This window comes from Caloramator sp. mosi_1 (assembly GCF_028622835.1).
Lineage (GTDB): Bacteria > Bacillota > Clostridia > Clostridiales > Caloramatoraceae > Thermobrachium.
Genome location: NZ_CP117677.1, coordinates 1031240 through 1088065 on the forward strand (window position 1 = coordinate 1031240; position 56826 = coordinate 1088065).

Here is a 56826-nt window from a genome sequence, read left to right on the forward strand (position 1 = left end):
ATTGTTATATCAGGAATAGATTTAGATTTAATGACTGATGAAGAACTTTATAGAAAAATAAATAATATACAAGTATTTGCAAGGACATCACCTGAACAGAAACATCGTATAGTTAAAGCTCTAAAAAGATGTGGCCATATTGTTGCAATGACGGGTGACGGAGTAAATGACGCACCTGCTATAAAAGAAGCAAATATTGGTATAGCTATGGGAAGAGGTGGAAGTGACGTAGCAAAAGATGTTGCTTCTATCACTCTTGCAGACGACAACTTCACAACTATTGTAAATGCTATTGAAGAAGGTAAAAAATAAATTTAAAGATAAGAAATATTACAAAATACCTTCTTGCAGGAAGTATAGGAGAAATAATTGCTATATCACTATCATCATTAACCTTTGGTAGAATGCCATTTTTAGCACTACAACTGTTGTGGTTAAATGTAATTGGTGAATCTATCTTGGGGGCAAGTCTTGCAATGGAAAACATAGATGATTACCCCTCAAGCAAGCTTAAAAATTCACAAAACAACGAACTTTTAGATAGAAAAATTAGAACTGATATAGTAAAAAGAAGTGTTGGAATAGGTCTAACAAGCTTTGCTGTATTTGAAAGTTCAATTTTATTAGGAAGAGGAATTCCTTATGCACAAAGTATGGCATTTTCAAATTTAGTATTGACTCAGCTTCTACACGTTTATGATTGTAGACAAAGTAGGCTACCTTCAGCTCATATTAGTTTAGCATCTTCTTTGTCTCTTGCTTCACTTTTAGCAATACTTTATATACCTTCTATTAGTTCTATGTTTGGTACTGTACCACTGAATTCAAAGGATTGGATGATTTTATCCTTAACTACATCTTTAAGTAGAATATAAATAGATATTATTGTCTTATTAACTCACGGCAAGTTGCTCGTGAGTTAATATTTTTTCGATTAAAACTCTTCTTTTTTATTAACAAATCTATATTATAATATTCTTTGTTATGCTTTAAAAATATAAAGGAAAGGGATCAAAAGATGAGTATCTTAACTGTTAAAAACTTAAGCCACGGTTTTGGAGACAGGGCAATATTTGAAGATGTTTCATTTAGACTTTTAAATGGTGAGCATATTGGACTTATTGGAGCAAACGGTGAAGGAAAATCAACTTTTATGAATATTATTACAGGAAGATTAGAACCCGATGAAGGAACTATTGAATGGGCTAAAAGAGCACGTGTTGGGTACCTTGACCAACATACAGTTCTTCAAAAAGGACAAACTATCCGCGACGTTTTAAAATCAGCCTTTAATTATTTATTTGAACTTGAAAAAGAATACAATGAAATTTGCGAAAAACTTGCAGAGGTTAGCCCTGAAGAAATGGAGGGCTTGCTTGAAGATATGGGTACAATTCAAGATATTTTAACCCATAATGACTTTTATATAATAGACGCAAAGGTTGAAGAAATTGCAAGAGGTCTTGGACTTACAGATATAGGACTTGAAAGAGACGTTAACGATTTAAGTGGTGGCCAAAGAACAAAGGTTTTACTTGCAAAGCTTCTTCTTGAAAAGCCCGATATACTTCTTTTAGACGAACCTACAAACTATCTTGACGAACAGCACATCGAATGGCTAAAGAAGTACCTGCAAGAGTATGAAAATGCATTTATTCTCATAAGCCACGACATACCTTTCCTAAACAGCGTTGTTAATCTGATATATCATATGGAAAACAGACAACTTAACAGGTATGTCGGAAACTATGATGATTTTGTTAGGGTTTATGAGGCAAAGAAGCAACAATTAGAAGCTGCATATAAAAAACAACAACAGGAAATAGCAGAACTTAAGGATTTTATTGCCAGAAACAAGGCAAGAGTTGCCACAAGAAATATGGCTATGTCAAGGCAAAAAAGCTTGAAAAAATGGAGATTATAGAACTTGCAAAGGAGAAGCCAAAACCAGAATTTAATTTTAAGGAAGCAAGAACTTCTGGAAAGGTTTTATTTGAAACAAGAGATTTAGTAATAGGATATGATGCACCTCTATCAAAACCACTTAATCTAAGAATGGAAAGAGGACAAAAATTGCATTAGTTGGAGCAAATGGTCTTGGTAAGACAACGCTTTTAAAGAGCATATTAGGAGAAATTAAACCTTTATCAGGTGAAGTTGAACTTGGAGATTATCTTCACATTGGATATTTTGAACAGGAGATAAGGGAAAATAACTACAACACTTGTATAGATGAAGTTTGGAATGAGTTTCCTTCATTTACACAATACGAAATAAGAGCTGCTCTTGCAAAGTGCGGACTTACAACAAAGCAAATTGAAAGTAAGGTTTGCGTGCTAAGTGGAGGAGAACAGGCTAAGGTAAGACTATGTAAACTTATTAACAAAGAAACAAATTTCCTTGTATTAGACGAGCCAACAAACCACTTAGATGTTGATGCTAAAGAAGAACTTAAACGTGCACTTAAGGAATATAAGGGAAGCATACTTCTAATATGCCACGAACCAGAATTTTACAGGGATATTGTAACAGATGTTTGGAACTGCGAAACTTGGACAACTAAGGTAGTATAGTGCCACCCAGGTGAAATGTTACTTTTGTCATATTTTGTATTTTTGATTTGTATAGTTAAAACATAATTTTAAACTTAAGTTAAGGTTGTGATTTTTCACAGCCTTTTTGTTTTAGACTCTTTTATTTTTTATATTTTTTAGTATACTAAAATTAAAATAATTCAAGGGTGATATTATGATACAAAATATAACAAACTCCTTTAATGCAAGTAATTGTCTTATGGCAAGCATAATAAAATCCAATTCACCAGAATTAAAGCAGGTTGGAAGTATATTTTATCTTCAACCTAAAGGAATACAGTTTGTTGGAGTTACAGCGTATATAACAGAGTATATAAGTATAGGAAATAATGTTAATGTATTAGCATAAGAAATAATATAACCTCAAGTAATTATGTATTTTGATTACTTGAGGTATTTTTGCAGTTATTCTAATTTTTTAGAATAAAAATATAACAATTTAATGTGAAATTATATATAACTTTAACATTCACTTTTATCTATGTTAAATGAATTGCATAATTACTTTTGAATTTTATCAAAAATATATAAGCCAAATAACCCAATTTCATAAAGAAGAACCATTGGTAAAGCAACAAAACAAAGTGTAAATGCATCAGGTGTAGGAGTTATTACAGCTGTTATAACAAAAATAATAAATATAACAGTTCTTCTATGCCTTGACATCAATTGATAATTAATTAATCCTATCTTGGATAATAAAACCATTAATAAAGGCAATTCAAATATAGCACCAATTCCTAAAGTTAATAAAACAACAAACGAAAAATATTTATCTGCTGACAACATAGGTATTATGCTTTCATTACCAAAACTCAACAAATACTTCATAGTAATAGGTAAAATATAAACAAAAGAAAAATAAATTCCCATTAGAAACAATAGAGTTCCTATAACTACAATCAAAGTGAAAATAATTTTTTCCTTTTTATATAATGCCGGCGAAAAAAATAATATAGTTTGAAAAAAATAACGGGCATAGATATTGAAATGCCAGCATATATAGCTACCTTTAACTTAACTAAAAATCCTTCTAGAGGAGTTATAAATATTAAGTCTACATGTGGCATTCCTCTTTTAAAAAAATGATGATTTCATCTGTTTTCAAAAATGCAATTATTGAAAGCAAAATAACTGATATAATACATATTATTAATCTTTTTCTCAGTTCATCTAAGTGCTCTAAAATTGACATCTCCTTAAGCTCATCAGTCAATCAACTCACCCTCTTACTTTCCTTCTTCAGTTATTTCATTAGTAATGTCTCGTGCAGCTTTTTTAAATTCTTTTATTGCACTTCCTAAAGCTCTTCCGGCTTCAGGTAATTTTTTAGGCCCAAATACTAATAAGGCAATTACTAAAATAACTAACAATTCTGATAAACCTAAACTTGGCATATTATTAACTCCCTTCTTTTTTAACCTAATATTATTTCATTTATCAAGTCTCTAGTACTATTTACAATTCTTTTAAACTCCTTGCTTATTTTGTTAGATAGTTCTAAAGAATAGCTTATTTCATAGGGCTCAATACCTATTATTGTTACCTCAGGATAAAAACCTATTAAGTTAGCTTGCTTTATAACATCTAATATTTGTACGTCATGTAGAGAAAGATTTTCTGTTTTGTAATCCTTCAATTCATTAGGTGTAATTTTATAAACTGTACCTGGTTTATGTCCACCCCTCAAGCAGTCTATAATAATCACTTTTTATAATCTAAAAAGTAAGTCAGTAGATCAATTACCTGTGTTCCACCATCTACAAATTCAACATTCATTTCATTACTATATTTTTTAATAAAACAATTAATAATATGAATCCCTATTCCGTCATCCTTTAGTAATATATTCCCTATCCCAATAGCAACTGCTTGTTTCATAATATTACCCCGCTTGGATTTGGTGTTTGTACTATAAAATTTTTGCTTATTTTTTTGTTGGATTAATAACATGTACAGCACAAGCAGTACAAGGATCAAAGGAATGGACTATTCTTATAAGCTCTATTGGGTTATTAGCATCTTTTACTTCTACACCTATTAATGCCTTTTCTATTGGGCCTAATACTCCTTTTGCATCTGTAGGTGATGCATTCCAACATGTTGGTGTTATAATCTGATAGTTGTCTATACTTCCATTTGAATACTTTATATAGTGTAGCAGTGCACCTCTTGGAGCTTCTGTCAAACCTATTCCCTCACCTGAAACAAGTGTATGTAAAGAAGATGCGTAATCTACTGTGCCCGGAATTACTTGATCAATCCATACACTTAATGCTTGAGCAATTTTCTTGCTTTCAAGCATTCTTGCAATATGTCTATCCATTACAGATATACCTTTTCTATATTCTCCATTTATCCACATTCTAGCTAAAGGACCTGCTTCATACGGCTCATTTGCATATCTTGGAGCTTTTATCCAAGAATATGCGTTTTTCTTTGCATATTTACTTTTATGTCAGAATTTTTAAATCCAACATTACCTGTTCCTTCTAAATATGAATGTGTTGAGTCCTCAGTTATTTTATTTATATCGACTGAATAAAATTTGCCATTTATATATCTTCCTGCTCTAAATAACTTCTTTCCATCCTTTATATCTTCAATAGGAAAAACTCCATATGTGATAAAATTGCCATAGCCTTTTCCAATATTAAAATAATCTTTATAAACAGATGCAATAATTTGAATATCATTATAATATTCATTATCAATAAAGTTTTTATTTCATTTAGTAATGACTTGTATTCATTTATTTCTTCTCTAGTTGGTTCTTTTGTAACTCCCCAGGCATAATAGACATTACGATGAGGTACTTTTCCAGAAAATATAGTAACCATTTGATGAGCTTTTCTTCTAATGTCTAGAGCTTTTATATAATTATTAAAAATCTGTTTGTTGTATTTTCTAGACAGACGAAGATCAGTTTCATATGTGGTTGCCCACAAAGATTTATCCGGACCTTTAACATAATCTAACAAAGAAAGATGATAAAAATGCAAAATATGATCTGCTAAATAATTTCCACCTTGTATTAAATTTCTTAATAATCTTGCTTGGTTTCCTATACGATACCCTACTGAATTCTCAATAGCTAAAGATGATGCGACTGCATGTGATACAGGACATAAACCACAAATTCTTTGAGTTATATGTACTGCATCTCTAGGATCTCGCCCCTTCAACAAACTTTCAAAACCTCTAAACATATTACCAGTACATTTAGCTTGTACAACTTTATTATTTTCTATTTCAACTTCTATTTTCATATGTCCTTCCAAGCGTGTTATAGGATCTAGTTTAATTGTACTTGACATTATATCACCTTCTTTATCTATAAATTTTATTAAAAGGAAAGTTTATATTACTACAACCAATACACATATTTCCTACTCCAAAACATCCCTTTCTATTTTCCCAGTCTGTACCCCAATATTTTGTATAACAAGTTACACGTGTTTGATCTTCTTTGCCTTTACATCCCATATTATCAAAGCAACAACCTACAACTCCTAACTTATTTGTCTTGGTTCTTCCCTTTAAAGGACAATTAGAAATATTATTTTCTTTATCATGTAGTTTTTTGAAGAATAATACAATGTAGGCCTTCTTAATGAATCTAACTGTAACTGGTTATCCATAATTAAATTCATTATTGTTCCTCCTATTATGTATGGATGCACTGGACAACCTGGTAAATTTATAACTTTTGATTTATTGTTTTGTGACAACACATTTTCTACAGACATTACTCCTGTAATATTTGAACCTGCTCCAGATACACCCTTAAAAGACGCACAGGTACCAACTGCTATTATATATTTTGCGTTATTAGCTAGCATTTTAACAGCCTCTAGAGCTGTTAAAGGTTTATTATCTTTTCTCCAATAATACAAAAGGCTCCATCCTCATAGGTTGGAATTCCACCCTCAATCACCAATATATATTGATTTGGATTATTATTTGAAATAGTTTGCATAACTTCAATAGCTCTATTACCATATTCAACCATTAATGTGGAATGGTACTTCAAAGTTAATTTTTCAAGCAACAACTCTTCTAAGTTAGGTGTACTATTAGGAACACTATTAATCATATTTAAAAATGATACAGTACATCCAGAGCAACCTGCAGCTTGAATCCACAAAACTGGCGTTGCTTCAATAGCTTCCATAGCATAAATTAATCTATCAATATCAGTTTTCTTTACAGCTAATGCTGTTGAAGATACCAAAACCCATTTTAAAAAATCACGTCGAGAAATTTTCATTTTATCACTCCTTTAAAGAGGCTGAATTATAAAATAATAATTCAGCCTTCGCATTTTTATTTCAAAATTTACCTTTTTATTATTTTTTGTAATATATCCTTTAACAAATTATTTAATGATGCACTTGTTATTATGTTTATTTTATTTGCTAATAAAACCCAAACTCCACATAAACCCAATATTCCTGTAGTTGAAACAACTAATCCTTTTGGTGTTAAAACTTTTTGAATAATACTTTTAATTTTGATTTGTGTATTTTTTTGTTTTTAGTATCTTGCTTAAAAACTTCTTTTTCTTTTATCTCTTCTGTGTATGGAGTACTATTTTCATCAACAACAGTTTCTTCTATATTAGATTGTTGTTCATTTGAATCGTTATATGTTGATATATTATTCTGTTTAGTTAGTCTCACGATATTTTGTTTTACATTCTGATTATTGCTATTTTGAGTTTCTCTATCAGTTACATTATTAATTGTTTCATCTTTAATGATTTGTTTTTGAACCTCTTCTATATTTTCATCTTCTTTTTATTATCACTTGTTTCACTACTATTACTTTCAACTTCTGACTCATCTTCACTTTTTTCCTCTACTTCTTGAGATGTTTCCTTTGTTTCTTCTTGTTTTTGAACCTCTTCTATATTTTCATCTTCTCTTTTATTATCACTTGTTTCACTACTATTACTTTCAACTTCTGACTCATCTTCACTTTTTCCTCTACTTCTTGGGTATTACCATTTATATTATCATTTTCTTCAAATATAAACTCATTAATATCTTTTATTAACTCAAATCTATTGTCATAGTTATACTCACTTGGCAAACTATATGTGTCATCTATCTCAGTATCTTCTTCTACTTTTTCATTATCTATTACTTCTTGTCCAACTTCAGAATGATTGTTGTCTTTATTAGGTTCTTCTGTATTATTTTCTCTCTCTGTAACCTCTTCATTTATTGCTACTGGTTTTTGAATAATAGCCAAACCTTTATTATGTGCAACTAAAAAACTTTCTTCACTTAAAGAATAACAAAAGTCAAAAAATCGCCTAACGTAGAATCTATATTATTGTATAACGGTTCAAAATTTAAATTTTTAAGTTGATATATTTGTTTTGCAGATTTTGAAATAGCATATAAATCTCCATTTAACACCAGCAATTTTCTTATGTCTCCACTTATTCCATTAACTTGTACCCACGGATCATCCCCTAAAGCACTAGTTGTCCAAACACCATTATTCGTCCCTATATAAATTGTTGTATTTAATATTACAAAATCCCTAACCTCTCTTGCATCACCACTTGGCAAACCATTTAAATCTTTAACTGGTTTCCAAACGCCTTCATCTTTGTGATATTTATATAAACCATTTTTATCTTTAGTGGAAGCATATAATTCTCCATCTATATTCCAAATATTCCTAGATAAGAAATCAGTTTGATTTTTTATAGGCAAACCATTATTTATATTAGTCCAATTTTGTCCTTTATCATATGTAACATATATTCCTTGTTTATTTACATTTATGTAAATCGCTTCATCACTAATCACAATTGATTCAACGTTGTTATTTCCAATATTGTTTGGCAATAATATTTCTGTACCTAAAATATTACTCCATGTATTACCTTCGTCAGTACTTTTATAAATTGCTCTATTACTATCTTTACTAGATAGCATATAAATTGCACCATTATATTCAAATATACTTCTAACTTCTGGAATATCTTTTAGAGTGATATTCCATACATTATTACTTTTTATTGCAACACTTGATTTACCATCCTTTTTACTAATTAAAATATAATTGTTATCTTTTGCATATATAAACTGGGCACCATCAAGACTATAAATATTATTCCATATATATTCTTGTGCTGATATTTTATAAGATGGCATAATCAAAGACAAAAATATTATGGAAAAAATAATGTTTTTTAAAAAAACCTTATCTTATCAAACATAAAAAACCTCCTTTTTATTTTTTCATATTTACTTAACACAATCGTTTTTAGATAGAGAGCTTACTTTTATTACTTTAAATATATAACTATTGATATTGATTTTCATTTTCACATCATAAATAATTTTAACTCATAGGTTAATAAATGTCAACAAAATTTAGCTAACACTATAAAACTGTTAAAATTTATTATAATTTTCAACTTTAGCTTTGTTAGAGATTTTCAATTTCCAATGAATCCTTATGATATGCCAATTGTATACATAACTTTCCTAAATATAATCCCCTTGAAATTAAGATATTGACAGTTATATTTAATTGTATAAATATATCATAACACCTGTTTTGTGTTAAATTTGAAATTTGTATTTTCTAATAATTTATTTGTGTATATTTTAAAAAATATTTTGCATTATTTTAAATAAGAGTAACTATTGTTTTAAAGTTCATAATTATAAAATTCATATTAAAAAATAATACAACCTTTAGCTTATATTCTATTTAACAACATCATACTAATATACTGGACAATAATTATTTTTTGGTATGATTTAAATATACTAATTATTTTAAAAAGGAAGGTCGCTATGAAAAACAAAATTCGTTGGCTATATGTTGTTTTAGGAATATTAATATTTATATGTCTTGGTACTGTATATTCTTGGAGTATTTTTAAAAAACCTCTGGAGAATGCTTTAAGCTTAAATTCTACCCAAAGTAATTTGCCCTTTATGACTTTCTTGGCCTTTTATGCCTTTTTGATGCCTGTAGGCGGAAAACTTATTTACAAATACTCACCTAAAGTTGTTCTAATAACAGGTAGCCTACTTGTTGCACTTGGCTGGATTGTTTCAGCATATAGTAAAAATATAGTTATGTTGACAATTGCATATGGCGTTATAGCGGGAAGTGGTGTAGGAATTGCTTATGGTGTTCCAATAGGAGTTGTATCCAGTTGGTTTTATGATAAGAAGGGGCTTGCACTCGGTGTGCTTTTATCTGGTTTTGGTATGTCCCCCTTTGTTACTGCTCCAATTGCAAAAATTAATCAACATCTATGGAGTTTTTACAACCTTTAAGATACTGGGACTTACATTCCTATTTATATTAATAACCTTATCGCTACCCTTTAGATTTCCTAATGAAGATATAGAAAATACTACAGAAGATATTAATTCAATATCTCCTCACGAAATGATTCGAGACAGTAAATTTTATATTTTGTGGACGTGTTTTGCAATTGCAACCTTTGTTGGCCTTATGATAATTGGCATTACAGGGCCTATTGGAGAAGACATAGTTGGTGTGTCATCATCTACTATGGCCTTCTATGTTTCATTATTTTCTGTATTTAATGGTATAGGCAGACCTTTATTTGGGTATTTATCAGATAGACTTGGAACCTATAAGGTTATACTACTATCATACTCACTTATATTCCTTGCTGCTATCTTGATATTGTTTTTTAAAGAAGGTAACTCATTAATATTTATTATATCCTTTATATTGTTCTGGATGAATTTTGGAGGATGGTTGTCTATTGCACCAACCCTAACTTCTAAGCTTTTTGGCTCTAAGTATTATAGCCAAAATTACGGAATTGTATTTACTGCCTATGGAATTGGTGCTGTACTTGGCAATTTAACCTCCGGATTTGCTAAAGATATTTTTGGAAGCTATAAGTATGTATCATATCCAATATTAGTTTTAATATTGATTGGAATTATTATATCGAGATTTATGAATAAGCCGTCTAATATATAGTTTTATTATATTGAAAATTAAAAGCAAGTGATATGAAGCTTATATCACTTGCCTAATATTTTTGGAGGTATAATTAAATAATTTATCTGACTAAATTTTAGAAATGTAACATTTGGGTAGAACTCTATGATTATATGTTTTTCCATTATATGGTTGCATTCACATTTCACCTGGGTGGCACTATTTCATAAGTTCCACAACAAGTTTTGCTACGTCTATCATATCCTTTATATGAATATGTTCCTCTAATGTGTGGGGCTTTCTTTCTCCAATTCCTAAGTTTACTGCCTTTATACCATATTGATTTAATACATTTGTATCACTTCCACCGCCAGTTGATGAGGTATAGAACTTTAATCCTAAAGTTTCGCAGGCTTTTTAACTTTATTTACAACTTCATCATCTTCTTTTACATTAAAAGGACCGTACATTCTCTCAACGTCTATTTGTGCCTTAGCTCCAAACTTTTCACAGGCCTCTTCTATGCATTTAACCATATGCTTTGTTTGTGCATCTAACTTTTCTATATTTAAACTTCTTGCCTCTGCCTTAATTTCAACTTCAGGACATACTATATTTGTAACTTGACCACCATTTATAACACCAACATTTGCTGTTGTTTCTTCATCTATTCTTAGTAGATTCATATTAGATATAGCGTGGGCAGCCACAACAATAGCACTTATTCCTTCCTCTGGTGCAACTCCAGCGTGGGCAGGTTTTCCTATAATCTTTGCTACTATCTTGTCCTGTGCAGGTCCCTTTATTACAACTTGTCCTGGGTCTCCACCACTATCTAAAACATAAGCAGTCTTTGCCTTTACCTTTGAATAGTCTAAATTCTTAGCTCCAAACAGTCCGCCTTCTTCTGCAATCGTAAAGGCAAGTTCTATTGGACCGTGTTCAATTTTTTCTTCTTTTATGTGTTTTATTGCCTCTAATATACAAGCAATACCCGCTTTATTATCTGCACCAAGCACTGTAGTTCCATCACTATATATTGTGTCGCCCTTTATAACAGGGTTTATATTTACACCTGGAGTTACTGTATCCATATGACAGCAGAAAAGAATAGGTTCTTTATCTAATGTACCTTCTAATTTAGCAATAATATTTCCTGTGTTTGAACCCACAACCTCTCCAGCATTATCTACATAAACAGATAGTCCAAGTTCCTCAAGTATAGCTTTAAGTTTTACTGCAAATTCACCTTCTTTTTTGTTTCACTTGAAATCTTAACCATTTCAATAAAACTTGAAACTAACCTTTCTTTATTAATCATAATATCCCTCCAATTATAAAGGCACCACAGGGGTGCCTTTTATTATCTTAAGAAAATGTGTACACCAGGTCCTAATGGTAGATTGAATACATACCATACCAAGAATAGCAATGTCCAACCTAATAAGAATACTATTGAGTATGGTAACATTGTTGATATAAGTGTACCAAGACCGATGTCTTCGTCATACTTTTCAGCAAACGCAACTATAACCGCAAAGTATGACATAAGTGGTGTAATTATATTTGTTGATGAGTCACCTATTCTGTATGCACATTGTGTAAACTCTGGTGTGAAACCAAGTTGCATTAACATTGGTATAAATATTGGTGCCATAATAGCCCATTTTGCTGAAGCTGAACCTATAAATAAGTTTATAAATGCACTTATTAATATAAATCCAATTATTAAACCAAAACCAGTCATTCCAGTTGACTTTAGGAAGTTTGCACCCTTAACTGCAAGTATTGTTCCAAGCTTTGAATAGGAGAAATATGAAACAAACTGTGCAGCAACAAAGGCAAGAACTAAATATCCTCCCATTGTGCTCATAGCCTTTGACATAGCTGATGCTATATCCTTATCATTCTTTATTGTCTTTGCTCCAAAACCATAAGCAACACCTGGAATTAGGAAGAATAGTGCTATAATTGGAACTATACCATCCATAAATGGAGTATGTCCTAATATCTTCTTTGTTTCTGGATCCCTAAGTACTCCATTTTCAGGAACAACTAATAACAATATAGCTACTATGAAGATTATAAATGAAATTAATGCATATCTTAAACCTTTCTTTTCTTCATCTGTTAAATGAGTAATTTCTACTTCCTTCTTACCTTTATATTCACCTAATCTTGGTTCTATTATTCTATCAGTTATGAATGTACCAAGTGCAGTTATTAGGAATGTTGAAACAAACATAAAGTAGTAGTTTGCAGTTGGAGTAACTACGTATGACGGATTTATAAATTTTGCTGCTTCGGTACTTATTCCCCAAGTAGTGGGTCTAATGTACCTATAAGTAGGTTTGCACTAAATCCACCAGATACACCTGCAAAAGCTGCTGCAAGTCCTGCAAGTGGATGTCTGTTAAAGCTTAGGAAAATGATAGCACCAAGTGGTACAAGTACAACGTATCCTGCATCTGACGCTATATTTGACATAACTCCTAAGAAAACAACAACTGCTGTTATAAGTTTCTTTGGTGTACTTAAAACTATCTTTCTAAGTAATGCTTGTATAAGTCCTGTTCCTTCTGCAACACCAACACCAAGCATTGCAACTAAAACTGTTCCAAGTGGTGCAAAACCTGTGAAGTTTGAAACAGCCTTTGAGAACATAAATCTGATTCCATCTGGATCAAGTAAACTTACTGCTGCTACCTTAGCCATCTTTGCTTGTTTTGTACTTGGATCAATCATTTGATACTCTACTGCCACTCCAGCCTTTGCTGCAAGATGAGAAATAATGATTACTAATAAACTAAAAATAACGAAAATTGTAACTGGATGTGGTAGTTTATTACCTACTTTTTCTACCCAGTCAAGGAATTTTTGAAAAAATCCATTCTTCTTTTGGTTTGGCATATAGTACCCCCTTGCTTTTGAATAATTTTGTTCATACAAACTTCAATTGAATAATAATATTCAACTTGTATTCGGCAAGTAATGCCGAAAGACATTGGAATTAAAGGATTTTTGTTCAAAAATTAAAAGAAATCATCCCTTTTAAGTGTTAAAATATAATTGCAAAACTAAAACACAAAAGGGTGATTTCTATGGATAGTTTACAACAAAATCAAAAAATTTAAAGAAGAAAATTAGATTTTTGAACATGAAAGCAAAATTTAATGATACCAAAGTTACTTCTGTAGCAACTTTTTCTTATGTGGAATCCTTTAAACAAATAATAGGATTACCAACTATTTTAGAAAAAGGCGTAACCTATAAGAAGGCCGCTAATTCTACTTTTAATACTGCAGAAATTATAGAATACATGATTGATGCAAATATTCTTGGTTTCTCAAGATTTATGCACATTGAAACATTAAGAAATGATGAAGGATATAAAAAGTTTAAAGGTGTAGATAAATTACCCAGTGAAAAAGTATGTAGAGATCTCTTAAAAGCTTTACCAACAGAAACTTTAGAAGAATTAAGAACTATAAATAAAAAATACTTGACTTAAAGTCTTCAACTGAAGATGTACGCGAGGTTTGTATTAATATTGATGATACTGTTATAACTATCTTTGGTAATCAAGAAAAATCAGGAATAGGATATAATCCAAGGTACAATGGAAGACCATCATTTAAAGAAAAAGTTGGGTTTATTTCAGGAACTGATGAATTACTTAACATTACTCTTGAAAATGGTAGACACCATAGTAATTATAAATTTTTAGATTTCTTTAAGAGTTGTGTAAACCAGCTTCCTTCAAGATATATTCTTAAAAGAGTTAGACTTGATAGAGGTTTTTTGATGAAGAAAACTTTTTATATTTTGAAGATAATGGAATAGAATATGTTGTTAAATGTAAAATGTATTCTACTGTTAAAATGATAATAGATTTTATAAATAATAATCCAAAGGATTATATATGGCACGATATAAGTTCTACTTTATCTGTTACAGAAATTACAGTTCCATTGCCTAAATGGCAAAGAGCAAGAAGATTTGTGATTATAAGAGAAAAAATTATTCCAAAAAATATGAATCAGTTAATGTTCGAAGAATGTAAATATAAATATCAAGCAATAGTAACAAATATAAATTATTTAACACCTGAAGAAATATTTCAAGATTATAATCAACGATGTGATGTTGAAAATAATATAGATGAAATAAAAGAAGGCTATGCCTTTAGCGAAAATAGTTTAGTAAATCATAAATGCAATGAATTGTACCTTTTAATAAAAATGATAGCATATAACATTCATAACTGGTTTAAACAAGCAATCATGCCTAAGGAAGTACAACATCATGAAATTAGTACATTAAGAAGAATATTTTATAGAGTTTGTGGTAATGTTTGCGGCAGCAAATATTATAGATATTTAAGTTTTTCAAATAATTGCTTATTAGAAAAAATCATTACTCATATTCAAAAACAAATACATATTTTTAGTAGAAAAATGATAACAGTTTATACTTAATAGTAAAATAAAAACAATAAATTCCCTTAAAAATCCAAATGTTATTTGGGTTTATTAAGTATACTCAAAAAAGACCTAACGGTATAAAATATCATAATAAATGTAAATTTATTCATAAAGAAAACAAAAATGGCAAGTAGAAACTTTTTTAAAATTTACTTGCCGAATTCAAGTTCAATATACTGAAAATTTGTATTAACATAATTCATTATACCAAGTTTCTAATTTTTGACAACAATTTTATTTAATAAAGTGTAGAAACCATATATTTTTAAGTATATATTTTACATTGATTCAAAGATTCACTTAAATCCATATATTTATTGTAATTAATGTGAAATATATATAAAAACAAGTGATAGAAAAATCTCTATCACTTGCCTTATAATACACCTATATTATTCCTTCTTTACATTGTAACACTATTAATAAAGTACCGTATTAATTTTTATTTCCATTATATGGTTGTATTCACATTTCACCTGGGTGGCACTCTATGATTATTGCTTTATTCTGCAGCTTTATTTGTCCATTTTGCACTTCAACCTTTTGTCTATCTATTAGATTTATGTATTCACCATCTTCTAAATCCACATTTACATATCCTTCGTGAAGTCCAACGTTGAATATTCCTAATAATTTTTCACCTTCCATTTTATATGAAGCTACTATTACATCTCTCTTATCTTCACAATCAATTTTATAGAAGCCTCTTGCCATTATATCCTTCTTCTTTATATTTGAAAGAGTCTTCATATATTCAACGAATTCTTCCTTCATTCCACTCCAGTTAACTTTGTCTATATCAAATAGGCTTGGAGTGTTGTCATCCTGTGCCTCTTGTCCTGCATAGATTAATGTTGCACCCTTTTGGAAGTATAAGAATGCTGTCCAAATCTTAAGTTTTGTTTCATCTGGTATCAGTTTCTTTGCTCTTGGCTGGTCGTGATTTTCTAAAAATCTTAGCTTTACATAGTTATCTGGATATATTGCCTCCTGTAGTTTTACCCTGTTTATATATTCCTTTAACGTATTTTCTCCTTTAAAATATCCTACATATGCATCATTTACATCATAGTCATAGCATATATCAAAGGCTTGATATACTTCACTGTCTGAAAGTCCAACAAAACCGTGTTCCCTCATTGCTAATATAAAGCTTAAGTGAACACTTTCTGCAAGCCATATTACATCCTTTTTAACCTTTGCTACTTCTTCCCTTGCCTTAAGCCAAAATTCAAGAGGAATAAGAGGTGCAACGTCGCATCTAAATCCATCTACACCTAAACTTGCCCAATATTTTAATGTTTCGATTTGATAATTCCAAAGCTCTTTGTTGTTGTAGTCTAAATCCACTATGTCTGTCCAATCCCCCACCTTATTTCCCATTTTTCCATCATTCTTACGATAGAAAAATTCAGGATGGTTTTCTACAAGGTATGAATCTGGAGATGTATGATTGTAAACAACATCTATCATACACTTCATACCTAAACTATGTATTTTATCTATTAGTCTTTTAAAATCTTCAAGAGTTCCATATTCAGGATTTACAGCCCTGTAATCCTTTATTGCATAGGGACATCCTAAACTTCCCTTTTTATTTTTAACCCCAATTGGATGAATAGGCATAAACCATATTATATCTGTTCCTAAAGACTTTATTCTTTCTAAATCCTCTTCAACATCTTTAAATAAACCATTTTTACCGTGGTTTCTTACATAAACAGAATAAATAATTTTGTTCCTCAACGTGATGTCAGTATTTTTAGCCATAATAGTTCCCCTCAAAATCATATCTTAATTAATTCATAGTCCATATTACCTATTCCTATATTTTGTGCGTGTTCTAAGCATACTCTCCAATCAGTTTTTCCGTGAATTGCTGTAAATTTATCTTCAATATGGCAGTCGCAGTCGTGGTGGTCGTGAATTGCACATCCTTTAATTGCTGGTGCACTATTTACCATATCAACACAGGCCTTATCAAGTGCAACTGGATCAAAGGATGCAGCTATACCTATATTTGGAACAATAGGCATATCATTATTGGACCAGCAATCGCAGTTAGGTGAAACATCCATAATAAAGTTTATGTGGAAATGTGGCTTATCCTTTATAACCGCATATGTATATTCTGCTATCTTTTCGCTTGCAATAGATGCTGCTTCATCCCAGTTAACCTGTGCTGCATTGAATTGGCAAACTGCTATACACTGTCCACAGCCAACACACTTTTCATAATCAATAACTGCAACCTTATTTTCATTTAAGTAAATCGCGTCGTGTGCACAGCTCTTTACACACATTCTACATCCTACACAATTTTTCTCCTTTATGCTTGGTTTTGAAGAAGAATGCATAAACAGCTTTCCACCCCTTGAACCTGAACCCATACCAATATTCTTTAATGCTCCTCCAAAACCAGTCATTTCGTGCCCCTTAAAGTGATTCAAAGATATTACTATGTCTGCATCTGCTATTGCAGAACCTATCTTTGCAGCCTTAGTATGCTTTAGGTTTACTTCAACTTCTCTATACTCTGTTCCCTTTAAACCATCTGCAATTAATACTTGGCAACCTACAGTTAATGGATTAAATCCATTTTCATAGGCCGCGTCTAAGTGGTCTAATGCATTGTGTCTTCTTCCTGTGTATAATGTGTTAGCATCTGTTAAAAATGGCTTTCCTCCAAGTTGTTTTATTAACTTTACTATTTTTGCTGCATAGTTTGGTCTTATGTATGCAAGGTTTCCTGGCTCTCCAAAATGTATTTTTATAGCAACGTATTTATCCTTAAAATCTATATTTTCTATGCCTGCCGCCTTAACAAGCTTTTCAAGCTTATCAAGCATATTGAAACCAGGTTTTGTTCTTAAATCTGTAAAATAAACCTTTGACTTCTTCATAGTTTCCTCCTAAAGTAATATTTCTTAAACTATTATAACATATTTGGATATACAAATATATTTATATATGTCTAAATATTATATAAAATTTATTGGGCAAATTTTACGTTCATTACATATTTTTATCTATAATTATACTTTTTATGTTATATTGCCAAACTTTTTTCTATAATTTCTATTTATTTCATTGCATAATTATAAATTTTTTTATTGACTTTTAACCGATTTATTAATATAGTTTTATTTGTGTCTTTTTAAAAATCTAAATTTAGATAAAGAGGTGAAGTTAGTGGAAAAGGAACTAAAAGAGAATTAGGACTACTTCCTGCAACTGCAATAGTTGTTGGAAATATGATAGGTTCAGGTATTTTTATGGCACCACAAGGTCTTGCAGAAGCATCTAATCCTAAGGCAACAATTATAGCTTGGATTATAACTGCATTAGGTTCAATGCTTCTTGCATTAAGTTTTGCAAACCTTGGAGTAAAGATGCCAAAAACAGGTGGACCTATAGTTTATACAAGAGAGGCCTTTGGAGAATTTCCTGCCTTCCTTATTGCTTGGACCTACTGGATAGGTTCTTGGGTTGGAAATGCAGCAATAATTACTGCATTTATGAATTATCTTTCTTATTTCTTCCCTATATTTAGCCAAAGTAAGCCTTTAGCATTTTTAACTTCATCATTAATACTTTGGACTTTAACATATATAAACTATAGGGGAGTTAAAGAAGCAGGAATAGTAAGTATGATAACAACTGTGCTAAAGATACTGCCTTTAATTATATTTGCATTTATTGCACTAACTCACTTTAATATATCATACTTTAATACTGTTTCTACAAATGAAGTTTCTGGATTGTCTACACTTCCTGCTGCAATTGCCATAACTTTATGGTCCTTTGTTGGACTTGAAAGTGCAACAATACCAGCAGGAGAGATAAAAATCCAGAAAGAAATATTAAGCTAAGCACTATATATGGTACTCTTATAACAGTTGCAATATACCTTGCTATTTCGATTCTTGCAATAGGGGCTATGCCTCAAGATATGCTTGCTGCATCAAATGCACCACTTGCTGATATAATAAATTTTGCAACAGGCCAAAAATGGGGCGGAACGCTTATTGCTTTAGGTGCTGTTGTTTCAACTTTAGGTGCAACTTCTGGTTGGATTTTAATTACTGCAAGAAGTTCCTTCGCAGCTGTTGAGGATAAGATGTTCCCAAAGATATTTGCAAAGGTTAATCCAAAGTATAATACACCTTCTGCATCACTTGTTATTAGCGGTATTGCGGCAAACATACTGCTTATAATGAATTATGTGTCAAGCTTAACTTCAGCCTTTAACTTTATGCTGCTTCTTGCAACGCTTTCATTCTTGCCAGCTTATTCTTTTACAGCAGCGGCAGAAATATTGCTTCTTAAGAATAATGACAAGAACTTTAATCTTGTAAACTTTTTAAAGAGCTCATTTATTTCAATACTTGCCTTTGCATATTCTATATATGCAATTTATGGAACTGGTGCAGAGGTTGTTATGTATGGGTTTATATTAATGTTGATAGGAATTCCTTTTTATGTATATCAAAAATACAAAACAGATAAAAAAGCCACTTAGGAGCAAATCCTAAGTGGTTATATTTTATGATTTGATGATGTCTTTCCTCTGTAAATCTTTATTCTATTGAATTTAAAGACTTTAAAATAGTAATAATAGATAGTAATAGCAATTAAAATGCATATATAAACAAAGTAAATAAAAGTAAATAGTTTTGCTTGTTCAATATAGTATGCATTCTTTATATGACCGTAAATAAAGCTGTGAGCTACACCAAAAATTATTGAAAGATTAATGTATTTTATCATCGATAAAAAACCATTACCAGGACTTTGGACTGAATTTACATCAACAGTAAATGGTAATTTTATCTCCATATCCTTTATAAATATCATACACATTAGAGTTAAACTTAATAATACTACTATATACTCTGTAATTCCTATGTCCTTAAAAATAAAAGAAAGTGCTAATAATAGAGCCAAAAATATAGGTAAGATGAAGTTTATAAAAATAGCTTTAACTGCTCCTTTTATAATCGGATCGGTATCATCTATTGGCAGAACTTCATATATGTATGCTGCTTTATAGCTGCTGGTATATAAAATGTATTGAGGTAATGTTGTTAAAAATAAAATACCTCCATAAACTGCAAAACCAAGAAACAGTTTCTATTTTTTGCCAGTAAATATATCTCTTACTAATGGTGCTAAGAAAATAATTGCAGTTGTAAAGCCTGAAACCATCTTCTGTTTTAATAATCTATCTCTTTTAAACATAGCCCTTGCAAATATATATGAGCTCTTTTCAACTGGGTCCTTTATCAGTATATCTATTAGCCTTCCCTTTTAATTGCAGATTGGCTTTTATTTCCCATATCAAATTTATATAAATTTTTCTCAAGTTCAACTAATATGTATTTAAAAGTTATAATAAATAGTACAAAAGTAATTACACTACCTACTATAAAGGTAAATAAGTACTGTATATGAAAGTTACCTAAAAGCAAATTAAAGATCGATGCGTACCACGTAGATGGTAAAATAAATATTATCTTTGAGTTTAGTAATTTGTCAGCTGAACTACTTATTAAATCTACACCAAATTGATAAAAAGAACACTACCTATTATGAAGACTATTTGAAAGTAGTTAACTACATCCTTTAATTTTTCACCATCAAAATATTTTAGTATAACTGAGTATAAAATTATAGCAAGAGAAAGTGCGAACATTATTATCAATGGAAAAACTATCATCATACCTATAATATATTTATAACCAAATATTACGGTTCCAATTGTAGTTGGCATTATCGTTATCATAATCATAACAGAAATTAGATAAATAATTACATATGTACCTCTAATAGATGATAACGTTTTTATGTCTATTGGCATTGAACCCAGTATATTTTTATCTGATGTACTTAAAATAACTGTTGAAAAATCGTGCATAAGACCTAAAAACATAAATATCATTATTATTGAAATTGAAAAATTGGATACTGCCTCTATCTTTCCTAATATGAAAGCAATAGAAGGTGTTAACCCTAAAAAATAACTCCAAGTATAAATCCTATGATTTGAGACTTCTTACTTGAATCTTTTGGCATATCCTTCGTAAATAGAGAATCTTTAGAACGTCTATCGTTTTTAAATTTAATTTCTAAGATTTTGTGTAGTATTTCAAAATCTATATGTAAATAATCAAATAAAAACTTGAATTTACTTAAAAATTTAAGCAGTATAAGTTCCATTTAAATCAACTCTCCTTATTTACTAAATAATAGTTAATATTACCATAAAAAACTAAATAAATAAACAACAAATTGAAGAAATATTTACTCTATAAACAATAAAGGCCGCTCAAGTTTGAGCGACCTTTTCTATTTATTTCCATATATCTGTCTCTACGCCAATTTCTTTGAAACAAACCTTCTTGCCTCATTTTTCTCATAATGCTTCAACGTATTTATTATCATCTTTGAAGCTACAAGGAGTATTGGTACGTTTGCAAATACAACCATTATATTAACAAAATCCGATATATACCATAGGTTGCCAAGCTCAAGACCTGCAAGAACAGTTAATACTCCAAAAGGAACAAAGAAGAAGGCTCCTAACCCACGAATGAAGTTTATAAACTTATTACTCTTTGTTATAAAGTTTCCTGATATTTCAGCAAAAAGTATAAGACCTATTAAGGTAGTAAATGCAAATAGTGCGTAACATAGAGAAAGTATGGTTTGAACAGCTATATCTAAAGTTGTTCCTGGTATGAGATATTTTACAGATTCCATATAAACTGTAATTTTTGAACTTCTAACTGCCTCCCAAGCAACTCCTGCTTCACCGGTCCAAAGATGTGCCATTACAACTAAAAATCCAGTTAATGTACATATAACCATTGTGTCAAGAAAAACACCTATAATTTGCACAAATCCCTGTTCTGCTGGGTGCTTGTTTTCAGATACTGCCGCAGCCATTGTAATTGTACCTTGACCTGCTTCATTTGACATTAATCCTCTCTTTACACCTTGAGATAAGGCAATTCCAAAGACACCGCCAAAAATGGCTTCAGGTTTGAAAGCACCTACAAATACTTCCTTGAAGAAATATGGTATAAGTTTTATATTGATTAAAACTATTACTATGACAATTAGGAAATATATAATCGCCATTATTGGAACTAAATAGTCTGTAACCTTTGTAACACGCTTTAGGCCACCAAACACAATTATTATAACTGATATTGTTAAAATTATTCCTATTACATAATAAACTGTTGATTGACGCCCGTGAGTAACACCTGTCAACGAATCTGCAACTGAGCCTAATGCTGTAAAGAGGTGGAATGTCTGTCCTGGAACGCAAAACAGAGCATAAATTATAAATATTACTGATAAAAATACTCCGACCCATCTTCTATTTCCAAATATCTTCATACCGTAGAATGGAAGTCCTCCAACATATTCTTTATCCTTCTTTTCTTTAAAGAGCTGTGCAAGTACTGCCTCTGAAAAGGCAAGGGACATACCAAAGAAGGCTGATACCCACATCCAAAATAGAGCCCCTGGACCTCCTACTGATACTGCTCCTGTAACCCCCATAATGTTGCCTGGCCCTATACGCATAGCTGAACTTAAAAAGAAGGCTGCAAGAGGACTAATTCCTGTTTTTGCAACTCTTTGTTCTGTTAATATCTTTAATCCGGTTTTAAACCTCTTAATCTGAACAAAACCAGTTCTTATTGTAAAATATATACCTGAACCTATAAGGAGAAGTATTGCAAAGGTAAACTTTCCGAGCACAGGGATACTTGAATACCACTTGAAGTTTGTTGGAAAATCCCAAAGGAAGTCTGTAATAGGTACGATAAATTCAAAGAACTTATTAATGGAATCAAAAAGGTATTCATCCACAACCTCCATTAAATTACTTAATAACTACTAAAAGCTTTTTTAATTCTAATTAATGCTTCTTCAAGTAGATATCTTGGGCAAGCAATGTTTACTCTTTGAAATCCCCTCCCTTCTTCTCCAAATATCAATCCATCTTGAAGTGCCACCTTTGCCTTCTCCTGAAGTACTCTTGATATTTCTTCGTCTGTAAGATTAAGACCTTTAAAATCCAACCATACAAGATAAGTACCTTCTGGCTTTATAGCCCTTATCTTTGGAATATTTTCTTCTATATATTTTTCTAAGGAAATTGTAGTTTGCTTCTATATAATCTAATAATGCATTTAACCAGTCTTCTCCTTTTCTATATCCCGCTTCTATTGCCACAAGACTAAAAGCATTATTCCTCCTTATATCAAGTATGCTAAGTTCATTTTCAAAGGCTTCTAATTCTTCTTTCCTTGGAAATTGAACAAAGGAGGCCTGAAGACCTGCTATGTTAAAGGTCTTTGTTGGTGAAAAACAAGTTATAGTAATATCTTCAACCTCTTTAGATAAGGAGGAGAAGGGGGTAAACTTATAATCTTTAAATACGATGTCTCTCCATATTTCATCGGAAATTACCCTTACATTGTGTTTTAGGCAAATTTCTGCTATTCTCGTTAGTTCCTCTTTGTCCAAACTCTCCCTACAGGGTTGTGGGGGTTGCACAGTATAAACCATTTTAAATCAGGATCCTTACACTTTTCTTCAAAATCATCAAAGTCAATTATGTATCTTCCATTTACCTCCTTTAATGAATTTGTTACAAGTGTTCTATTATTCCTTTTACTACATTGCTAAAGGGTTGATATACTGGAGGCTGAATTAATATTTTATCCTCTTTCTTTGTAAAAGCCTTATTATAAGTGATATAGACGGTATTACACCTGGAGAATGTATTAGAGTTTTTGGATTTATTCCATATCCATATCTTCTCTTAGTCCATTCACAGGCACTTTCATAATAAGAATCTGGTCTATATACATATCCAAATATTCTTTGTTCTAATTTTTCCCTCATAGCCTCATATATTTCTGGTGCCACTTCAAAGTCCATATCGGCAACCCAAAGAGGGATTAAATCATTTGATATGTAATGTTTATCCATTTCACTCCATTTTGCTGAATGATTTTTACTTCTATCAACCTTCTTATCAAAAGCGTACTTCATAGCAGTCCTCCTATAATGTTTATATTTCTATTATACCCGATTAGAATATGTTATCTTTACTAAAATATATTCATTCCATAATAATAAAATACTGAAGGAATATAAAAAACCACAAGGTATAAATTATCTCCTTGTGGTCTTGAAAAACCGTAGGAAAAATTGTCTCCTACGGTTATATTCTTTATCATTTTTGTTATTATTATTTTCTATTTAACACTGCATTTACAACAACACCAACTATTGCTGCAAAGCTTAGACCTGATATCTTTACTGTCTCTGTTACTGGTATTCCTATATTTATTCCTGTATATGTTGGCATAAGTCCAAGAATTAAAACTGTTGCCATTATTATGATATTCTTTACATTAAACTCAACTTTGCTATTCTTAATTGTTTGAACCCCTATTAATGCTATCATTGAGTATAACATAAAGCTTATTCCACCCATAACTGGTACTGGTATTGTCTTTAAGAAACCTCCAACCTTTCCTACAAAACCAAGAATCATTGCAAAAACTGCTGTCATTCTCAGTATTGAAGGGTCGTAGTTTTTAGTTATTGCAAGAACACCTGTATTTTCTCCATAAGTTGTATTTGCTGGTCCACCAATTAATCCTGCCACCATTGTTGCAAGTCCATCTCCAAGAAGTGTTCTATTTAATCCTGGATCCTTTATAAAGTCCTGTCCTACTACTTCCCCATTTGTTGTTATATCTCCTATGTGTTCCATAAACACCGCAAGTACCACAGGTGCTATTATTGCTATTGCTGCTAAATCAAACTTTGGAAGAGTGAAGTTTGGTACTACAAATATTGGTGATGTTTTAACCGCTGCAGTATCAACTATTCCCATTCCTACTGATAAGATATACCCAGCAGTAACCCCTATTATTATTGATAATTGCTTTATAAGTCCCTTACCTAATACCGTAACTGATACTGCTGTAAGTAGTGTTATTATAGATACTGTGAAATTTGTCTTGGCACTGCCATAGGCAACTGGAACAAGATTTAATCCTATAACCATTATCATTGGTCCTACAACCTGTGCAGGAAGTACCCTTCTTATCTTCTCTACGCCTATTTTTTCAACAAGGAAGGATACAAGTACATATATTAAACCTGCTACAACTATTCCACCTTGTGCATATCTTAAATCTCCATTATATACTTGTTTTACTGCAAGTATTCCTGGTATAAATGCGAAGGATGAACCTAAGAAAACTGGTACCTTTTTCTTTGTACAGAAGTGGAAAATAAGTGTTCCAAGACCTGCTGAAAAGATTGAAACTGATGGGTCGAGCCCTGTTAAAATTGGAACTAAAACTGTTGCTCCAAACATTGCAATTAAGTGTTGTACTGCAAGTATCACTCTCTTTACCTTTTCCCAAGTAGATACTTCCTGAGCTGTTAATTCCTTTGCTAAAATTTCCTGTGCCATTATAAAACCTCCTCCTTTTTCAGCCTCTCAGGACTGATTTAAAAGTTTTTAGACATAAAAAACTTCTTGCCCTGCTGGCAAGAAGTTATATGCGTATCTATATATAGATATAGTGCTTCTACATTCACCTAACATCTTACCAGCCTCACGGGACTGATTTAAAGACCACATTCATTTTCTTTATTATAGCATTCTTAATTTTATATTTCAACTATTTTTGTACACCATAGTTAAAATTTCACCTTTCACCTGGGTGGCACGTTACTATTCTGTCTGCTACATCCTTTGCATCCTCTATGTCGTGGGTTACAAATATAGATGTAGAGTTTGATTTTTAAGAATAGCTTTTATTTCATTTCTTATCTTTTTCTAAGGTCTGCATCTAAGTTGCTGAAGGGTTCATCCAACAGAAGAAGAGATGGCTTTGGTGCAAGTGCCCTTGCTATTGCTACCCTCTGTTGCTGTCCTCCACTTAACTCGTGGGGATATCTTTTCTTGTATTCCTTCATATCAACAAGTTCTAATACCTCATCTAATATCTTCTGTTTTTCCCTTTTATCTGATATGTTAACTCCGAACAGGACATTTTTTTCAACAGTCATATGAGGGAAAAGTGCATAATCTTGAAATACCATTCCTATTCCTCTTTTTCAGGCTCTATAAATACATTTTTGTTATATAAAACCTTATCGTTAACTATAATCTCTCCCTCATTTGGTATTTCAAGTCCTGATATTAATCTAAGTATAGTGCTTTTTCCACTTCCACTTGGCCCAAGTAGTGCAACTATCTCTCCCTTTTCAATCTCTATATTAAAGTTTTTTATTTGATAATCTTTAGCGTTTTTATACTTAAAACTCAAATCTCTTATAATAACATACATAACATCTACTCCTTATCGACCCTATTTATAAAACCTATTGCAATTATGCTGATTAATATAATAATAATTGCTGGAACAGCTGCCTCTTGAAGCATTTCATCTGCTGCATAGTCAAAGGTTCTTGTAGCTAAAGTATGAAAATTAAATGGCCTTAAAAGCAAAGTTAAAGGTAGTTCTTTTATAATATCTATAAAAACTAATACAATACTACTTATTATCGCAGGTTTTAACATCGGTATATCTATTTTGAAAAAGGTCTTAAATGTATTTTGTCCAAGCAGTCTTGAGGCTTCAAAAACTTTTTGCCCATTTTTTCATAACCACTCTCAATAGCTTGGTATGAAACCCCTAAAAATCTTATTACATAGGCAAAGAAAAGCATAAAAATACTTGAAGAAAGTACAAGTGTTTTTGAATTAGGGTTTATCATTACATATAGCCCTTTTAAATTTCTATCTATATTAACAAATAGAAGTATAACTGATATTGCTATAACTGCTGCAGGAATTGAATATCCCATCATCGTTATCTTCGAAATTATTTTAGATATAGTTCCTTCTTGTATTCTACAGTAATTTCCAATAACTAAAGATATTATTGTTATAACTATTGCTGTTGTAATTGCAAGAATCAATGTATTTATAGACATCATTGCAAATGAACTGTTTAAAACACGTTTATATGTTAAAAAAGCAAAGTATAATAATTGTAAAGTTGGTATTAAAAAGGACAGTAAAAATATTATTATAAAAAAGTTTACAACCATATTTTTTTAATACCTGTTAATTTTTTCTTGAAACAGGTCTTATTTTAGTATTACTGTAGCTAAATTTTCTTCTTCCTCTTATAAATTTCTCAAATAAAATTACAAAAACAACACCAACCATAAGTATTGCTGCAATTCTTACTGAAGATTGAACATCTCCAAGTGAAAACCAAGTTCTAAAAATTGCTGTTGTAAAAGTTTGTACACCAAAATAGGAAACAACACCATAGTCACTTAATACCTCAAGGGCAACCAGTGTAGCACCACTTATTATTGCAACTCTTGATATGGGGAGTATAACTTTGAAAAATATTGATATATTTCCTTTTCCGAGAAGCCTTGCACTTTCAATAAGGGCTGCCGATTGTTTTTCTAAGAAGGATTTTGTAATTAAATATACATATGGAAACAAAAATATAGTTAATATAAATGTTGCACCTGGAAGGGACATAATATTAAAATATCTTTGGTCAACTATAATGTTGAATCTATTCCTAAGCGTTGACTGTATAACTCCTGTATAGCTTAAAAGTCCATTATAGGTATAGGCTCCTATATATGGTGGAATAGCCATAGGAAGAACTAATACCCATTTAAAAAATTTTCTTAATGGAAAATCATAAAATGTAACAAAATATGCAGATAAAACACCTATTACAATAGTAAACATAACTACTGAAAAAGTAAGTTTTATACTATCTATAATATATGTTCTTAACATATACTGTTTAATGTGTTGCCAATTTTCTGTTGGTAGTTTTATTAAGTTTGAAATTATTTCTATGCTGGGCAGTAAAACTAATCCTACTATTATAAAACTTATCAATGCCCAGCTGTTTAAATGTCTTTTTAAAACTGCTTTGTTCATATTCAACACCCTTTTATTATTAATTAAGGCCCTTTAAAGGGCCCTATATTCTATTTCCAACCAACTTCATTAAAAATTTTCACAGCGTGTTTATTATGTTCACCAAGCTTTGATATTTCAATGTTTTGTCTCTTGAAATCTCCCCAAGATTTTAGAAGTTCTGCTGTTTCAACCTTTGGATTTGCTGGATATTCATAGTTTGATTCAGCAAATTGTTTTTGTGCTTCTTCAGATGTTAAAAATTCAATAAACTTTATAGCATTTTCTATATTCTTTGACGCCTTTGTTAAACCAGCACCACTTATATTTATATGTGTTCCTGTTGTTTGTTGATTTGGGAAGAATATTCCTACTTTTTAGCAGCGTTTACTTCTTCTTGGTCTTGTGAATTAAGCATTTTTCCAATGTAATATGTGTTTACGATTGCTACATCACCAACTCCTGCCGCAACTGCCTTTACTTGGTCTCTGTCGTTGCCTTGAGGGTCTCTTGCAAAGTTTTGTACAAGTCCCTTTGCCCATTCCTTTGCCTTTTCTTCACCATTTATTTCTATCATTGATGCAAGTAATGATTGGTTATATATATTTGTTGATGATCTTGTTAAAACTCTTCCCTTCCACTTTGCATCAGTTAAAGCTTCATATGTTGAAAGTTCAGAAGGATTTACCCTGTCCTTCGCATAAACTATAACTCTTGCTCTAACTGTAAGTGCAGTCCAAGTGTTGTCCTTATCTCTTAAGCTTTGTGGAATATTTTTATTAACTATTTCTGAATTAAAGGATTGTAAAAGTCCCTCTTCCTTTGCCTTATGTAGTCTTCCTGCATCGGCTGTTATTAATACATCCGCCTGTGTATCTTTTCCTTCTCTTGCAAGCCTCTCAATAAGCTCATCTGATTTACCTTCAACTACATTAACCTTTATACCTGTCTTTTTTGTAAATTCTTCATAAAGCTTTTTATCTGTATCATAATGTCTATCAGAATATACATTTACAACCTGTTCCTTTTGTTGTGCTGGTGCCTTTTCTTCTGCTGTCTTTGCACAACCTGCAAATATTGAAGCTGATAATAAAAGTGCTGATGTAAGTGAAAGTAATTTGATTTTCTTGTTCATATTGAACCTCCTTAATGAATTTATTTTTTATTTGAGAATAATTATCAATTTCATTATAGTGAACATATTTATTCTTGTCAATATGAAATTATAAAAAATACCTATGTAAAATTAGGTGCAGCAGATTAATTGCTACATCCTATTTACATAGGTTTCAATTACATATTTTGTTAATTTCACCTTTCACCTGGGTGGCACTTTTCAGCACCATAGATTATTGTAGTCTATTCCTGTTAGTTCTTTACATATTCTTTTAGTTTCCTCTTTTGCCTCTTGTTTTTTCCTCCTGTTTTTAGTCTCTCTATTTCACTTATTAGGATCTGATGTCTCTCTTGTGTCATTGAGTATTTGCTTGCAAAGTATATAGTTAATAATATAAACAGTATTGGAACTATACTAAACAGTATTTTTATTCCTATAATTGTAGATGGTGACTGTTCTACTATTTGTCCAACAATAGTTGGTCTTTTATAACCTATAAACTGAAGCATAATTCCAATAAATGCTATGGTTATTCCGTTTGCAATTTTTCTTAGGAGGGTTGCCATACCTGCATAAACTCCTTCTCTTCTCTTTTGGTTATTATTTCATCTACATCTGCAATTTCAGGTAAAATCGACCAAGGAACCAATACAGATACTGAGGTTCCAAAACCACTTAAAAATGCAACTAAATATACTAAAAATTTAGGTGAAGATGGATTTAAAAAGATTGAAGTAATTAGTGCAATAATCCACATTGTAAATCCAAATTTTAAAGGAGTTGTTTTTGTGTATTTCTTTGCAATCTTTATATTAAATGGCATAACTATAAGTTGAGTTATTAGTAGAGTTCCAAGAACAATTGGAAATTCATTTGGTCTTTTGATGCAGCTTGTTAGATAGTATATAAATAGGGTTGTTAGAAAATCAACCGCTGTTTGACAACTTATAAATATACCTGAATAAATTCTAAAGGCTCTATTTCTAAAAACCTGCATAAGCTCCTTTAAGGGGTTTTCATTGCTAATAAAATGTTCTTTTTTTCATAGGTACCTCTAAATACAATAAACCAAGGCAGTGAATAAAGTATTGCAAAAGCTACACCCATAACCATATAGCCTGTTTTAACGCTTGTTCCAAAGCTATTTACTATAATTTTAGGAACTACACCTGCCAATATTGCTGATGTTATAGAAAAAATAAGTCTTACTCCTGTATATGATGTTCTTTCTTGATAGTCCTTAACCATCTCTGGCAAGATTGAATTATAGGGTATCATAACCATAGTAAATGCAGTATTAAAAAGTAGGTATACAAATAGGTAATAGGCAAAAAGGTAATTTTTATTTATTCCAAAGGAATACCAAAGCATAGAGAAACTTATGAAAATAGGGAGTGAACCATATAAAAAATATACCCTTCTTCTTCCATATTTTGATTTAGTTCTGTCTGATAAAACTCCCATAAGCGGATCAGATACAGCATCCCATATTTTACCTATAAGGATTATTACTCCTGCAAGTGCTGGATTTATTAACTCTACGTCAGTTAAATAGTTTAAAAACAGTAAACTTATTAATAAAAATGCTCCTCCACCGAATATGTCCCCACAACCATACATCAATTTCTTTTTAAAACTATTTTCCATAATCCCCTCCTAAAACGTTTTCTATTAAATTTAATAAAAAGACGGCAACCCATTTTTGATTACCGTCTTTACTTAATTGTCTTATTTAATTAATATGCTCAATCCTGATATAAATAGAAGAATGTAAGTTATCTTCATAAAAACTTGCTGATTCATTTTTTATAGAGCACTTCACCTAATGCCATACCAAACCCTAATGCCAATATACTTGGTATCAAAAGCCCCATAACCTCACTATTAAACTGACCCACAAGAATGCCCTTTATGAATATAAGTCCATTTAATACTATCCACACTAATGATAGTGTTGCCCTAAAGGTTTCTTTATCCTTAAGCTTATAGGTTGCATATATAACAACGAGGGGGCCTCCAACAACAAACATCCCGTGTATTATACCTGCAAGTAAAAGAATTAATGATAATACCACTGTATTGTTTATTTCATTTTTATTTTTTGTAAAACTCCCCTTATTGAAACAAATAATATAAATATACCTAAAATTTTTAAAAGAATAGTCGGGCTATACATCGAATATATCTTCATACCAACCAAAAGTCCTATAACCATAAAAGAAATTATTTTTATAAATTCACTCCAGACTATATTTTTATAGCACCTTAAAACTATCCAAATAGATGCAAATAAACCTAAAAGATTTAATATCTGCTTTGAGTTATCAATTCCTATTAATAAAATGGAAAAGGGCATTGCAAGTATAGTACCTGCAAAGCCTGTTATACCTTGAATTGTATTGCTTATTAATATAATTAAAATTAGTAAAATTATCTTAATTCCCGTAATCATCTTTAACCATCTCTTTAAAAATTTTTGTTACATCTTTAAATAACTCTTTATACTTTGAAGACTTTCTATAAAATACAGCTGGTTTTCCAAAGGGAACATCTACTTCAATATGTCCTCCCCTAAATTCTTCTCCTGTTGGCATATGAACCCACTCATCATCAGGTAAATAAACACTCCATCTACTTACTCCTTCTTTATATACAGGAGCAACCAATATGTCTTCTCCATACATATATTCATACTGAATATCATAGGTATTTTCATCCTTTTCATAATGCATAAATAGAGGTCTTTGAACAGGGATCCCCTCTTCTGTGTTTTGTTTAACTAAGTCTCTTAAGTATGGAGACAGCTTTACATATACATTTGTCATAAGTGAGAGATGTTCTAAAGCCCCTTCATCATCATATACCTGGAAATTTTCATCAGGTCTGTTTCCTTCGTGGGTTCGCATAACTGGTGTAAATGCTGCCATCTCCGCCCATCTTAAGAAAAGTTCTTTTGTTCTCTTAAGTCCAAATAGCGAAGTATATCCTCCGATGTCACTATGATGTAGTCCATTTCCCATCATTGCACTTGATAGTGCACCTGGTATTACAGAGGCTAATCCATCGTGAAGTGAAAAATCTACACTCTGGTCTCCTGCCCAAAGCAAAGCACAGTACCTTTGAACTCCTGTAAAACCGGCCCTCATAAAGAATAATATTTCTCCTAATTTTCCTGATTCTTTTAATGCTTCGTAGTTACACCTTGCCCAAATTGTAGGCCAAGCATTATGCATAATTTCAGCAGACACTCCATTATAAAGTTTACAATCTGTTGGAAGGTATTCTCCAAAGTCTGCCATCCAACCATCTAATCCAAATTCAATCAAGTTTTTCTTTATTACACCCTTGTACCACTCAAAGGCTTCAGGGTTTGTAAAATCAACTATTCCACAATAAAACTCACCAAAATCTACAAGATAGTCATCACCATTTAATTTTTTGCCAAATATCCCTTTTCATAAGCTTCTTTATATAAGTCTCCCTCTTTTATTAAATATGGGTTTATATACCCTAAAAACCTTATACCCTTCTCCTTTAGCTCCCATATTTTTTATCTAATTCAGGATACATTTGAGGGTTCCACTTCCAATTCCAGAAAAGTCTTTTTCCAAAGGAGGTTATTTTTCTTCCCTGCCAATCCTGACACCAAAGGCCACTTAACTTAACTCCCTTATCCAAGACTTTATTCATTTTTTCAAGAGCCCTATCCGTACCACCTTGAACACCTAATATCAATCCGTTATATACCCATTCTGGTAAAAGAGGTTGTCTTCCAAAGAAACTGCTTATTTTTGATACCAATTCTATGTAGTTGTCGGCAGTTTCAAACATTAAATATTTTGGAATATCCCAAACCTCAAGCTCGTGGTAATTTTTGTTTTTAAAGTTAAAGTCCATATAGGCAGTACTCTCAAGATGACAGTAATATTTTTTGTTGAAACAAAAGTTGGCTGAGGATAGTTGGTGTTATAGTAATCTCCTCCAGCTTTTCCTGTTACATCTGCCATCCAAGTTATGTATGTGTTTTTATCTCTTCCAACGCCAGGTTCAGAGGTCCAAAGGGGAAGTTTCTCCCCTTAAATTAAAGTAGGACATCTGTTCTCCACAACCATACACTTTTTCATCTTCATCAGCATTTATCCTAATCCAGTATCTATTTATACCGTCTGAACTTCCTTTAAATTCTATATACAGTCTTTCTTCCCTCTCCTGCACGCATATACTTAATCTATAGCCATCATTACTATATAAGTCTATATATGCTTTTGATTATATTCTCTTATATTAAAAGATTTTAGGGGTATTCTTGAAATCTTGTAGTCCTGTATTTTAAAATTGCCTCTATACATCTCTATTTCTGCCTCACCATAACCTACATAAAAGGCAGGGCTTAAGAAAGTATGATTTATAAGACTTCTACCATTATACTCTACTAAAAATCCCTCTTTATTATCTTTAATCTTAAATGTCATTATATTCACCCCTCATTAAGCCTTAAAGGACTCACCTGTTACAACCTTTACATAGCCTGCATATTTCTTATTCCACCTATCAAGGCTTAATTTGATTAAAACTAATGCAACCACTGTTACAATAAGCAATGTTGTCCAGAATGTAGTTCCAATTCCATTAACAAGTCCAATTGGTGAGAAGATTAAATAACTAACTACTATACAGTACAAAAGTACAATTGCCAAAGGAAGTGCCCACTTCCAAGGAGTTAAATCAACAGTTCTCTTTGCTTTTGCTGGAACATATGGCTTTTCAAGTGGTTTTATAGCACCAATTACAAGCATTATAATTACTTCTATTAAAAATAGTAAACCATACATATGTATAAAATGTAACTTACCAAGTGGTCCTAATATTTTGGGTGCCCAGTTATATATTCCGTATGCAATTAGATGGAATGTTATTGAAATTTTTGGTGCAATTGCTGGCACTCTTCTTGTAAATAATCCTACTAATACAATTGAAATCATTGGAATATTATAAAAACCAGTAAACTTTCTAATTACATCCCACAAACCTTGTGGAGCAAAGTGTAAAAGTGGTGATACTATAAATGAGAATATAGCTATAACAACGCTTGCTACCTTTGCAGCCTTTATTAATTTTTCATCAGATAATTTTTCCTTTTTAATGGCTCATAAACATCTAAAACAAGCATTGTTGCAGCACTATTAAGTAGTGAGTCGAAGGAACTATATACAGCACCAAGAAGTACAGCTAAGAAAAATCCTTGTAAAGCCACAGGTAAAAGTTTTGATACAAGCATAGGATATGCTAAATCTGACTTTTCAAGGTTAGGAAATAGATGGAACGCTATAATACCAGGTATCATCATCATTAATGGAGCTAATAGTTTAAAGAAACCTGATAAAATTACTCCTTTTTGACATTCTGCTAAATTTTTGCACCAAGTGCTCTTTGAATTACATACTGATTTGTTCCCCAATAAAATAGGTTGGCAAAAATCATACCTGTAAATATTGTTGCAAAAGGAACTGGATCTTTAACTGATCCTATTGCATTTAGCTTATGTGTTTGAGTTGTTACAAGAATCCTAACTCCTTCAAAGAAATTCCCATTACCTAATGCAATAAATCCAAGTATAGGCATCAATATTCCTATAATTAAAAGTCCTATACCTGTTATAGTATCCGAAATAGCAACTGCCTTAAGTCCACCAAATATAGCAATAATAGCTCCTATTATACCAATTACTAAAATAGTCAATACCAATGCCTGAAAATATGTAATATTAAATAATTTTGGTACATCAAACAGTCTTAAGACTGCAATTGAACCTGAATAAAGAACTGAAGGTATAGTAATTAATCCATATCCTAACATAAATAGAATAACTGAATATCTTCTCATACCGTCATCATATCTTGTCTTTAAAAACTCTGGTAGTGTTGTAAATGCACCTGCTAAGTAGCGAGGCATAAATACAAGTGCACAGATTATAATTGCAAAACCTGCAGTAACTTCCCAGGCCATACCTGACATATTAGCCTTATGAGCATTACCACTTAAACCAATCAACTGTTCTGCTGATAGATTCGTTAATAACATTGAACCTGCTATAAATATACCTGTAAGACCGCTACCTGCTAAAAAATATCCCTGTCTATCGTTAACTTCACCCTTTGTCTTAATATAAGATATCCATCCAACTATACCCATAAAAACGCACACGAAATAAGTATATAAATTATTTGTCCTGTTGACATATTTATCCCCCTTTAATATCTTAATTCATAATTAATACCCATAAGCCCTCTATGGGCTCCCTTTCGATTAAATCCTGTCTATCCCCGTGTGCTATAATCCATTTGTTCTTCATAAATAATAACCTCTCTTCTCCTATCCCCTCCCCACTTTTTATTATTGGTGTGTTTGTCTCCTTTGGTAATACTACAACACACTTAAAACCAAAATCGCTAACCTTACAAGGTGCAAAGTGCATTGTAGTTGAATAGATTTCTACTGCCTCACCCTTTGGTATGTAAAAGGCCTTTACATATTTTGTATTTAAATTAAGTCCGTCCATATCAAAAACCCTTGCAAGGAAAAGAACTAAATCTGTTGCTGCTACATTTATTCTCACTTCCCTTATGATATTCAAGAGCATTTAGCCTAAAGTTATTTCCGTTGCAATATCCTATCTGTATGTCCATAAAGCCATAGATACCCTCTTGAATCCTTTTTTAATATTCATCTTTTCCATCTCTTCACAGGAGGCAACATATATATTACCCTCACTTGGTACAGAGGTTTTTCCTCCATATACCTTATAACCTCGCTAAAGTCATAACCCTGTAAAACTCTGCCATACATCTTAAACTCTTCATCAAAGATGCTATATATCGTAAAATCATTCTTTTTATTTAATTCAGTTAACATCTATAACCCCTCACTCTATCACTTCAAATCCAAGTAAATTTGCAAACTTTTTAAATACAGAAACATAATCCCCATAAACCATAGCTACGTGATGTGCAATGCCTGTTTTAGTTACTGTGTCTAAAATATCCTTTATATTTTTTCAAATCTAACCTTTGCATATGTACCCTTAAGTTCCTTTTCCATTGGCATAGCCAGACCTTTTTCTATAAACACTCTTGTTTTACCCCTTGCAGAATCTATACGCATTATTGTAATTTCTCCTGATTTCATAACAAAATCAGCCGTTACTCCCTTTCCTCCTGCAAAATACGTATCAAGGCTTCTAACACTTCTGCCATCCCAAAGTCCAGCAGGTGCAACCCCACAGTGCCACATAAGTGCGTAATTCTCTTCTAAATTTACCTGTGATAGGTCTGCTAAAAATGGTCTATCTCCTCCTGCTGCCTTTATTGCGTACATAGAAAGTGCTGCCTCAACATCCCCTCACAGGCGGTTATATATCCCATATCCTGAAGTATGGACATTGCTGCACAAGGTGAAATTCCGTAGTTTGCCGCAAATTCTGGCCAACACCTTACCGCAATTGCATCTAATTTATTGTTGTTAATAAACTTCTTAGAGGATTCTACAAGGTATGCAACTTTTTTGACCTGTTCCTCTGTAACATATGAACAGTCAAATAATTTCTTTATATTTTCTACCGAACCCTCAAGCTCTCTATCTTCCACCTCGTTTGCATACATATCGGAAATTTCATAATGGTCCACTAAAACACCTGTATTTTTATAGGTTGAAAGAGGTTCTGTTCCTAAGTTGAAAAACCGTGTGCATTATATCCTACAAGTCCTATATGTGCATCTTCTAATGCCTTTTTCATTCTTAATGCATCTATCCATTCTGTATCTATTCTATCAGATACTATGCATATAAAATTGTCACATCCTGACTTGTATAAATTAGATGCATTTAAATTTACACCACAGACTGAATTAAGCCTAATTTTGCCTCCGTTGTAGGGAAGTTCATTAAATGCCCAAAGTAAAATTGGTTTTCTTATCTCCTTATTTAAAATTAGTGCTAAATGTCCTAAATGGAATGTTCCACTTATTATCACAAGCCCATCCACACCATAGGATGATATCTTTTGAGCTGCCTTTTGGCATCCTCTATTTCTATAACCAAATCCTCTATAAAGCACCAATCAACATTTTCAATTGTTTTTAATTCCTTTATTTTTTCTTTATATATTTCAAAGGCTGCAATATAATCAAAGGTTTTTCTTGCAAGACACACAACCCCTATTTTTACATTATGTTTCACCCTATTCACCATCCTTACCTTCATTTGATACAATCAGATATGTTGCTGAAAAATCTTTATCAAAATAATTCTTTACTGCTCTATCATAAATTTCCTTAACAAGATTAAAACCTGGAAGATTAAGCCCCTTTTCCTTCATCATATTAAAGGCAATGTTTACATCCTTATGCATATTAGCTACTGAAAAGGCTGTTGTAAAATCTTTATTTATGATAGCTTTGTGTTTTGTATCAAGATAAAAGTTTTGTCCTCCACCATAAGATATTGCCTCTACCACATCATTTAAATTCATCCCTAAGCTTTTAGCAAAAACGAACATCTCATTTACACTATTTTGTATCTGAGCAACAAGCATATTGTGGATTATTTTCATATTTAAACCCATTCCATTTTCACCTAAGTGTATGATGTTACTACCCATACATTCTAAGTATGGTTTTACCTTTTCATAGGCCTCTTTATCTCCACCAACATATATTCCTAAAGTTCCTGATATTGCTGCTGCCTTTGACTTTACTACTGGTGCATCAAGCATTATCGCTCCTGTTTGTCTTATTTCTTCAGACAGCATTTTTGAAACCTGAGGTTCTATTGTACTCATATCAACCCATATCTGACCTTCCTTAAGATAAGGAATAAGCTCCTTTGCAACCGACTTTACGTGTTCACTTTTTGGTACCATAGAGAAGATTATTTCACATTTTTTAGCAATATCTCCTATGCTATCTGCGGGAGTAGCTCCTTTTGTTCAAGCACCTTAACCTTATTTATATCTAAATCATAGGCATATACTGTTTGTCCACTTTTTTAATTAAATTCTCACACATTGACTCTCCCATAATACCAAGGCCAATAAAACCTATATTCAAGCTTATTCCCCTTTTCTGTGTTATCCCAGGCGTCTTTAAATATATTAAGTCCGTAATCTGTGAAAGGATGATAAAAACTCTCTTTGTATACAGCAAAACCGCAGGTAACAATATCTGCTCCCATTTTGGCTGCATCTACTATTTGCTTTCCATTTCTAACAGCTGCAACTATTATTTCTGTTTTAAAATTATAATTTTTATAAATATCAACTATATCCTTAATGTATTGATATGTATCCTCTCCTGAGCTTTCCTTCCATCCTATAAAAGGTGATACAAACTTTGCTCCAATTCTTCCCGCTTGTAGTGCCTGTGACGGTGTAAATACCAATGTAACGTTTGTTCTAATACCCATCTCTTCTAATCTTTTAGCTGCAATAAGTCCTTGTTCTGTACAAGGGATTTTTATAACAAAATTTTTGCTATACTGTGCTATCTTTACAGCCTCCTGTATCATTTCCTCTGCCTCTACTATGTGTGGGTTTATTTCAACCGAAATAGGAAATTCCTTTTCCTCAAATTCCTGTGCCAATTCCTTTATTACAGTTAAAAAGGGTTTTCCACTTGCCTGTATATGTCTTGGGTTTGTTGTAACACCATCTATACCCCAATTCTTGTAGGCATACCTTATTTCTTCTATCTTTGCACTGTCTAAAAAGTATTTCATATTAATCCCCTTAATTGATTAATTGTGTTAATTAATTAATTTCATTATAAAATATATTTTTAATCTATTCAATATTATTCATAATTTTCTTGAAATTTTAATTAATAAAATAAGTTCCCTTATTTATTAACAAAACTTTAGCTTATTTGACTGATAAAAGCGGGTACCTTATAGATACCCGCCATTGGATATAAAACTTTCTACAACTATTGAAATTGGTCCTATTTTTTCTAAGTGTCCATTGTTTTGACTCCTTTGAAGTTTTTCTACTACTACATCATCCTTTATTTTTTCAGCAAAAACATTTTTTATATTGTCCATTACAACATCCCTTTCAAACATTGAACCATAAAGAATAATTTTGCTTGGGTCAAATAAACTTACATAATTTTCAAGGGATAAACAAAAATAATACAAAGCTTCATCAATTATTGATACAACAGATTTGTCCTTTAATTCATAGGCTAAAAGAACAGTATCTTTATTTATATTTTTAATATCTCCAAAGGTTATATCATATAAAATGGGTGTAGTGGCTTTACTATATATTTTTGAAGCCTTTTACCTACTGCCCACATAGAAGATATCGTTTCAAGACACCCTCTTTTTCCACATCTACACTCTAAACCATTTGGATAAACTATAGTATGTCCTATCTCTCCCGCTTTGTTGTTGCAACCTAAATAAATTTTGTTATTGATTATTATAGCTGAGCCAATACCATATCCATATTTTATAAATAATAGACTTTCGTTATTGTTTATTTCCCTTGATGATAATATCTCTCCTAAAGCTAAAGTCCTTACATTATTATCAACAAACACTTTCATATTAAGGCTTGTTTCTAATTCTTCTTTAATAGATGCATTTTTCTCTATTATGCCGAAGGAGTTTTTGCTAACTCCTAATGTTGAATCAACTTCTCCTATAATTCCAACACCAACACCTAAAATATCCTGTCTTTCTATTGAATTTCTATTTAAAATTATATCTATACCCTCTTTTACAATATCTATTATCCTCCTATAACCAACACCTTTATATATAGGAACCTTGTACTCATCAACTACCTTTAGATTTAGCTTACCTAATGTTATTATTATATCAGGCTGTTCTATGCAAATACCTATTACATATTTATAGTTGTAGTTTATATCAATATTAATTTCCTTTCTTCCAACTCTTTTTGTATCCTCAACTTCACCTTGTTCCACTATTAAACCCTCTTCCATCATTTCCTTAACATTAACTGTAATTGCGGCTGATGTTATGCCAATAAGTTCTGATATCCTTTTTCTTGACATCTGTCCATTAGTATAAATAGTTTTTAAAATCTCTCCTCTATTTATTCTTTTTATACTCTCCATATTTCTTCCTTTTATGTCCATCCTTCTCCTCCCCATTAACCTTTGTTACTATTAAATGATTAATTTTACATTAGTGGGACTTTAAAACCCTTACCCCTTACTTCTGCTGCATCTAATACTGTTATAAAGGCTCTATTGTCTATTTCAAGTATTTTTGCCTTTACCTTTTCAAGTTGATTTAAGGTTACTATACAATACATAACCTTCTTTTCTTTGTTTGTGTATGCACCCTCGCCATAAAGGTATGTAATACCTCTGTGAATGTCATTTATTATAAAATTAGATACTTCATCAACTTTATCTGTTACAATTAAAAGCATTTTTTCATTGTTTAATCCCTTTAATGTTTTGTCTAACATTTTAGATGACACATACATAGATATTAATGTATATAGGGCTGTTTGAACAGAACTTAGTAAGCTTCCTAATATAACTACAACTATATTTATTCCAAATGATAAAGTCGAAATATTTATTCCTAATTTTTTCTTAGTAGCAACAGCAATTATATCTGTTCCGCCCATTGAACCTTTATTTTTAAGAGCTATTCCTACACCTATTCCATTTAAAACTCCACCATATATACAGGATAACAATATATCGTTTATATTTATATACTCCCTTATTCCCTTAGTCATTGTCAAGAAGAAAGAGAAAAAGCTACTCCAAATATACTTAATATTGCAAATTCCTTGTCCACTTCTTTTTACCGTATAAAAATATTGGTATATTAAGAAGCAATACAAATATTCCAGATGGAATCTTAAAAGGTACTGTAGAAGAATTGCAATACCAGATACTCCACCACTTAAAAGTTTGTGGGGGATAATAAATGCATTGATTCCTACTGCTGATATAAGACACCCTATTGCAATAAAAATAATTCTTTTGATAGTTATTCTAAAACTCATATCTACATCTCCCTTAAATTATTACATAAATATTCTATGCTGAAAATTATACCATTTAGTTTTACCTTAGTATATAAAAAATAAATAGAGAGTCTCTACTCTCCATTTATATTAATATTAAAACCAAATTATTTATAATATAGACCTGTATAAAATCATTATAGAAATATATAACAAATAAACTATTACTATACCCAAAATGCCATACAACAATGCCATAATCCAATTGGGTTCTTTTTTAGGTCTTAATGCAGAATTTATATTTTTTAATTCCTGGGTTATATTTTTTAACTCTTTTAAATTTTTTAGATTATCCGCCTCACTGTTATCCATACACCGTCCTCCCTAACACCTAAAAAGTACTTTACTAAAGTTATAACCTCCTTAGAAGTTTTTAATAAAATATATTCTATTCAGTGCATAGATATAACTACATTTCCCTACCAAAAATCGCTACATACTGTCTTTCTGCAACAAACCTTTTTCCATCCCATCCTAAAACATTTTCAGCAAACCCCAAACCATCTGCCCCATACCTTCCTGATATACCTTGAACTGCATATAATTCTAAAATTCCGTCCCTGTTAAAATCTACTGGATACAATCCTCCAAGAGGTCTAACAAATCCCTCTATTGGTTCCTTTAATTTCCCATTTTTATCGTATATTTCTGATAAATACTCCTCACCCTTATATTCAATATCAAGTGTATATATATATCCTATATTTTTACTTATAACATCAACCTTATAATTATCTCTATAAGTTACCCTGTATTGATATTCATCATTAAACTTATCTGAATCAAACATCTTCTTTACATCATTATTTAAAAATGAATATATATAGCTGTATATTGTCCCTCCACTTCCCCTGTATCTATTGTAATTAGTATTTGCTCTGCCTTATCCTTTATAAAATTTCCAAGAAATACAGTTGGATTATACCCCGCATTGTTATCTAATTTTACCCTTGTAAATCTCTGTGTCTTTCCACATTGAACTATTAAAGTTATGTTATCTACAAAGGGGCTTTCATCTCCAAAGGGTTTATTGCCTATTAAAAACACATTATCTTTTATACCGTCTCCATTTACGTCTCCCTGTTTAAAATCAATTATCTGAAGATTAAAGGCCTTACTCTCTTCATCTCTTGTAAGCACTCTTAATTGACCTTTGTACTTTTCAAACTCTTCCGCTGACACAACGGGACATATAAAATAATTCTTCATACCTCTACCTCAAAAATTACTTCAATTTTATAATATGATAAATATATCCAAATGTTTAATGCATTTTATACTCACAATGTATCTTCTTAAATATTTTTAACATAATTTTAATGAAAATTATAGTTTAGTTAAAATTTTTTGTTATAATATCGATTGCATAAGGAATTCAAGGAGGGAATTTTGTTGAAAAAGTACGTTTTAAAAGTTTGAAACAACAACTGTTACTATCATCTACAGCACTAATTGTTACTATATCTATAGGTGTTCTCACTTGTATCTATGTTTGTATCAAAAATTCATTGATTAACACAGTAAATATGACTCTCCCAGAAGTTGCACAACAGGCTGCAGAATCTGTTGAAAATGCAATTAAAACTAACCTTATATCCCTTGAAACAATAGCAAGTGACAATACATTTACCGATGAAACAGTTCCATTAGAAGAAAAACTAAAGATACTTGCCAAGGCTAAAACACAATATAACTACATTGGTGTAAGCTATGTTGATGGAAAAGGTAATTTAACCGATACTGATGGTAATTCCTTTAGCATTGCTGGACAAGAGAGCTTTGAAAAGGCAATGAAGGGGATAAGCAATATATCTGATCCAATAATAAGCAAGGTAGATGGAAGTATTCTTGTTTTATATACTGTTCCTGTTAAAAATGAAAAAGGACAAGTTATAGGATGTATAAGTGCTGCAAGGGATGGAAATGAAATAAGTAATTATTCAAATGATATAAAGTTTGGTAAAAGTGGACAGGCATTCATAATTGACAGAGCTGGTAATATAATAGCCCACAATAACAGACAACTTGTACTTGATAAGTTTAATGCCATTGAAAAATCAAAACAAGATAAAAATTTAAAAGAGCTTGGAGAAATATTTAAAAAGATGATTTCTGGACAAAAAGGAGCAGGGAGTACGTTTATCAGGGAGTTCGTAAATACGTAGGATATGCTCCAATTAAATCAACAAACTGGTCTGTTGGTATAATGATTGAAAAGAATGAAATACTAAAGGAACTTAAAACTCTTCAAGTTGGAATAGCATTAACTACATTTGTGTTTATAATTTTAGGTTCTATACTTGTTATCCTTCTTGCAAAATCAATTACAAAACCAATAGAAATAGCTGTTGAAAAACTTGAGGTAATTTCTGGGAAATCTTACAGAAGAAACTCCAAGTGTTATTTTAAACAGAACTGATGAGCTTGGTACAATGGCTAAATCAATTGAACATATGCGAAATACCCTTTTAAGTATGGTTAAAGATATAAAGGAAAATGCAAATAACATTGGTGCACAAACTGACTATCTATCATCAATTTCAGAAGAACTGCACGCTTCAAGCCAAAACATAGAAGCTGCTACAAACGATGTTGCTCAAGGAACTATTAATCAAGCTCAGGATTTATCTGATATAACTAACATTATATTTGAGTTTAGTTCACAATTAGAAGGAATAGTTGAATTAATTAAAGATGTTTATTCTAATACAATAGATGTTAAAAATATGGCTGACTCAAGCAACACCGATATGGAATATGCTATTCAGTCCATTGAAAGTGTTAATTCATCCTTTAGTAACTTAACATCAAAGATACAAGAAGTAGGAAAAATGTTTCTAAGATAAATGAAATTACTACTTTAATAAACAATATAGCTGAACAAACTAACCTGCTTGCACTGAATGCTGCAATAGAAGCTGCTCGTGCTGGAGAAGCTGGACGTGGTTTTTCTGTTGTGGCGGATGAAATAAGAAAGCTTGCAGAACAAAGTAAAATATCTTCCTCAAACATTGCAAACCTTGTTTCTGAAGTTTATAACGATACTTCTTCAATGGTTAATACTACTGATATAATGAAGAAAGAGTTAGAAAATCAGATGAATAAGATATATACCGCTCTACAATCCTTTAAGTCTATTACATCTTCAGTTGATGAAATTGCACCAAAAATAGTTACTACTACTAATTCAATTGAAGAATTAAACAAGAGTAAGGATAGTATCTTAAATAAGATTGAATCTGCATCTGCCGTTGCTGAAGAAGTTTCTGCTTCATCTGAAGAAATTGCAGCTTCTACTCAGGAAATGAGCAGGTCTTCAGAAACACTTGCAGAATCCGTTCAACAACTAAACAATATGAGCCAAAATATGACTGAACTTGTAGGAAAGTTTAGGGTGTAATAAGACCATATTATTTTAAACATCTATAGTTTTGTGTAAAAGACATATGTAAATACTCATCTTATGTATATTGGAATATATGAATTAGCCTCAATACTTAATTATAAGTATTGAGGCTTTCATATAATTTTATCTATATAACTTTGTAATTTTTCAATGTCTTTTATTATTATTCTTTTATTATGAATCTTGATTATACCTTCATCAACAAACTTGTTTAGACATCTTGTAATAGTTATTCTTGAACACCCAACATTATTCGCTAACTCTTGATGAGTATATGCCACACTGATAGAGAGTTCCTTATCTTTGTTATTTTCAGAGCACGATGCTAATCTTATAAGTGTGTCAGCTATTTTACCAACTGAATCATTAAATATAGCCGATGTTAATTGTAACATTACAATACGAAATTTTCGAGTTATACTATGTATGAAATATCTATAAATTTCAGGCTCTTTCTGTAATGCTTTATCTAAAATATCTTTATGTACTAATGATATTTTAGATTTCTCTTTGTCTTCAATATTGTAATACATTTTCCTCCACAAAAATAAGACATCTCTCCATATATTTCACCAGGTCTTAAAACATACAATAATTTCTCATTACCCATAGAACTTACTATTTCAACTGATAAAATTCCTTCAAGTACTATAACTATATATTCTTCATCATTAATCTCAATTATTTTATTCTTGTTATAATTCTTAATTATTCCTTCTTTGCTTAAATTTATAAAGAACTGCCTCATTCTATTCTGTCTTTCTTGGTCAAACCAATCAGAATACATATCAACCCCACCCCATTAAATTATTTAACAATATTATAATAAATTATAATTGTATTTTAAACAAAAAATCTTCTATTCAAAAATAGAAGACAAAACTGTAAAAAATTTATAATAAGATTATCCCCTTGAAGGATTTTTCGGCATTTATTTCGCTAATCAAGTCTCAAATTTTCTTTATTTAAAAAGTCCTACCCTTACGATACCCTCTTATTTGAAGGCTGCTCACCTCAATACATCGTGTGCCAAATTAGGGACTTTTTAAAATCTAAAAATGACTTGCTAATGCTTATGAAATATGCCATTTTATAATCCTTTCAAGGGGATATTTCATAGTTTAAACATCTTTTATGTTCGTCAACAATCTGTAAGTGCTTAATTTTGCATTTCTTTTATAAAATTCTTCCAACTTCCCTGTTCAATATATATAGTGTTTTTATAAAAATCTACATCATTGTTTAAGTTATACATATATGCATATGCATATTCTATTTTGTTATCTTCAACATTTTCAACAACTACAACTTTTCTTATATATTCACTATTTCTATTCCCTTCACCATAATATCCTTCCAACATATCTAAATCTTTTATAACATTATCAAAATCAATTATTTCAATTAATTCTCCATAAACATAATTGTTTCCTTCTATCATTGCAGGATAACCCTTGTTTTTTAGATGATATAACTCTCCCTTTGTTTTTGCATTTTTTCTACTTATGACTTTCCCTTCTAAATATTTTTTATAGTTGAACATACCCTCCATTAGGCTGCCATAAACAAATAGTTTTTTATTTCTTTCTGTTCCACTAACATATTGATCCTTCAGCATTCTTTTTATCTTCTTTGTTGTTTATAGCAGCCTTTACAGCCAATGTTAACGCCTTAGAAATCATTTCTAAGTTCATATAAGGTGTATTTGCCCTTATTAAAACTTGTTCAGGTAAAAATGGAACGTGTATAAAGCCACCCCTTATATGATTATATCTTTTATTTATTAAATACATTAGGCCATACATTATATGATTACATACATAGGTTCCAGCTGTATTTGAAATAGATGCTGGTATATTTGCCTTCCTTATTTCTTCAACCATAGCTTTAATAGGCAAATTTGAAAAATAAGCATTCTCTCCATCATCAAATATCTTTTCATCCACAGGTTTATTGCCTTCATTATCAGGTATCCTCGCATCATCTACGTTTATTGCTACTCTTTCTATACTTATATCATATCTTCCTCCTGCCTGTCCAACACATATTACTATATCTGGTTGATGCTGTTCAATAAGTTTTTCAAGCTCAATTATGGATTTTTAAAAACTACAGGAATAGCTGCTTTTATTATTTCAGCACCATCAATGTTTTCTTCTAACATCTTAACTGCTTCATAAGATGGATTAATTATATCTCCTCCAAAAGGTTCAAATCCTGTAATAAGAACTTTCATATAATCACCTCATCAAAATTAATATTAAAATGCCCATATATACATTAATATAATATGAATTACTAACATTATAATGGCAACTGGTAATTGATACTTAATAACACCATACTTTTTATCTTTCATCTCTAAAATTGCAGTTGGTACTATGTTAAAGTTTGCCGCCATTGGTGTCATTAATGTACCACAATACCCTGATGTTAAACCTAACATAGAAGCAATAATTGGATTAGCACCCTGAGCAATTACAAAGGGTACACCTATGCCTGCTGTTATTACTGCAAATGCTGCAAAAGCATTTCCCATTATCATTGTAAATAATGCCATACCTAAACAATATGCTATAATCCCAAATAATATATTACCTTCTGGAACAAATCCTTTAATTCCATCTGCAATTACTGCTCCAACTCCAGCTGCAGTAAATACAGAACCTAATGCTGCTAATATTTGTGGTAGCATACTTACAGGTCCAACAAGTTCTAATAATCTTCTTGAATCCTCTGCTACTTCCTTTGTTTTACCCTTTGTTATTATCATTGCCATTATTAATGCGGCTATTGCTGCTATACCCAACGCAACTAAAGAACCTAATTGTTTCGTCCAATATTGTGCAACTACAAACGCAATTATTGCTAAAGCTAAAGCTGGTATAAAAATCTTATTTCCTATCTTATTTGACATCTCAACCTTAAATTCCTTACTGGATTCGTTAAATTTATTATATTTAACTAATTTCAGAGCTGACAAAATTGCAAGTAAAACTATTAAATATCCAATCAATGTATCATCAATTTTAATATTTTTATTTCCCCATATCATTCCAAATCTACTGAAGGCAAAAATAACACCTAAAATTCCCCAGAATAATGCCGTAGGAATTCTTGATGGATGATTTTTATCTTTTAGTGTAACATATACAGAATAAAATGCTACCATTCCACAAAAACATACAATAACTCAGTTAAAGCATCTTTTAACATATAAATCCCCCTAATTATATATTCTTAGTTAAATCTTTTTTCATTTTCATTCTTGTTTTATATTTAATATCAAACTTTTTATCATAATATATAAATTGAAGTGTACCTACTACCATAATTATTAACGCTATTGGCAATGCCGCCTTTGCTGCATCTATAGCCTCTATCTTATAACCTAATTCCTTCATAACACCTACTACTAAGAGAACACCACCTGATGCTACAAAGAAGTTTTGGCCAAAGAAGTTACCATAATTCTCAACAGCTCCTGCAAGACCTTTTATTGTTTCCTTATCTTTTTCATCCATTTCACCATATCGAGTTTCTCCTGCTCCTTGTGCCATTGGAAGTATTAATGGTCTTATAAATTGTACGTGTCCACCTATTCTTAAACCAAACATTGCAGATAACGTTCTTATTATTAAATAAAGCGATGTTAAACGTCCTACTGTAGCTGATTTTATTTTACTTATTAAATATGAAGCTCTTTCTCTCAAGCCATATCTTTCTAATAGTCCAATCACAGGTAATGTAATTATAAATATTGACATATAGCGATTTGTTACAAATGCATTTCCTAAAGTTTTCATAATTTCATTAAATGACATTCCTGCTACAAGTCCTGTTATAATTCCAGCAAAAACAACTACAGCTAAAGTATCAAGTTTTAATATAAAGCCTATGATGATAATTAAAACACCAATAAGTTTAATCATAAACAAACCCCCTTATTTTTTTATTATTTAGAAAATAACATAAATTAAGATTCATTTCTGTAGTAGCCACTACAAAATTTATTTTTATAAAAAAACACACCTTAGACTTAGCTATCTAAAGTGTGTTTTTTATTTTATATTTTAAATTAAACAATTAAATTGGACCTATTTTAAATCAAAATCTGGCAGATCCCTTGGATTTATCTCCATTATATCTCCATAGTTTTTTTCATTATTGCCAAAAACAATTTATATGTGGTTTCTGGAGATTTATCTATTTCTGCATATCCCAAACATTTCCACCCTAAAACCTCAAGTCCTAATCTTCCTCCTCCTATACCAGCACAAAAATCCATAAATTTCATCGTTTATCACCTGTATAATTTAATTTTTATAAAGTTTATGCCTGATAATTATATCATATAAATTAATAACTAAAAAGTCTTGCTCCATTCTCCTTAAGCCACCTTCTTTTTCCCTCAAAATCAGGCATAAACTCCCTTACCAAATTCCAAAATCCTTTTGAATGATTAGGGTGTTTTAGGTGACAAAGTTCGTGTACAATAACATAATCTATTACATCAAGAGGCATCATTACAAGACGCCAATTTAAATTTATGTTTCCTTTACTTGAACAACTTCCCCATATAGTCTTTTGTTCCTTTACAACAACTCGGTTGGGGATAAGATTATATTTTTACTTAGTACTTCAACTCTTTCTTTAAGTATTACTTTAGCTTGTCCTTTTAAAAAGCTCGATATTTCTGTTTTTAAATTCTCTTTAGTAATTAACTCTCCTTTGTGTCTTGGTAGTTTAACAATTAGTCTGTTCTCTTCTAAATTAATGTGTATTTTATCCACATTATCCTCAGAAATGTGTAGAATAAGTTTGTTACCTATATATTCTATTTCACCACCATTTTTATAGTCTATCTTTGCTATCTCATCTTTAATTTTTTCTACTTCCTTTAGTTTTTTAAAATCCATTTAGCCTTGGTTTTTATAAATTCTTCTATATATCTATCTTCTAAATATATAGGAGCTGTTACAACAACATCTCCCTTACGTGTTATTTTAATAGTAATTGTCTTTTTCCTTTTCTTTATTAGTATATAATCTATTTTTGTCCATTGTAATTTAATTCTTTCATAATCTATCCCTTTCATAACTGATTGTATTCATATGAAATGTTATACAACTTTAATTTTTTCTTTATAATCTCTCGTAGATACTATTTTTAAGAATCTATTAATACAATTATAAAACTAAAATTATATTTACATTAATTTGTAAATTTGATATAATTTTATAAGTAATTATACTATTTTAAACGGAGGTATTTTTGTGAATAACTTTAAGTTAATCGTGTTTATGATTATTTTATCCTTATTTAATACAATTGTCTTTTTAATAAATCAAAAATATTTAATAGGTTTTATATGGTTAGTTTCACTTATATTATATTTAATATCATTAATCAAGTTTCATAAACATAAAAATATTAAACCTTTAACTGAAGAAGAATTACAAATTTTAAATTCTGAATTAAAAGAATTAATTTTACAAAATAAAAAATATGATGCCATAAAGAAATATAGAAAAACTACTAATGCAGGTCTTAAAGAAGCATATGAATATATTGAAAAAGTAATAATAAATAATCAATAAATTTATTAAAATATTACCCAACCTAAATAAAGGTTGGGTAATATTTTAAAGCCAAAAATCATTTTCATCCTCATATTCTTCATCATTTTCGTTTTCCATTTCATCTTCAAGTACATATTTTCTAATATCTAATCCAAATTCCTCTGCATATTCAATTAACTCGCTCTCGCTTGCAGTATCTACTGCTGATATAAGTGGCCATATTCCTGATGGACCAACAATATCTAATAGGTCGCTTTTTAATCTACTAAAATCAATTTTTCTTATAATAACCATCCCCCTACTTTAAAAATTACAAATCTAAATCTTCTTTACAAAAACTTCATCATAAAGTGCTTTAAGTTCTTCATCTGTCAAATGCTTTAGCTTTTTATTATACACATCACTAAACCCAGCCGCTTCATAATACTGTTCAAGTTCCATTATTAATTCTTCTCTATCCATAACACTACCCCTCTTTCTATACCACTATAAATATATGATTTATTATCAAAAACAATTCAATGTAAAATTTAGCTTATGTAATTTAAAATGGATTCATTTAGCAGTACAATATTTTTTGAATTAAGCTATTTGTTATTCATTGTAGGTTTTTCAAAGATATGTTTTTGTAAAAGGAGATACTTTTAAAAAATAGCTAAAAGATTTAATGTAACTGTTGGTTTTTTAATCGTAGAAAATCCACACATCAAAGATCCTGATAAGATTTTCCCTGGAGATGTACTATGCGTACCTAAACAACCGTTACAGAAAACTTATAAAACTCTATAAAGTTTAAATCAAACCTTATAAAAGTTTATGTTTCCTTCCTTGTTCATCGTGTCCAGTTTCGGATATTCCTACTCCTGTTTGTTTGACACTCCGAAGGCTTAAATTCCCCACTAACGTATGGGTACACATCAATAACTGCTTTAAGTGCTATGCTACTCCTTTACCATAATTCTTTAGGTTTATACTTGCGTTTAAATCCCTGTCTATTTCATAACCGCACTCATCACATATAAAAGTTCTTTCTGATAGAGAAAGTTTATCTTTTATATCACCACATCTGCTACAAATTTTAGACGAAGGATAAAATCTATCTGCAACTATAAACTTTATTCCATTCCAAGTACACTTATATCCCATCTGCCTTTTAAATTCGTGAAATGTCGCCTCTTATATTGCTTTAGATAGCTTCCTATTCTTTAACATTCCACAAGTATTTAAGTTTTCCATTACCACATACTCTGGCTTGGTTTTCGCCAAAGATGTAGTTATTTGATGAATATAATTGTGTCTTATATTTTTAAGCCTTCTATGTGTCTTTAAAACAAGGAATTCCAACTTCTTTATATTGTTAGTTTTTCTGTAACAGTATTCACCTCCTTCTGTTTCAATTTTGTTTAACTCATATTTTTTAGACAACTTACGTTGTAATCTTTTAAGTCTTTTTCTAATTTCCTAACTTTGCTTGATTTGTTTATATTTTTAAACTTCTGTCCACTGCTTACTATTGCTAAATCTTTTACTCCTAAATCTATACCTATACCTTCGGTATAATTTTGATTTTTAACTTCAACTTCTTCTACTCCCACACTTAACCACCAATTTAATCCATCAAATGTCACTCTTGGATTAGAATATTTAACATCGTTTCCTGTTGGTATCCTGCCTTTTTCAGCAAGTTTAATATGGTTAAGTTTTTGCTTATTACTCTTTTAGAAGTAGTTAGTTTCTCTAATTTAACGTGAGTATCTGTTATTTTAATTTTTGCAGTATCAACGTAAAAACTTGGTCTACTTCTCTTTTTGATTTAAACTTAGGAAACTTTTTTCTTCCCTCAAAGAAGTTTTTATAAGCTTGACAAGCATCTTTTATGGCTTGTTTTGTTATATTGTTTGAGTAGTTATTAAGCCAAGCATATTTTTCTTGTTTCTTTAACTCGGTTAGCCTTTTTCTTAGTTCTCCATCACTTAGAAATTGGCCACCGTTTTTGTAATTTTCCTGCTGTGTAGCTAAAGCAAAGTTATATGCCCATCTTGCAACCCCTGCACACTCGAATAACTTTGTTCGTTGTTTATTGTTAGGCAGAAGCATTACTTTATAGGTCTTTATCATCTTCTACCAGCTCCTTAATCATTTTCTTGGCTTTATTCGCTCTCTTGCCTTGTAATTTGCAACTAAATACTGTTATTATTTGGACTAAATCCTCTACAAGTTCCTGCTCTTCAGTTTTTTCTGTGTTATCAATTATTTCAATATTAGTGCCATATTTATTACAAATATTTTCTATTAATTCAAATCCAAATCTAATAAGTCTATCTTTATATAGCACTACTATTTTTTCTACTTCGCCATTTGTAACCATATATATAAGCTTATTTAATCCTTGTTTGTTATAATTAATTCCACTTCCAATATCAGTTATTATTTCAAACTGATAACCTTTTGCTATCATATATTCTTTAACGTATGTTATTTGTGTTTCTAAGTCATCTTTTTGTTTTTGACTTGAAACTCTACAATATCCTATTACTTCTTTATTTATGGGTTTTTATCTATGCCAAGAAAGTGATTAAGTTGTTCTTCTGAATAATATCTAAATCCAGATGGTGCAATATAAGCAGGTTTTAATCTGTTATTTCTGTCCCAATTTCTTAAAGTTTGTTCCGTTTTGCCTATTAATTTAGCAAACTCACCTATACTATAATATTTCATTATTATCACCTCTCTATATACAATTACATTATACTTTTTATAAATTGTATATAGAGTTTTCTAATTTCTTATAAAATTATTTTAGCTATTGTTCGCCTCCTGGAGTACCTCGAGTACCCGATAGTTGTCCTATTGCATATAAAAATATACTATAAAGGCAGGGGATTCTATTAACAAAATAGCTCAAAATATAGGAATACCTATCAATCTTCTTATTTGGAATAATCCCCATATTCCTGATGAGAATATAATCTTCCCTGGGGATATTATTTGTGTTCCTATACCACGTGAACTACCCCCACCTATAGAGGTGGTGGCTTCGTGGTCAAGGCAACTTCTGTTGCCAGTTTACCCACGCTCAAAGGGCTGTTCCATCCCCAATTTTACCATTTATATGGCTAATTTTAGTAAGTTCTTTGCTGCATTTACATCTCTATCGTGTTTAGCACCACAATTAGGACATTTCCATTCTCTTAATGCTAAATTTTTACATCAGGGTTTTTATATCCACACTCTGAACATATTTGACTTGATGCATAGTTTTGTGGTGCTATTATTATTTCTCTTCCATACCACTTTGCTTTATATTCTAATATTCTTCTAAATTCTGCCCAGGATACTTCACTTATTGATTTTGATAAACATCTATTTTGTTGCATATTCTTTACCTTCAAATCCTCTAAAACTATAACTTGGTTTTCGTTTATAATTTTAGAGGACAATTTATGAAGAAAATCTCTTCTTTGATTAGTTATTTTTTCGTGTAATTTAGCAAGTTTTTGCCTGTTTTTATCATAATTTTTACTGCCCTTTTGTTTCCTTGATAAATCTCTTTGTAGTTTCTTTATTCTTTTTCACTTCTTTTTAGCCATTTAGGATTTTCTATTTTTGCTCCATCTGATAATATTGCAAATTCCTTTAACCCTAAATCTATTCCAATTTTTTATCTACTTTTGGTAATTCCTTTATCTCTGTTTCTACTAATATCGAAGCATAATACTTTTCTGTTGGTGTTTTAGATATTGTTACTGATTTAATAATTCCTTCAAATTGCCTATGTTGTTTTATTTTTATCTTTGTTTTTAATTTTGGTATTTTTTAAGTAACCATCTATAATATCAACTGTCCCATTTTGATTATTTGTTGTATAGGATTGATATCCTTTTTCTTCTTGAATTTAGGAAAGCCTATGCTGTTATCTATAAAAAGCTCTTGTATGCCTTCTCTAAATTAAGCTGTGCATTAGCAAGAGCAAGGCTATCTACTTCTTTTAGAAAAGGATATTCTTGTTTATATTGTGCAGGCGTTGTTTTTAGCATTTTTCCTGTTCGTTTGTAATGCTCTATCTTATCATTAAGCATTTTGTTGTATATGAACCTTACACAACCAAATACTTTTGATAAATATTCCTTTTGTTCTTTTGTTGGGTATATTCTATATTTATAGGCTTTTAGCAAAGTCACACCTATTCACCTTGCTTTTCTATATATTTTTTAATAACTTCAATTGGCCTTCACAATATTATCATTTATAAGCTTTCTTCTATATCTCTTTACTAAAACAAGATGATAATATAGCAAGAATACTGAATGATCATTATTATCTAAATCTATGTATCTATATAACCTCATTTTTCTAATGCTTATTTTGTATCTGAACGATGAATTTGTCAACTGACATTCATCACCCACTTATAGAAGTAGGTGACTTCTGTTGCTGATTAGGTTAAAGTAAAAGAAATTTAATTGATTTATAAACTACCATAAAGTTGAAACTTATTATAAAAAACAACAGGTTTAATTGCCTGTTGTTTTTTATATTTACTCCTCTGCCCTATCACAATAAACTCTTATAGCCTCACTTAAAAACTCTGCAAGACCTTCTTGTATTTTATTAATATTGTTTTTAAATCTATCATCTATAACATACAATTCTCCAAGTCCTCTAAATATATCTATTGTACAATAGTAAAAATTATCTGTAATATGCTGTCTCCATTTTTCAACTGCTCTTTGAACGTCTTCATCATCTGGTGTTCTATCCATCAATTCTGCAATCTCTCTATATATTTCTGATTGCCTTTGTATAATATTCTCCCAATCTTTATTTGTATATTTTGATGTTTTTGCCATTGATTCTTTATAAGCATCAGTATGCCCATATTTTTGCTTTGTCTCCTCAGCATACTTTTGCTTATACTTTTCTATTTCACTCATATCAAATGCCTCAAACATATTATCTTTACTCATTTTAATTCCCCTTTCAATCGATTCAATTGTATCCTCTACACATTCTATTATTTTATTTAGCCTATCCCTTTTCTTTATTAGTAGTTGTTTATGAAGTTCTAAAGCTCTTCTTTTATCAAAATTTGGATTGCTTAATATTTCCTTTATGGTCTTTAAATCAAAATCTAATTCTTTAAAAAACAAAATCTGCTGCAGCTTTTCTAAATCTTTTTCTGAATACAGCCTATACCCAGCTTCAGTTGTAGAGTCAGGTTTTAAAAGTCCTATTTCATCGTAGTGATGGAGTGTTCGAACACTAATGCCAACCATATCGGCAACTTCTTTAATTTTATACAAATCATCACCTCCATCTTCATCATAAACTATTACGTTACGTTAGAATCAATAGGGAATTAAAAAGTACGCTAAATCACATCCTAATACTTTAGATTGCACCTTTGTTTCATATCCCTTATTTGAAGATAAAACTATTTTTTATGTATTAATAATTACAACAAAGAATTACCTATATAGATTTGGGACAGGTATTTAAAAGGAATACCTGTCCCAACTATTAACAAAGAACCTAAATGTCTTACCTATAATTATAAATACGTATATAAAATCAAAAGATAGCTTATAAATTGTAAATTAGTTATTAACAATAATTTTAACTTTATAACTAAAAAACACTATTTATATTAAAACTTCGCATTTTAATTTCATCACACACTAATCTACTTTCACCATATAACACTAATTCTTCCCTTGTATCTTTTTATAATCACCAGAAAAAGATAGAAAATTAAAACTACCTATCATATACATATATCCGTCACAAATAACGATTTTCTCATGTGTATTTCCTTCTCTAATCTTAAACAAATCCCCATACTTAGCAAACTCCACTTTTAAAAGATTTGCAATTTCTGATGACCTTTCACTTCTTTTTCTCCATCATTGCTCTTACTATCATATCCTTTTATTCCATAAATTATTTCAATTCTAACATTTCTCTTTAATGCTTTCTCAAAATACACCTTATAAGTATTTATTACATATTCGTTAAGCCAAGGACTTATTATAAGAATTTCTTCTTTTGAATGCTCAATCATCCACAAAAATTGCTCTTTTATTTCTCTATTTTTTAACTGTTTTGAATTATTACTCCTAGATTTTATATTTTCTATATTAACCCTTTTAATAATTTCATCTACACTTTTTGCGTACTGTTCAAATATTCTTCTTTAATATTTTCTTCTAATATTTTAAACTTATCTTCTATGGTTTCTCTCATATCTTTTCCAATACATTTGAAGTTATCCTCTATTTTTTTATTTCATCTATTATAGATTTAATATTTCTATCAAACTCTTCTTTTTGTTTACATTTTAGCATCTCTATATTTTCCTTAACATACATATTAATCAAATACTCAACTCGATCATAATCTACATCATTAGTATTTTTTATACTATTTTTTATTGTTTTTTCAATACTACTTAATATTATTTTATTTTGCATTTCAATAAAATCTTTAACAGTCTTAGTATAATATTCATCATATTGCTTTATAATTTCACTTAAATCAACTTTATGTTGTAGTTTTTGTTCATTTAAGTAAGTATTCAATATTTTTTCGATAGTAATTTT

General features: G+C 30.7%; 77 protein-coding genes and 14 pseudogenes (2 of these 91 only partly in view). 13 read left to right on the forward strand and 78 right to left on the reverse strand.

From position 1 onward, the window contains the following. The 4 genes and pseudogenes from PL321_RS07370 to PL321_RS07385 all read left to right on the forward strand — a co-directional run. Window positions 1-312, forward strand: the 3' portion of a protein-coding gene (locus PL321_RS07370) for an HAD-IC family P-type ATPase (RefSeq protein ID WP_273964458.1). It extends 525 nt beyond the left edge of the window; the window shows 312 of its 837 coding nt (coding positions 526-837); the start codon falls outside the window, past its left edge; the stop codon is at window positions 310-312. A gap of 92 nt (window positions 313-404) precedes the next feature. After that, on the forward strand, window positions 405-875 hold the full coding sequence (locus tag PL321_RS07375) for a cation-translocating P-type ATPase C-terminal domain-containing protein (RefSeq protein ID WP_273964054.1): 471 nt from the start codon (window positions 405-407) through the stop codon (window positions 873-875). Between the two features lie 143 nt (window positions 876-1018). Next, window positions 1019-2573: pseudogene (locus PL321_RS07380) on the forward strand (ABC-F family ATP-binding cassette domain-containing protein). A gap of 175 nt (window positions 2574-2748) precedes the next feature. Further along, window positions 2749-2943, forward strand: a complete 195-nt coding sequence (locus PL321_RS07385; RefSeq protein ID WP_273964055.1) for a hypothetical protein — start codon at window positions 2749-2751, stop codon at window positions 2941-2943. 152 nt (window positions 2944-3095) lie between these two features. Here the strand turns inward: PL321_RS07385 and tatC are convergent. The 13 genes and pseudogenes from tatC to PL321_RS07450 form a co-directional block, all read right to left on the reverse strand. Next, window positions 3096-3664 (reverse strand): annotated as a pseudogene (gene tatC, locus PL321_RS07390) (twin-arginine translocase subunit TatC). Beyond that, window positions 3652-3810: a twin-arginine translocase subunit TatC gene (locus tag PL321_RS07395; protein WP_273964056.1), complete on the reverse strand. Its 159-nt coding sequence runs from the start codon at window positions 3808-3810 to the stop codon at window positions 3652-3654. Before PL321_RS07395 ends, tatC begins: the two are co-directional and overlap by 13 nt. Before the next feature lie 13 nt (window positions 3811-3823). Beyond that, on the reverse strand, window positions 3824-3991 hold the full coding sequence (locus tag PL321_RS07400; protein ID WP_273964057.1) for a Sec-independent protein translocase subunit TatA/TatB: 168 nt from the start codon (window positions 3989-3991) through the stop codon (window positions 3824-3826). A gap of 20 nt (window positions 3992-4011) precedes the next feature. Further along, entirely contained in the window at window positions 4012-4284 is a 273-nt protein-coding gene (locus PL321_RS07405) for a hydrogenase maturation protease (protein WP_273964058.1), read from the reverse strand. Between the two features lie 14 nt (window positions 4285-4298). Then, a complete protein-coding gene (locus tag PL321_RS07410) occupies window positions 4299-4475 on the reverse strand; it encodes a hypothetical protein (protein ID WP_273964059.1) in 177 nt (58 codons plus the stop codon). 46 nt (window positions 4476-4521) lie between these two features. Beyond that, entirely contained in the window at window positions 4522-5013 is a 492-nt protein-coding gene (locus tag PL321_RS07415) for a nickel-dependent hydrogenase large subunit (protein WP_273964460.1), read from the reverse strand. After that, window positions 5010-5911 (reverse strand): annotated as a pseudogene (locus PL321_RS07425) (nickel-dependent hydrogenase large subunit). The gene PL321_RS07415 and the pseudogene PL321_RS07425 overlap by 4 nt, the downstream one beginning before the upstream one ends. 13 nt (window positions 5912-5924) lie before the next feature. Then, window positions 5925-6209, reverse strand: coding sequence for a hypothetical protein (locus tag PL321_RS21180; protein ID WP_443110758.1), 285 nt, complete (start codon window positions 6207-6209; stop codon window positions 5925-5927). Further along, window positions 6134-6436 (reverse strand): hypothetical protein, encoded by a 303-nt coding sequence (locus tag PL321_RS07430; protein ID WP_273964061.1) that lies wholly within the window; start codon window positions 6434-6436, stop codon window positions 6134-6136. The genes PL321_RS21180 and PL321_RS07430 overlap by 76 nt, the downstream gene beginning before the upstream one ends. Window positions 6437-6456: 20 nt before the next feature. Beyond that, window positions 6457-6864: a hypothetical protein gene (locus PL321_RS07435; protein WP_273964062.1), complete on the reverse strand. Its 408-nt coding sequence runs from the start codon at window positions 6862-6864 to the stop codon at window positions 6457-6459. Between the two features lie 214 nt (window positions 6865-7078). Continuing rightward, window positions 7079-7276 carry a hypothetical protein gene (locus tag PL321_RS07440; RefSeq protein ID WP_273964063.1) on the reverse strand — a complete coding sequence of 66 codons (198 nt, stop codon included), beginning with the start codon at window positions 7274-7276 and terminating at the stop codon, window positions 7079-7081. A 226-nt stretch (window positions 7277-7502) separates the two neighbouring features. Next, window positions 7503-7850 carry a hypothetical protein gene (locus PL321_RS07445; RefSeq protein WP_273964064.1) on the reverse strand — a complete coding sequence of 116 codons (348 nt, stop codon included), beginning with the start codon at window positions 7848-7850 and terminating at the stop codon, window positions 7503-7505. Window positions 7851-7885: 35 nt separating this feature from the next. Beyond that, entirely contained in the window at window positions 7886-8773 is an 888-nt protein-coding gene (locus PL321_RS07450; protein ID WP_273964065.1) for a WD40/YVTN/BNR-like repeat-containing protein, read from the reverse strand. Between the two features lie 645 nt (window positions 8774-9418). Between PL321_RS07450 and PL321_RS07455 the strand changes: the two genes are divergently transcribed. Then, window positions 9419-9910: an MFS transporter gene (locus tag PL321_RS07455; RefSeq protein ID WP_273964066.1), complete on the forward strand. Its 492-nt coding sequence runs from the start codon at window positions 9419-9421 to the stop codon at window positions 9908-9910. Continuing rightward, a complete protein-coding gene (locus tag PL321_RS07460; RefSeq protein ID WP_273964067.1) occupies window positions 9867-10595 on the forward strand; it encodes an MFS transporter in 729 nt (242 codons plus the stop codon). Before PL321_RS07455 ends, PL321_RS07460 begins: the two co-directional genes overlap by 44 nt. A gap of 180 nt (window positions 10596-10775) precedes the next feature. Here the strand turns inward: PL321_RS07460 and PL321_RS07465 are convergent. After that, a pseudogene (locus PL321_RS07465) lies at window positions 10776-11877 on the reverse strand (M20/M25/M40 family metallo-hydrolase). 42 nt (window positions 11878-11919) lie between these two features. After that, window positions 11920-13466, reverse strand: a pseudogene (locus PL321_RS07470) (AbgT family transporter). A gap of 232 nt (window positions 13467-13698) precedes the next feature. Here PL321_RS07470 and PL321_RS07475 point away from each other — a divergent pair. Continuing rightward, a pseudogene (locus PL321_RS07475) lies at window positions 13699-15034 on the forward strand (IS1380 family transposase). Window positions 15035-15505: 471 nt separating this feature from the next. Here PL321_RS07475 and PL321_RS07480 read toward each other — a convergent pair. Together PL321_RS07480 and PL321_RS07485 are read right to left on the reverse strand one after the other, a co-directional pair. Next, a complete protein-coding gene (locus PL321_RS07480; protein ID WP_273964068.1) occupies window positions 15506-16810 on the reverse strand; it encodes an alpha-amylase family glycosyl hydrolase in 1305 nt (434 codons plus the stop codon). 17 nt (window positions 16811-16827) lie between these two features. Beyond that, window positions 16828-17943: a DUF362 domain-containing protein gene (locus tag PL321_RS07485; protein WP_273964069.1), complete on the reverse strand. Its 1116-nt coding sequence runs from the start codon at window positions 17941-17943 to the stop codon at window positions 16828-16830. 372 nt (window positions 17944-18315) lie between these two features. Here PL321_RS07485 and PL321_RS07490 point away from each other — a divergent pair. Further along, window positions 18316-19562 (forward strand): annotated as a pseudogene (locus PL321_RS07490) (amino acid permease). A 17-nt stretch (window positions 19563-19579) separates the two neighbouring features. Here the strand turns inward: PL321_RS07490 and PL321_RS07495 are convergent. From PL321_RS07495 to PL321_RS07695, 42 genes and pseudogenes are all read right to left on the reverse strand, one after another. Further along, window positions 19580-19987, reverse strand: coding sequence for a hypothetical protein (locus tag PL321_RS07495; RefSeq protein WP_273964070.1), 408 nt, complete (start codon window positions 19985-19987; stop codon window positions 19580-19582). 610 nt (window positions 19988-20597) lie between these two features. Further along, entirely contained in the window at window positions 20598-20972 is a 375-nt protein-coding gene (locus PL321_RS07500) for a hypothetical protein (RefSeq protein WP_273964072.1), read from the reverse strand. 80 nt (window positions 20973-21052) lie between these two features. Beyond that, the gene (locus PL321_RS07505; protein WP_273964073.1) at window positions 21053-21259 is read right to left on the reverse strand and encodes a hypothetical protein; all 207 of its coding nucleotides are present in this window, start codon (window positions 21257-21259) and stop codon (window positions 21053-21055) included. A 153-nt stretch (window positions 21260-21412) separates the two neighbouring features. Further along, window positions 21413-22933 carry an alanine/glycine:cation symporter family protein gene (locus PL321_RS07510; RefSeq protein ID WP_443110700.1) on the reverse strand — a complete coding sequence of 507 codons (1521 nt, stop codon included), beginning with the start codon at window positions 22931-22933 and terminating at the stop codon, window positions 21413-21415. A gap of 8 nt (window positions 22934-22941) precedes the next feature. Further along, a complete protein-coding gene (locus tag PL321_RS07515) occupies window positions 22942-23136 on the reverse strand; it encodes a hypothetical protein (RefSeq protein WP_273964075.1) in 195 nt (64 codons plus the stop codon). Next, a pseudogene (locus PL321_RS07520) lies at window positions 23126-23676 on the reverse strand (aminotransferase class I/II-fold pyridoxal phosphate-dependent enzyme). The gene PL321_RS07515 and the pseudogene PL321_RS07520 overlap by 11 nt, the downstream one beginning before the upstream one ends. 94 nt (window positions 23677-23770) lie before the next feature. Then, the gene (locus PL321_RS07525) at window positions 23771-24115 is read right to left on the reverse strand and encodes a hypothetical protein (protein WP_273964077.1); all 345 of its coding nucleotides are present in this window, start codon (window positions 24113-24115) and stop codon (window positions 23771-23773) included. A 199-nt stretch (window positions 24116-24314) separates the two neighbouring features. Further along, window positions 24315-25556 (reverse strand): uracil-xanthine permease family protein, encoded by a 1242-nt coding sequence (locus tag PL321_RS07530; RefSeq protein ID WP_273964078.1) that lies wholly within the window; start codon window positions 25554-25556, stop codon window positions 24315-24317. Window positions 25557-25915: 359 nt separating this feature from the next. After that, window positions 25916-26191 (reverse strand): ATP-binding cassette domain-containing protein, encoded by a 276-nt coding sequence (locus tag PL321_RS07535; protein WP_273964079.1) that lies wholly within the window; start codon window positions 26189-26191, stop codon window positions 25916-25918. A 2-nt stretch (window positions 26192-26193) separates the two neighbouring features. Beyond that, entirely contained in the window at window positions 26194-26439 is a 246-nt protein-coding gene (locus PL321_RS07540) for an ATP-binding cassette domain-containing protein (RefSeq protein WP_273964080.1), read from the reverse strand. Window positions 26440-26444: 5 nt separating this feature from the next. After that, window positions 26445-26720: an ABC transporter permease subunit gene (locus PL321_RS07545; RefSeq protein ID WP_337961121.1), complete on the reverse strand. Its 276-nt coding sequence runs from the start codon at window positions 26718-26720 to the stop codon at window positions 26445-26447. After that, window positions 26681-27091, reverse strand: coding sequence for a hypothetical protein (locus PL321_RS07550; protein ID WP_273964081.1), 411 nt, complete (start codon window positions 27089-27091; stop codon window positions 26681-26683). The genes PL321_RS07545 and PL321_RS07550 overlap by 40 nt, the downstream gene beginning before the upstream one ends. A gap of 130 nt (window positions 27092-27221) precedes the next feature. Then, window positions 27222-28073, reverse strand: coding sequence for an ABC transporter permease (locus PL321_RS07555; protein ID WP_273964082.1), 852 nt, complete (start codon window positions 28071-28073; stop codon window positions 27222-27224). 50 nt (window positions 28074-28123) lie between these two features. Then, complete coding sequence (locus PL321_RS07560; RefSeq protein WP_337961122.1) at window positions 28124-28420, reverse strand: extracellular solute-binding protein; 297 nt, start codon at window positions 28418-28420, stop codon at window positions 28124-28126. A gap of 2 nt (window positions 28421-28422) precedes the next feature. Continuing rightward, window positions 28423-29187, reverse strand: coding sequence for an extracellular solute-binding protein (locus PL321_RS07565; RefSeq protein ID WP_273964084.1), 765 nt, complete (start codon window positions 29185-29187; stop codon window positions 28423-28425). A 233-nt stretch (window positions 29188-29420) separates the two neighbouring features. Continuing rightward, entirely contained in the window at window positions 29421-29735 is a 315-nt protein-coding gene (locus PL321_RS07570; RefSeq protein WP_273964085.1) for an MFS transporter, read from the reverse strand. Then, complete coding sequence (locus PL321_RS07575; RefSeq protein WP_273964086.1) at window positions 29720-30166, reverse strand: MFS transporter; 447 nt, start codon at window positions 30164-30166, stop codon at window positions 29720-29722. Before PL321_RS07575 ends, PL321_RS07570 begins: the two co-directional genes overlap by 16 nt. A gap of 8 nt (window positions 30167-30174) precedes the next feature. Further along, window positions 30175-30816 carry an MFS transporter gene (locus tag PL321_RS07580; protein ID WP_273964087.1) on the reverse strand — a complete coding sequence of 214 codons (642 nt, stop codon included), beginning with the start codon at window positions 30814-30816 and terminating at the stop codon, window positions 30175-30177. A gap of 152 nt (window positions 30817-30968) precedes the next feature. Beyond that, window positions 30969-31244 carry a hypothetical protein gene (locus PL321_RS07585; protein WP_273964088.1) on the reverse strand — a complete coding sequence of 92 codons (276 nt, stop codon included), beginning with the start codon at window positions 31242-31244 and terminating at the stop codon, window positions 30969-30971. A gap of 8 nt (window positions 31245-31252) precedes the next feature. After that, complete coding sequence (locus PL321_RS07590; protein WP_273964089.1) at window positions 31253-31621, reverse strand: TSUP family transporter; 369 nt, start codon at window positions 31619-31621, stop codon at window positions 31253-31255. Continuing rightward, window positions 31605-32618 carry an alpha-glucosidase gene (locus PL321_RS07595; RefSeq protein WP_273964464.1) on the reverse strand — a complete coding sequence of 338 codons (1014 nt, stop codon included), beginning with the start codon at window positions 32616-32618 and terminating at the stop codon, window positions 31605-31607. The genes PL321_RS07590 and PL321_RS07595 overlap by 17 nt, the downstream gene beginning before the upstream one ends. An 85-nt stretch (window positions 32619-32703) precedes the next feature. Then, window positions 32704-33066 carry a hypothetical protein gene (locus PL321_RS07600; protein WP_273964090.1) on the reverse strand — a complete coding sequence of 121 codons (363 nt, stop codon included), beginning with the start codon at window positions 33064-33066 and terminating at the stop codon, window positions 32704-32706. Window positions 33067-33216: 150 nt separating this feature from the next. Beyond that, window positions 33217-33384, reverse strand: coding sequence for a hypothetical protein (locus PL321_RS07605; protein WP_273964091.1), 168 nt, complete (start codon window positions 33382-33384; stop codon window positions 33217-33219). Between the two features lie 38 nt (window positions 33385-33422). Continuing rightward, a complete protein-coding gene (locus PL321_RS07610; protein ID WP_273964092.1) occupies window positions 33423-33641 on the reverse strand; it encodes a hypothetical protein in 219 nt (72 codons plus the stop codon). A 15-nt stretch (window positions 33642-33656) separates the two neighbouring features. Then, a complete protein-coding gene (locus PL321_RS07615; protein WP_273964093.1) occupies window positions 33657-34196 on the reverse strand; it encodes a hypothetical protein in 540 nt (179 codons plus the stop codon). An 83-nt stretch (window positions 34197-34279) separates the two neighbouring features. Then, entirely contained in the window at window positions 34280-34627 is a 348-nt protein-coding gene (locus PL321_RS07620) for a sodium:solute symporter family transporter (RefSeq protein ID WP_273964094.1), read from the reverse strand. Further along, window positions 34576-35361: a sodium:solute symporter family transporter gene (locus PL321_RS07625; RefSeq protein WP_273964095.1), complete on the reverse strand. Its 786-nt coding sequence runs from the start codon at window positions 35359-35361 to the stop codon at window positions 34576-34578. The genes PL321_RS07620 and PL321_RS07625 overlap by 52 nt, the downstream gene beginning before the upstream one ends. Window positions 35362-35428: 67 nt before the next feature. Continuing rightward, complete coding sequence (locus PL321_RS07630; RefSeq protein ID WP_273964096.1) at window positions 35429-35785, reverse strand: DUF4867 family protein; 357 nt, start codon at window positions 35783-35785, stop codon at window positions 35429-35431. Next, window positions 35730-35855: a DUF4867 family protein gene (locus PL321_RS19820; protein WP_337960992.1), complete on the reverse strand. Its 126-nt coding sequence runs from the start codon at window positions 35853-35855 to the stop codon at window positions 35730-35732. The genes PL321_RS07630 and PL321_RS19820 overlap by 56 nt, the downstream gene beginning before the upstream one ends. Window positions 35856-35892: 37 nt before the next feature. Continuing rightward, window positions 35893-36081 (reverse strand): DUF4867 family protein, encoded by a 189-nt coding sequence (locus tag PL321_RS07635; protein ID WP_273964097.1) that lies wholly within the window; start codon window positions 36079-36081, stop codon window positions 35893-35895. A 132-nt stretch (window positions 36082-36213) separates the two neighbouring features. Continuing rightward, complete coding sequence (locus PL321_RS07640; protein ID WP_273964098.1) at window positions 36214-36543, reverse strand: hypothetical protein; 330 nt, start codon at window positions 36541-36543, stop codon at window positions 36214-36216. Next, entirely contained in the window at window positions 36531-36827 is a 297-nt protein-coding gene (locus tag PL321_RS07645) for a hypothetical protein (RefSeq protein WP_273964099.1), read from the reverse strand. Before PL321_RS07645 ends, PL321_RS07640 begins: the two co-directional genes overlap by 13 nt. Before the next feature lie 65 nt (window positions 36828-36892). Then, window positions 36893-37198, reverse strand: a complete 306-nt coding sequence (locus tag PL321_RS07650) for a hypothetical protein (protein ID WP_273964100.1) — start codon at window positions 37196-37198, stop codon at window positions 36893-36895. Then, window positions 37195-37404 carry a hypothetical protein gene (locus PL321_RS07655; RefSeq protein ID WP_273964101.1) on the reverse strand — a complete coding sequence of 70 codons (210 nt, stop codon included), beginning with the start codon at window positions 37402-37404 and terminating at the stop codon, window positions 37195-37197. Before PL321_RS07655 ends, PL321_RS07650 begins: the two co-directional genes overlap by 4 nt. A 1-nt stretch (window position 37405) precedes the next feature. Beyond that, window positions 37406-38125 carry an NAD(P)-dependent oxidoreductase gene (locus PL321_RS21185; protein WP_443110759.1) on the reverse strand — a complete coding sequence of 240 codons (720 nt, stop codon included), beginning with the start codon at window positions 38123-38125 and terminating at the stop codon, window positions 37406-37408. 52 nt (window positions 38126-38177) lie between these two features. Then, complete coding sequence (locus tag PL321_RS21190; RefSeq protein WP_273964465.1) at window positions 38178-38243, reverse strand: hypothetical protein; 66 nt, start codon at window positions 38241-38243, stop codon at window positions 38178-38180. Further along, window positions 38224-38940 (reverse strand): transaldolase family protein, encoded by a 717-nt coding sequence (locus PL321_RS07670; RefSeq protein WP_273964103.1) that lies wholly within the window; start codon window positions 38938-38940, stop codon window positions 38224-38226. Before PL321_RS07670 ends, PL321_RS21190 begins: the two co-directional genes overlap by 20 nt. Window positions 38941-39108: 168 nt before the next feature. Beyond that, window positions 39109-39489: an ROK family protein gene (locus PL321_RS07675; protein WP_337961124.1), complete on the reverse strand. Its 381-nt coding sequence runs from the start codon at window positions 39487-39489 to the stop codon at window positions 39109-39111. Further along, window positions 39450-40328 carry an ROK family transcriptional regulator gene (locus PL321_RS07680; protein WP_273964104.1) on the reverse strand — a complete coding sequence of 293 codons (879 nt, stop codon included), beginning with the start codon at window positions 40326-40328 and terminating at the stop codon, window positions 39450-39452. The genes PL321_RS07675 and PL321_RS07680 overlap by 40 nt, the downstream gene beginning before the upstream one ends. A gap of 44 nt (window positions 40329-40372) precedes the next feature. Next, the gene (locus PL321_RS07685) at window positions 40373-41218 is read right to left on the reverse strand and encodes a YitT family protein (protein WP_273964105.1); all 846 of its coding nucleotides are present in this window, start codon (window positions 41216-41218) and stop codon (window positions 40373-40375) included. A 132-nt stretch (window positions 41219-41350) separates the two neighbouring features. Next, window positions 41351-41551 (reverse strand): hypothetical protein, encoded by a 201-nt coding sequence (locus PL321_RS07690; RefSeq protein WP_273964106.1) that lies wholly within the window; start codon window positions 41549-41551, stop codon window positions 41351-41353. A 97-nt stretch (window positions 41552-41648) separates the two neighbouring features. Next, window positions 41649-42379: pseudogene (locus tag PL321_RS07695) on the reverse strand (VCBS repeat-containing protein). A 275-nt stretch (window positions 42380-42654) separates the two neighbouring features. On the opposite strand from PL321_RS07695, the gene PL321_RS07700 reads away from it, so the two are divergent. From PL321_RS07700 to PL321_RS07715, 4 genes are read left to right on the forward strand one after another with little or no spacing between them, the layout of a single operon-like run. Next, a complete protein-coding gene (locus PL321_RS07700; protein ID WP_273964108.1) occupies window positions 42655-43404 on the forward strand; it encodes a cache domain-containing protein in 750 nt (249 codons plus the stop codon). A 41-nt stretch (window positions 43405-43445) separates the two neighbouring features. Next, complete coding sequence (locus PL321_RS07705; protein WP_273964109.1) at window positions 43446-43658, forward strand: hypothetical protein; 213 nt, start codon at window positions 43446-43448, stop codon at window positions 43656-43658. Window positions 43659-43671: 13 nt separating this feature from the next. Continuing rightward, window positions 43672-44085, forward strand: coding sequence for a hypothetical protein (locus tag PL321_RS07710; RefSeq protein ID WP_273964110.1), 414 nt, complete (start codon window positions 43672-43674; stop codon window positions 44083-44085). Between the two features lie 26 nt (window positions 44086-44111). After that, the gene (locus PL321_RS07715; RefSeq protein WP_273964467.1) at window positions 44112-44639 is read left to right on the forward strand and encodes a methyl-accepting chemotaxis protein; all 528 of its coding nucleotides are present in this window, start codon (window positions 44112-44114) and stop codon (window positions 44637-44639) included. 119 nt (window positions 44640-44758) lie between these two features. Here PL321_RS07715 and PL321_RS07720 read toward each other — a convergent pair whose 3' ends face one another. The 10 genes and pseudogenes from PL321_RS07720 to PL321_RS07765 all read right to left on the reverse strand — a co-directional run bounded on the left by PL321_RS07720 (window position 44759) and on the right by PL321_RS07765 (window position 49743). Further along, window positions 44759-45040 carry a helix-turn-helix domain-containing protein gene (locus PL321_RS07720; RefSeq protein ID WP_273964111.1) on the reverse strand — a complete coding sequence of 94 codons (282 nt, stop codon included), beginning with the start codon at window positions 45038-45040 and terminating at the stop codon, window positions 44759-44761. Between the two features lie 92 nt (window positions 45041-45132). After that, window positions 45133-45432 (reverse strand): cyclic nucleotide-binding domain-containing protein, encoded by a 300-nt coding sequence (locus tag PL321_RS07725; RefSeq protein ID WP_273964112.1) that lies wholly within the window; start codon window positions 45430-45432, stop codon window positions 45133-45135. Between the two features lie 372 nt (window positions 45433-45804). Then, window positions 45805-46263 (reverse strand): gamma-glutamylcyclotransferase family protein, encoded by a 459-nt coding sequence (locus PL321_RS07730; protein WP_273964113.1) that lies wholly within the window; start codon window positions 46261-46263, stop codon window positions 45805-45807. Beyond that, a pseudogene (gene pcp / locus PL321_RS07735) lies at window positions 46241-46881 on the reverse strand (pyroglutamyl-peptidase I). The gene PL321_RS07730 and the pseudogene pcp overlap by 23 nt, the downstream one beginning before the upstream one ends. Before the next feature lie 24 nt (window positions 46882-46905). Then, window positions 46906-47817, reverse strand: a complete 912-nt coding sequence (locus PL321_RS07740; RefSeq protein WP_273964114.1) for a DUF979 domain-containing protein — start codon at window positions 47815-47817, stop codon at window positions 46906-46908. A 58-nt stretch (window positions 47818-47875) separates the two neighbouring features. After that, the gene (locus PL321_RS07745) at window positions 47876-48574 is read right to left on the reverse strand and encodes a DUF969 domain-containing protein (RefSeq protein WP_443110760.1); all 699 of its coding nucleotides are present in this window, start codon (window positions 48572-48574) and stop codon (window positions 47876-47878) included. Window positions 48575-48786: 212 nt separating this feature from the next. Beyond that, window positions 48787-48942 (reverse strand): DNA cytosine methyltransferase, encoded by a 156-nt coding sequence (locus PL321_RS07750; RefSeq protein ID WP_273964116.1) that lies wholly within the window; start codon window positions 48940-48942, stop codon window positions 48787-48789. A 62-nt stretch (window positions 48943-49004) separates the two neighbouring features. Then, window positions 49005-49262, reverse strand: coding sequence for a M48 family metallopeptidase (locus PL321_RS07755; protein WP_337961125.1), 258 nt, complete (start codon window positions 49260-49262; stop codon window positions 49005-49007). Further along, a complete protein-coding gene (locus PL321_RS07760) occupies window positions 49241-49564 on the reverse strand; it encodes a YgjP-like metallopeptidase domain-containing protein (protein ID WP_273964117.1) in 324 nt (107 codons plus the stop codon). Before PL321_RS07760 ends, PL321_RS07755 begins: the two co-directional genes overlap by 22 nt. Beyond that, window positions 49546-49743, reverse strand: coding sequence for a YgjP-like metallopeptidase domain-containing protein (locus PL321_RS07765; RefSeq protein WP_273964118.1), 198 nt, complete (start codon window positions 49741-49743; stop codon window positions 49546-49548). The genes PL321_RS07760 and PL321_RS07765 overlap by 19 nt, the downstream gene beginning before the upstream one ends. A gap of 178 nt (window positions 49744-49921) precedes the next feature. On the opposite strand from PL321_RS07765, the gene PL321_RS07770 reads away from it, so the two are divergent. Then, the gene (locus tag PL321_RS07770; RefSeq protein WP_273964119.1) at window positions 49922-50245 is read left to right on the forward strand and encodes a hypothetical protein; all 324 of its coding nucleotides are present in this window, start codon (window positions 49922-49924) and stop codon (window positions 50243-50245) included. Window positions 50246-50290: 45 nt separating this feature from the next. Here the strand turns inward: PL321_RS07770 and PL321_RS07775 are convergent, their stop codons facing one another. From PL321_RS07775 to PL321_RS07820, 9 genes and pseudogenes are all read right to left on the reverse strand, one after another. Next, window positions 50291-50521: a hypothetical protein gene (locus PL321_RS07775; RefSeq protein WP_273964120.1), complete on the reverse strand. Its 231-nt coding sequence runs from the start codon at window positions 50519-50521 to the stop codon at window positions 50291-50293. A gap of 24 nt (window positions 50522-50545) precedes the next feature. Next, window positions 50546-50689, reverse strand: a complete 144-nt coding sequence (locus tag PL321_RS07780; protein WP_273964121.1) for a hypothetical protein — start codon at window positions 50687-50689, stop codon at window positions 50546-50548. 474 nt (window positions 50690-51163) lie between these two features. Further along, a pseudogene (locus PL321_RS07790) lies at window positions 51164-52345 on the reverse strand (RNA-guided endonuclease InsQ/TnpB family protein). Then, a pseudogene (locus tag PL321_RS07795) lies at window positions 52329-52945 on the reverse strand (IS607 family transposase). Before PL321_RS07795 ends, PL321_RS07790 begins: the two co-directional pseudogenes overlap by 17 nt. A gap of 390 nt (window positions 52946-53335) precedes the next feature. Further along, window positions 53336-54402 (reverse strand): annotated as a pseudogene (gene tnpB, locus PL321_RS07800) (IS200/IS605 family element RNA-guided endonuclease TnpB). A 60-nt stretch (window positions 54403-54462) separates the two neighbouring features. After that, window positions 54463-54558: pseudogene (locus tag PL321_RS07805) on the reverse strand (IS200/IS605 family transposase); the annotation flags it as partial. Window positions 54559-54765: 207 nt separating this feature from the next. Next, a complete protein-coding gene (locus tag PL321_RS07810) occupies window positions 54766-55530 on the reverse strand; it encodes a MerR family transcriptional regulator (RefSeq protein ID WP_273964122.1) in 765 nt (254 codons plus the stop codon). Between the two features lie 554 nt (window positions 55531-56084). Then, window positions 56085-56288 (reverse strand): hypothetical protein, encoded by a 204-nt coding sequence (locus tag PL321_RS07815; RefSeq protein ID WP_273964123.1) that lies wholly within the window; start codon window positions 56286-56288, stop codon window positions 56085-56087. Between the two features lie 211 nt (window positions 56289-56499). After that, window positions 56500-56826, reverse strand: the 3' portion of a protein-coding gene (locus tag PL321_RS07820) for a hypothetical protein (protein ID WP_273964124.1). 126 nt of this gene lie beyond the right edge of the window; the window shows 327 of its 453 coding nt (coding positions 127-453); its start codon lies off the right edge, out of view — the gene reads right to left on this strand; the stop codon is at window positions 56500-56502.

Excerpts from the sequence above, each read along its gene's own strand:
- PL321_RS07410 (WP_273964059.1), bottom strand. The coding sequence starts at position 4,475 with ATGAAACAAGCAGTTGCTATTGGGATAGGGAATATATTACTAAAGGAT.
- PL321_RS07765 (WP_273964118.1), bottom strand. The coding sequence starts at position 49,743 with ATGAAAGGGATAGATTATGAAAGAATTAAATTACAATGGACAAAAATA.
- PL321_RS07670 (WP_273964103.1), bottom strand. The coding sequence starts at position 38,940 with ATGAAATACTTTTTAGACAGTGCAAAGATAGAAGAAATAAGGTATGCC.
- PL321_RS07730 (WP_273964113.1), bottom strand. The coding sequence starts at position 46,263 with ATGCTGAAGGATCAATATGTTAGTGGAACAGAAAGAAATAAAAAACTA.
- PL321_RS07430 (WP_273964061.1), bottom strand. The coding sequence starts at position 6,436 with ATGCTAGCTAATAACGCAAAATATATAATAGCAGTTGGTACCTGTGCG.
- PL321_RS07775 (WP_273964120.1), bottom strand. The coding sequence starts at position 50,521 with ATGGTTATTATAAGAAAAATTGATTTTAGTAGATTAAAAAGCGACCTA.
- PL321_RS07750 (WP_273964116.1), bottom strand. The coding sequence starts at position 48,942 with ATGAAATTTATGGATTTTTGTGCTGGTATAGGAGGAGGAAGATTAGGA.
- PL321_RS07760 (WP_273964117.1), bottom strand. The coding sequence starts at position 49,564 with ATGGATTTTAAAAAACTAAAGGAAGTAGAAAAAATTAAAGATGAGATA.
- PL321_RS07815 (WP_273964123.1), bottom strand. The coding sequence starts at position 56,288 with ATGATTGAGCATTCAAAAGAAGAAATTCTTATAATAAGTCCTTGGCTT.
- PL321_RS07480 (WP_273964068.1), bottom strand. The coding sequence starts at position 16,810 with ATGGCTAAAAATACTGACATCACGTTGAGGAACAAAATTATTTATTCT.
- PL321_RS07525 (WP_273964077.1), bottom strand. The coding sequence starts at position 24,115 with ATGAAGTACGCTTTTGATAAGAAGGTTGATAGAAGTAAAAATCATTCA.
- PL321_RS07690 (WP_273964106.1), bottom strand. The coding sequence starts at position 41,551 with ATGGATAACAGTGAGGCGGATAATCTAAAAAATTTAAAAGAGTTAAAA.
- PL321_RS07535 (WP_273964079.1), bottom strand. The coding sequence starts at position 26,191 with ATGGTATTTCAAGATTATGCACTTTTCCCTCATATGACTGTTGAAAAA.
- PL321_RS07640 (WP_273964098.1), bottom strand. The coding sequence starts at position 36,543 with ATGTACGCAATAAAGGCAGCAGGAGGAGATAGACCATTTTTAGCAGAC.
- PL321_RS07505 (WP_273964073.1), bottom strand. The coding sequence starts at position 21,259 with ATGGAACTTATACTGCTTAAATTTTTAAGTAAATTCAAGTTTTTATTT.
- PL321_RS07635 (WP_273964097.1), bottom strand. The coding sequence starts at position 36,081 with ATGTTAACTGAATTAAATAAAAAGAATGATTTTACGATATATAGCATC.
- PL321_RS07375 (WP_273964054.1), top strand. The coding sequence starts at position 405 with ATGCCATTTTTAGCACTACAACTGTTGTGGTTAAATGTAATTGGTGAA.
- PL321_RS07740 (WP_273964114.1), bottom strand. The coding sequence starts at position 47,817 with ATGGTAGCATTTTATTCTGTATATGTTACACTAAAAGATAAAAATCAT.
- PL321_RS07645 (WP_273964099.1), bottom strand. The coding sequence starts at position 36,827 with ATGTATGCAAACGAGGTGGAAGATAGAGAGCTTGAGGGTTCGGTAGAA.
- PL321_RS07575 (WP_273964086.1), bottom strand. The coding sequence starts at position 30,166 with ATGCAGGTTTTTAGAAATAGAGCCTTTAGAATTTATTCAGGTATATTT.
- PL321_RS07435 (WP_273964062.1), bottom strand. The coding sequence starts at position 6,864 with ATGAAAATTTCTCGACGTGATTTTTTAAAATGGGTTTTGGTATCTTCA.
- PL321_RS07590 (WP_273964089.1), bottom strand. The coding sequence starts at position 31,621 with ATGATTACGGGAATTAAGATAATTTTACTAATTTTAATTATATTAATA.
- PL321_RS07565 (WP_273964084.1), bottom strand. The coding sequence starts at position 29,187 with ATGAACAAGAAAATCAAATTACTTTCACTTACATCAGCACTTTTATTA.
- PL321_RS07685 (WP_273964105.1), bottom strand. The coding sequence starts at position 41,218 with ATGAGTTTTAGAATAACTATCAAAAGAATTATTTTTATTGCAATAGGG.
- PL321_RS07710 (WP_273964110.1), top strand. The coding sequence starts at position 43,672 with ATGGCTAAATCAATTGAACATATGCGAAATACCCTTTTAAGTATGGTT.
- PL321_RS07455 (WP_273964066.1), top strand. The coding sequence starts at position 9,419 with ATGAAAAACAAAATTCGTTGGCTATATGTTGTTTTAGGAATATTAATA.
- PL321_RS07570 (WP_273964085.1), bottom strand. The coding sequence starts at position 29,735 with ATGGCAACCCTCCTAAGAAAAATTGCAAACGGAATAACCATAGCATTT.
- PL321_RS07680 (WP_273964104.1), bottom strand. The coding sequence starts at position 40,328 with ATGGACATAAAAGGAAGAAATATGGAGAGTATAAAAAGAATAAATAGA.
- PL321_RS07400 (WP_273964057.1), bottom strand. The coding sequence starts at position 3,991 with ATGCCAAGTTTAGGTTTATCAGAATTGTTAGTTATTTTAGTAATTGCC.
- PL321_RS07705 (WP_273964109.1), top strand. The coding sequence starts at position 43,446 with ATGATTGAAAAGAATGAAATACTAAAGGAACTTAAAACTCTTCAAGTT.
- PL321_RS07725 (WP_273964112.1), bottom strand. The coding sequence starts at position 45,432 with ATGTATTCTGATTGGTTTGACCAAGAAAGACAGAATAGAATGAGGCAG.
- PL321_RS07500 (WP_273964072.1), bottom strand. The coding sequence starts at position 20,972 with ATGTTTTTAGGTCTTATGCACGATTTTTCAACAGTTATTTTAAGTACA.
- PL321_RS07540 (WP_273964080.1), bottom strand. The coding sequence starts at position 26,439 with ATGTATGTTATTATAAGAGATTTGAGTTTTAAGTATAAAAACGCTAAA.
- PL321_RS07780 (WP_273964121.1), bottom strand. The coding sequence starts at position 50,689 with ATGGATAGAGAAGAATTAATAATGGAACTTGAACAGTATTATGAAGCG.
- PL321_RS07530 (WP_273964078.1), bottom strand. The coding sequence starts at position 25,556 with ATGGCACAGGAAATTTTAGCAAAGGAATTAACAGCTCAGGAAGTATCT.
- PL321_RS07580 (WP_273964087.1), bottom strand. The coding sequence starts at position 30,816 with ATGGAAAATAGTTTTAAAAAGAAATTGATGTATGGTTGTGGGGACATA.
- PL321_RS07510 (WP_443110700.1), bottom strand. The coding sequence starts at position 22,933 with ATGGAGGTTGTGGATGAATACCTTTTTGATTCCATTAATAAGTTCTTT.
- PL321_RS19820 (WP_337960992.1), bottom strand. The coding sequence starts at position 35,855 with ATGGACATACAGATAGGATATTGCAACGGAAATAACTTTAGGCTAAAT.
- PL321_RS07600 (WP_273964090.1), bottom strand. The coding sequence starts at position 33,066 with ATGGACTTTAACTTTAAAAACAAAAATTACCACGAGCTTGAGGTTTGG.
- PL321_RS07610 (WP_273964092.1), bottom strand. The coding sequence starts at position 33,641 with ATGACATTTAAGATTAAAGATAATAAAGAGGGATTTTTAGTAGAGTAT.
- PL321_RS07485 (WP_273964069.1), bottom strand. The coding sequence starts at position 17,943 with ATGAAGAAGTCAAAGGTTTATTTTACAGATTTAAGAACAAAACCTGGT.
- PL321_RS07550 (WP_273964081.1), bottom strand. The coding sequence starts at position 27,091 with ATGATGTCTATAAATACATTGATTCTTGCAATTACAACAGCAATAGTT.
- PL321_RS07555 (WP_273964082.1), bottom strand. The coding sequence starts at position 28,073 with ATGAACAAAGCAGTTTTAAAAAGACATTTAAACAGCTGGGCATTGATA.
- PL321_RS07385 (WP_273964055.1), top strand. The coding sequence starts at position 2,749 with ATGATACAAAATATAACAAACTCCTTTAATGCAAGTAATTGTCTTATG.
- PL321_RS07720 (WP_273964111.1), bottom strand. The coding sequence starts at position 45,040 with ATGTTACAATTAACATCGGCTATATTTAATGATTCAGTTGGTAAAATA.
- PL321_RS07625 (WP_273964095.1), bottom strand. The coding sequence starts at position 35,361 with ATGGGTATAGTTGGATGGATATCTTATATTAAGACAAAGGGTGAAGTT.